This window comes from Serratia sp. TSA_105.2, from assembly GCF_052692115.1.
Genome location: NZ_JBQZFT010000006.1, coordinates 56,013 through 113,683, shown reverse-complemented (window position 1 = coordinate 113,683; position 57,671 = coordinate 56,013). Strand labels below are relative to the sequence as shown.

The window sequence follows — 57,671 nt, the reverse complement described above, 5'->3', positions numbered from 1 at the left end:
GTTACCGTCATTACGCTGGGATTATTAATCAATAAATTCCTTATTAAAGAGACACAGCAGAATACCAACGACGCCTATATTCGCGCCGATATCTCGCGTATTTCTCCGCAGATTGCCGGTGAAATTGCGCAGGTGTTGGTCAGGGACAATCAGTGGGTCAAACAGGGGGAGTTGCTGGCGGTGATCGACCCGCGTGAATTCAACGTTGCTCTAGCGCAGGCGACGGCGCAGGAGCAATCGGCCCGCGCCCGGCAGGACGACGCCAGGGCTAACCTCACCCGCCAGAGCGCGCTGATCGCCGCCGCGCAGGCGGAGCGGCAGGCGGCGCAGGCGGAGCTGGCGTTTGCACGCCAGGAGCAGAACCGCTACCAGAGAATGGCCAGCAGCGGCGCGGGTTCGCAGCAGGCGGCGCAGCAGGCGACGACGCGCGTGCACACGCTTTCCGCCAACGTGGCGCAGGCGGAGGCGACGCTCAAAGCGGCGAAAAATATGGAGCAGGTGCTGCAGGCCAAGCTGGCGGACAGCGATGCCGAACTGATGTTGGCGCAGGCGAAGAAAGCGATGGCCGAACTGAACCTGTCTTATACCCGCATCACCGCGCCGATCGGCGGCGTGGTCGGCAAGAAAAGCCTGCGGGTCGGGGAGTTCGTCAAACCGGGCGATGCGCTGCTGGCCATCGTGCCGCAGGACAAGCTGTACATCATCGCCAACTACCAGGAAACCCAGCTGGAAAAAATTGCGCACGGGCAGTCGGTAGACATCCATATCGATACCTTTCCCGGCCAAACGCTGAAAGGGCAGGTGGACAGTATTGCGCCGGCTTCCGGCGTCAGCTTCGCGGCCGTGGCGCCGGAGAACGCCACCGGCAACTTCACCAAGATCGTTCAGCGCATCCCGGTGAAGATTGTGTTCGATATCAATAAAGAGCACGCCACCTTGCTGAGCGCCCTGCGCGTCGGCATGTCCGCAGACGTCAGCATCAATACGCTGGACGGAGGCGTGCAATGAACAGGGCCGTGATCCCGCTGCTGTTGATTGCGCTGAGCGGCTGCCAGGCGGTAGGGCCGGACTACGCTCGGCCGCAAAACGCGCTGCCCGAGAGCTGGGGTCAGCAGGCCGGCGGCGGGGCGCTGCCGGTGGCCTGGTGGTCGATATTCAACGATGCGTCGCTGACGCAACTGGTGCAGCGCGCGGCGGCCGGCAACCTGGATCTGCAGCTCGCCACGGCGCGCATGCAGCAAAGCCGCGCACTGCTGGGCGTGACCGAGGCGGCGCTGATGCCGGATCTGAGCCTGGACGGCGCCTATCAGCGCCAGCGCGCCACCTCGGTGGGCAGCATGGATCCGTCCGGCAACGGCGGAGAGGCGGATTATAACCTCTGGCGCGGCGGATTCAGCGCCACCTGGGAGTTGGACATGTGGGGCAAGCTGCGTCGCGCATCGGAAAGCGCGCGCGCCGGCTTCGCCGCTTCGCAGGAGAATCGGCGCGCGCTGCTGACGTCGGTGACGGCGGAGGTGGCGAGCGACTATCTGCGTCTGCGCGCCACGCAGCAGCAGCTGGCGGTGGCGCAGGAAAACCGCGCCACGGCGCTGCGCACGCTGCAGCTGACGCAAAGCCGTTATCAAAGCGGCGCGGGCAACGAACTGGATATCGATCAGGCGCAGGTGCAGTTGGCGCAGGTAGATGCCCTGCTGCCGACGCTGTTCGATCGACAGGAACGCTTGATCAACGCCATCAGCCTGCTGTTGGGCGAGCGGCCGGGCGCGCTGAAAGCGATGTTGTCGCCGACGGGGCCGCTGCCGGCGCTGGTGCGCGCGGTGCCGATGGGTGTGCCGTCGGATCTGGTACTGCGCCGGCCGGATATTCGCGAAGCGGCGGAGCGTTTGCATCAGGCGACCGCCGAGATTGGCGTCGCCACCGCCGACTACTATCCGCGCATCACGCTGACCGGCAACGCGGGCTACCAGGCATTGGCGCTGGCGGATATGGGCAGCTGGTCCACGCATACCTTCGCCATCGGCCCCGCCCTGTATCTGCCGCTGTTCGACGGGGGGAAAATCACCCAGCGGGTGCGCCTGAGCGAATACCGGCAGCAGGAAATGGCCATCGCCTACCAGCAAACGGTGCTGCGCGCTTGGCATGAGATCGACGACGCGCTTTCCGGTTACCGCGCCCAGCAGCGCCGCCAGACGCATCTGGCCGAGGCGCTGGCCGCCAACCGACACGCGTTTGCGCTGGCGCGCGACAGCTATCTGAACGGCGCCAGCGATTTTATCCACGTTCTGAGCACGCAGCGCGCGCTGCTGGATCTGCAGTCCGCGCAAATTGTTTCACAGGAGGAGACGGCGATCGCCGTGGTGAATATCTATCGAGCGCTGGGCGGCGGCTGGGAACACACCTACCCGTCTGCGGCGCCACAGGAGAAGGCTGATGCACAACACGCTGAATAAGATTGTCGACGAGATGCTGGAAAGGGATACCCGCCGTAAACGCGAGGCCAGGGTGAGCGCCGTGCGGCAAGTCACCGCCCGGATCCGCCGCATCACGTTGAGCGGCGACGATGTGGATAAGTTTATCGCCGACCCGCGCGCGCAGGAGCCGGCCAGTTGGATCAAGGTGTTCTTCCCGTGGCGCGACACGCTGGCCGGGCGGGCCTATACCCTGAGCGGCATCGACAAACTCGCCCGCACCTTCGATATCGATATGGTGCTGCACGGCGAAGGCCCGGCGTCGAACTGGGCGCGCGACGCGATGCCGGGCGACAAGCTGGGGTTCGCCGGCCCTTGCTCCGGCGGCTTCCGGCTGTTGCCGCAAACTCGCTGGCTACTGTTGCTGGGCGATGAGACCGCGCTGCCCGCCATGCGCACTATCCTCGCCTCGCTGTCTACCCCGCTGCCGGTGCTGTGGTTCGCCGAAGTGGGCGATGCGCAGGAGATTCAGGATGTCGATTGCTCCTTTTTGCAGATGAACAGCTGGCAAATACGCACCCGGCATTTCGACAGCGTGATGAACAGCCCGCTGGTGCAGGCCGTCAGCCACTGCGAACTGCCGGCCGGGGAAGGGCAGGTGTGGCTGGCCTGCGAACACCAGGTCGCCGCGTATCTGAAGGCGCGTTTTATCAACGAAATGGGCATCTCCCGCGCCGCCTTGTTTGCCAAAGGTTATTGGAAAAAGGGCGAAGCTAATTTCAAGGGCGCGATGTAACTCGGGCGAATGAGGATGGTTATGATTGAGAGAGTGTTATTGGCGGTGGACTGCTTTGAACACAGCGGCAACGCGCTGGATTTTATGGCGCGTCTGCAAGGCAGCATCGGCGGCGTGATCGTACTGACGGTGGTCGACAATGCCTTCACGCTCAGCCGCAGCGGCCTGCGCTTCGACAGCGACGAGCGCGAAGAATATCCTGCCGCCCAGCGCGAAGAGGCGCTGGCGGAAAAGCAGGTCGGGCAGGTGACGAGGGCGTTGCAACAGATGGGCTTCAACGCCCAGGGCCTGCTGGCTGCGGGGGCGCCCATCGAGGTGATCCCGGACCAGATGGCTTTGTTCAACTGCGATTTGCTGATCATCTCGCACCGCCACCTGTCTTCGTTGGGGCGCTGGCTGAACGCCTCCGTCACGCGCGGCCTGCTGGATGAGATTGGCCAACCGGTCTTGGTGATCCCGCGCTAAGCTATGGGTAAGGGCAGCCGCATGCGGCTGCGCGTGTTCGGCGACGAAGGCCGTACATACCGGAGGTCAACATGCGAAATCTGGAAGATCAACTTGCCGCTTATGCCGCCTATCATCGCGATGCGCGCAATATCGCCACGCATTTTATCGGCATCCCGCTGATCGTCGTCAGCCTGCTGGCGCTGCTCTCCCGGCCGGCGTGGGGCGCGGGAGGGCTGCCGTTTTCGCCGGCCTGCGCGGTGGTGATCGTCGCGGCCCTCTATTACCTGCGGCTAAATCTGCGCCTTGGCGCCATGATGCTGGTGTTGCTGCTGCTGTGCCTCGGGTTCGGCGCCTGGGTGGCGTCGCTGTCGACGGCGGTGTGGCTGAGCATCGGCATCGGCGGCTTCGTGATCGGCTGGCTGTTTCAGTTTGTCGGGCATTTCTGGGAGGGGCGAAAACCGGCGTTTATGGACGATGTGACGGGCCTTATCATCGGCCCGCTGTTCGTGCTGGCGGAAGCCTGCTTCCTGGCCGGCGGGCTGCGCGAACTGCAACGGAACATCGAAATGCGCTCGGGCAAAGTGCGTAGCGGGAGGGCATGAGGTGGGCTTGATTCCTACGGTGACGGACGCTGATGTCCGCCCCCTCCCGCTGCACTTTTAACAAATTTGCAAAAGTCTTTTAGCCTCCCGCCTGCTTATCTTTGTTGTGATCAATGTCATACTTTCGGCATCTTAACTGTTCCCGCGCTTCGGCAGCGGTAAACCGGAGTTGTTGCATGAAAGTGAATTATCCCTTGTTAGCGCTGGCGGTGGGGGCGTTCGGCATCGGCACCACCGAATTCTCTCCCATGGGCTTGCTGCCGACCATCGCCAAAGGGGTGGACGTCTCCATTCCGATGGCCGGCATGTTGATCAGCGCCTACGCCGTCGGCGTGATGGTCGGCGCGCCGCTGATGACGCTGCTGCTGTCGCACCGGGCGCGCAGAAGTGCGCTGATTTTCCTGATGGCGATCTTTACCCTGGGCAACGTGCTGTCGGCCATCGCGCCGGATTACACCACCCTGATGCTGTCGCGCATCATCACCAGCCTGAACCACGGCGCCTTCTTTGGCCTCGGATCGGTGGTGGCCGCCAGCGTGGTGCCGAAAGAGAAACAGGCCAGCGCCGTGGCGACCATGTTTATGGGGCTGACCATCGCCAATATCGGCGGGGTGCCCGCCGCGACCTGGCTGGGTGAAACCATCGGCTGGCGCATGTCGTTCCTGGCGACGGCCGGACTGGGCGTGATCGCCATGCTGGGGCTGTGGTTCTCGTTGCCGAAAGGCAGCGCCGGCGCACGCCCTGACGTCAAGCGTGAGCTGTCGGTGCTGGTGCGCCCGCAGGTGCTGACCGCGCTGCTGACGACCGTGCTGGGGGCGGGCGCGATGTTCACGCTCTATACCTACATCTCGCCGGTATTGCAGCACATCACCGAGGCGACGCCGCTGTTCGTGACGGTGATGCTGGTGCTGATCGGCGTCGGTTTCTCGATCGGCAACTACCTCGGCGGCAAGTTCGCCGACCGTTCCGAGAGCGCGACGCTGAAGGGCTTCCTGCTGCTGTTGGTGGCCATCATGCTGCTGATCCCGCTGCTGGCGCGCAGTGACATCGGCGCCGCGGTGAGCATGGTGATTTGGGGCGCGGCGACCTTTGCCGTGGTGCCGCCGCTGCAGATGCGCGTGATGCGCGTGGCCAGCGAAGCGCCGGGGCTGTCGTCTTCGGTCAACATCGGCGCTTTCAACCTGGGCAACGCGCTGGGCGCCGCCGCCGGTGGCGCGGTGGTCTCCGCCGGTCTGGGTTACAGCTTCGTGCCGGTGATGGGGGCGATTATCGCCGGGTTGGCGCTGCTGTTGGTGTTGTTCACCAGCCGCACCGCGGCAAAAGTCGTTTACGCCAACGGCTAAGCGACAGCGTGCGGCGGTTTTTTATCCGCCGCACGCCGTTAGCCGCATAAAACATAAACGCTTATCCTCTCCCGCCCCCATTTATCTGTTCGGCATCAACTCTTAGCCGCTATCATTACCCATGTATATGCATGGTGGCCGCTTGCACGGCACCTCTGGGATAATGAAAGACCTGCCTAAGGAAAGATCCACATGAGAAATATCTTCTTCTTCGACGCGATGCTGACGCCAAAAATCATCACCGCCGTTTACTGGCTGGCGCTGTTGGGCGTGTTGATCAGCGGCATCGGCATGATGTTCTACGGCGAGTTCTTCCGCGGCCTGTTCGGCATCATCGTCGGCGGCGTGTTCGTGCGCGTGGCGTTCGAGATGATCATCATTGCGTTTAAAAATAACGAATATCTGCGCAAGATCGCTGAAAAACCGTAACTATGCCAAAACGCCGGGTATTGCCCGGCGTTGTTTTCCTCTCCGGTCTTGGCTATTCGAAGCCGAGCAGGCTGAACGCATCGTCCTGCGGGGCGTAACCCAGCAGGCGACGGGTCTCTTCCAGCGATAAACGCGTATAGCGGTTATTGGAAACCCCGTGCACCACTGCATATTGCACCCCTTCGACGCGAATGCAGCGCTCCAGCAGATCGGCGGCGTCACGATGGCTGAGAAACGCGCTCATGTCGCGGGCGCTGAGCCGATCCCCCGGGCTCAGGCTGGTGAAGTTGGCGATACGCACCGACAGGGCGGAAAGCCCTTCCTGATGGGCGAAGTAGGCGGCGATGCCTTCGCCGAAGGCTTTGCTGGCGCCGTACAGGTTCTTCGGTTTCGGCGCGTCGTCCGGGCGGATTTGATAGTCGAGCGGATAGCCTTCCACCGCCTGTGCGCTGCTGGCGAACACCACCCGGCGGCAGCCGGCGTCTTTCGCCGCGCGGAAGATATTGAAGGTGCCGAGAATGTTGTTGTCCATCAACGAGCCGCAGAAGTCGGCGTCGGGGGAGGGATCGGCCGCCAGATGCAACACGGTGTCGATATTGGCGCAGGCCGCGCGGCAGGCGTCGAGATCGGCGATGTTGAAGCTGATGACTTCGTCGCCGGGTTGCAGATCGTTCAGCAGACTGATGTCGCGTTCCGCCAGGCGCAGCGCGTAGCGATCGCCCATTGCCTGACGAAACGCCGTGGCTACCCGGCCGCCGGCGCCGGTGATCAGAATCCGTCCTACATCAGTACGCAACACCATGATGACTGCCATCCCTACTCTCGATTAAGCGTTGACCAGTAATAATCCCCCGCGTGACTTTTGTCCAGTATTTATATTAGTCATTCTGATGCTTTATGCCGGTAATGGGCACGTTTTGCCGAGCGTTTCGACCAGGAAATTCATCACCGCGCGCACGGCAGCGGTGCGCGCCAAATCGGGATACGTCACCAGCCAAAGCTCGCGCGTTGGCGCGGCATTGGCCGTGGGCAACGGGACCAGATCCGGATCGCCATCGGCGACAAACGTCGGCAAAACGGCGGCACCCAGCCCTGAACGCGCCGCTTGTTGCAGTGAAAACAGATCGCTGGCCTGAAAGACCACCGGACGCCCCTGCAACAGCTGTTGCAGCCATTGCTGATGTGGCTGCTGTTGGTAGTGATGGTCATAGGCGAGAAAGCGGCGCGCCGCGTCGGGCAGTGCGGCGTGCTCCGGTGTGGCATACAGCGCGTAGCGCATCATGCCGATGCGCTGCGTCAGCAGCTCTGGCTGCTGCGGGCGCACCATGCGCACGGCGATGTCGGCTTCGCCGCGATCCAGCTCGGCGAGCGCCGATTCACCCGACAGCGTGACGACGATCTGTGGAAAAGCCTGGTTAAATGCGGCAATGCGCGGCGCGAGAATATGCGCGGCGATCGACGGCGGCGCACTGATGCGCACGCCGGCCTGGGGCGTTGCGCCGGCGCTGCGCGCATGGCGGGCAATCGCCTGGCTTTGCGCCTCGATCTCCGCCGCCAGCCCGGCAATCGCCTGCCCGTCCTGGGTCAAGGGCGTACTGCGCGGCAGACGCACGATCAAACGCAGGCCGAGCGCCTGTTCCAGCGCCGCTACGCGTCGCCCGACGGTGGCGTGATCGCAACCCAGCTCCCGCGCTGCCGCTGACAACGAACCGGTGCGCGCCAGCGCCACGAAGTGTTTTAAATCCTGCCAGTCAAACATCGGTGAATTCCTGCACATTGATGATGCGATTTTCGGGAATATTCACACGAATAACGGCGTGATTCAATGTGTGAACGTTTCCTCTTAAATTGAATTATTCAATTAAGGTTTCTTATGAATCTGCAATTACAGCAACGCACGGCATTGGTCACGGGTGCCAGCGAAGGGATCGGTGCCGGCATGGTCAGGGTATTGGCCGCTCAAGGTGTCAAGGTAGTGGCCACCGCACGACGCGGTGACCGGCTGCAGGCCTTGGCGGGTGAGGTGGAACGGCAAGGGGCGGTGCGTCCGCAGTTGATCGTTGCCGACGTGACCGACCCTGAGGCGATAGCCCGTTTGGCGGCGCAGGCGCTGCGCCAGGTGGGGACAGTCGATATTCTGATCAACGCGGTCGGCGCGTTTCACCCCACGACGCTGAACGACAGCGATCGCAGCTGGGATGACGCTTTCGCTTTGAACTTCACGCCGGCCCGCAGATTGACTCAGGCGCTGTTGCCGGCCATGCAGGCGCAAGGCTGGGGCCGGGTGATCAACATCAGCGGATCGATGGAGCCGCGCAGCCTGAGCGCCGCCAGCGCCGCCAAGGGCGCGCTGCATCTGTGGGCCAAAGGATTGGCCGGCGATGTGGCTGCGCAGGGGATTACCGTCAATACGTTACAGCCGGGGCGCATCAACAGTGAACAGATCCGCGAGCGCTTATACGCTTGTGATGAAGCGCGCCAGGCGTTTATTGCGCAACATATCCCGATCGGCTACTTCGGTGAACCGGAAGACATGGCCTATCTGGCGGCGTTTCTTTGTTCCCCGCTCGCGCGATATATCACCGGCGCGGTGATCCCGGTAGATGGCGGCATGCATTATTTCGCGCATTGAGGCCGTTTTGCCCCCGCGATCACAGTTCGGCAATTTGCCGGCGCAAAGGCTTGCCCCGGCAAAATCCGCGGTGTTAACGTCATAACTCAACCGATTTAGGGTTGTTACTGCTACGGCAGGCAAAACCTAAACCTCGCGTTTCTGTTCCCCGATGGGGCAGAGGCCGCGAGGTTTAGGTTTTTTTTTGCGCCGAATTCCGCCTCAGCGCCAGGCCAGTGCGGGGAGGGGAGCGGCAGAACGCGAAGTCTAAGGATAACCGTATGAAATATGACACATTAGCCAGTGAGATTTTGGCCGGCGTCGGTGGCCGCGACAATGTGAAAAGCCTGGTGCACTGCGCCACCCGCCTGCGTTTCAAGCTGCGCGACGACAGTCGCGCCAACGCGGCAGCGCTGAAGAAAAACCCCGGCGTCATCATGGTGGTGGAGAGTGGCGGCCAGTTCCAGGTGGTGGTGGGCAACCACGTGGCGGAGGTGTTCGACGCGGTTAACCGCGTTGGTGGGTTGGCCGAGGGCGCGCCGAGCGACGACGCGGGCGGCAAAAAAGACAACCTGCTCAGCCGCTTTATCGATCTGGTGTCCGGTATTTTTACCCCGCTGCTCGGGGTGATGGCCGCTTCGGGGATCCTGAAAGGCTTCCTGGCGCTGAGCCTGGCCTGCGGCTGGCTGCTGGAGAGCGGCGGCACCTTCAAAATGCTGTTCGCCGCCAGCGACTCGCTGTTCTACTTCTTCCCGATCATGCTCGGCTACACCGCCGGGAAAAAATTTGGCGGCAACCCCTTCGTCACCATGGCGATCGGCGGCGCGTTGACGCATCCGCTGATGATGGCGGCGTTCGAAGCGGCGCAGCAGCCGGGGGCGGTGCGCGAATACTTCTTCGGCATCCCGCTGACCTTCATCAACTACAGTTCGTCGGTGATCCCGATCATCTTCGCGGCCTGGGTGTCCTGCCGCCTGGAGCCGCTGTTTAACCGGGTGATCCACAGCGCGCTGCGCAATTTCATCACGCCGCTGCTGTGCCTGGCGATCACCGTGCCGTTGACCTTCCTGCTGATCGGCCCGGCGGCGACCTGGCTCAGCCACCTGCTGGCCAACGGCTATCAGAGCATTTACGCCTTTAACCCGATCATCGCCGGCGCCTTTATGGGGGCGATGTGGCAGGTGTGCGTGATCTTCGGTCTGCATTGGGGATTGGTGCCGTTGATGATCAATAACCTGAGCGTGTTGGGGCGCGACACCATGGTGCCGCTGCTGCTGCCGGCGGTAATGGGGCAGGTCGGCGCCACGCTGGGCGTGATGCTGCGCACCCGCGATGCCAAGCTGAGGGCGCTGTCCGCTTCGGCCATCGGCGCCGGGATTTTCGGCATCACCGAACCGGCGGTGTACGGCGTTACGCTGCCGAACAAACGCCCGTTCATCTTCGGCTGCATCGGCGGCGCGCTGGGCGGTGCGGTGATCGGCTACTTCCATACCTCGGTCTACTCGTTCGGCCTGGTGAGCGTATTCACCTTCGCGCAGATCATCCCCGGCGGCGGCATCGACGCCACGGTATGGGGCGCGATCGGCGGCACCCTGCTGTCGTTCGTGTTTGCCGCGCTGGCCAGCTACCTGTTCGGCGTTGCGCCGGCGGAAGACGCGGCGCAGCCTGAAGCCACCGCGCCGCTTAACCGTAAGCAGGCCATCCTCAGCCCGATCGCCGGCGACATCGTGCCGCTGGATCAGGTGAACGACGCAACCTTCGCCAGCGGCCTGCTGGGGAAAGGGGTGGCGATCGCGCCGCAGCAGGGGCGCGTGGTGGCGCCGGTGAGCGGCAGCGTGGCGTCGCTGTTCAAAACCAAACACGCCATCGGCATCGAATCGGACGACGGCGCGGAGATTCTCATCCACGTCGGCATCGATACCGTGAAGCTGGACGGGGCGCATTTCACCGCCCACGTGCGGGAAGGCGAGCGGGTCGCCCCGGGCGATCTGCTGATCGAGTTCGACCAGGCGGCGATCCATGCCGCCGGCTATGACACCACCACGCCGATCATCATCAGCAACAGCGATGACTACGTGGACGTGTTGACCAGCGGCCTGTCTCCGGTGCAGGAACAGGCGCCGCTGCTGACTTTATTACGTTAATTGAGGAGCAAGCGATGAACGGCAAGTTTCCGCAACATTTTCTGTGGGGCGGCGCGGTAGCGGCGAACCAGGTAGAAGGCGCGTATCAGGCCGACGGCAAGGGGCTGTCGACCTCCGATCTGCAGCCGCAGGGCATCTTCGGCGCCATTACGCCGCGCACGGCGGGCGACAGCGGCATCAAGGACGTGGCGATCGATTTCTATCATCGTTACCCGGAGGACATCGCGCTGTTCGCCGAAATGGGCTTCAAGTGTCTGCGCACCTCGATCGCCTGGACGCGCATTTTCCCACAGGGCGACGAAGAGACGCCGAACGAGGCCGGGCTGGCGTTTTACGATCGGCTGTTCGACGAGATGGCGAAGTACGGCATTCAGCCGCTGATCACGCTGTCGCACTATGAGATGCCTTACGGCCTGGTGAAGCACTACGGCGGTTGGGGCGATCGGCGCACTATCGATTTCTTCGAGCGCTATGCGCGCACCGTGTTCGAACGCTACAAGCACAAGGTCAAACACTGGCTGACCTTCAACGAGATCAACATGTCGCTGCACGCGCCCTTCACCGGCGTCGGCCTGCCGCAGGAGAGCGACAAGAGCGCCATCTATCAGGCGATCCACCATCAGCTGGTGGCCAGCGCCAGAGCGGTGAAGGCCTGTCACGAGATCGTGCCGGAGGGCAAAATCGGCAACATGCTGCTGGGCGGCATTCTGTATCCGCTGAGCTGCAAGCCGGAAGATCTGCTGGAAACCCAGCGGCAAAACCGCGACTGGCTGTTCTTCGGCGACGTGCAGGCGCGCGGCTATTACCCGGCCTATATGCAGCGCTTCTTCCGTGAAAACGGCATTCAGGTGGCGATCACCGAGGAAGATCGGCAAACGCTGCGCGAAACCATCGATTTCATCTCGTTCAGCTACTACATGAGCGGCTGCGTCACCGCCGACCCGGCGCAGTACGAGTCGGCGCGCGGCAACATTCTCGATATGGTGCCGAACCCGCACCTGGCCAGCTCGGAGTGGGGGTGGCAAATCGACCCGATCGGGCTGCGCTACCTGCTCAACGTGCTGTACGACCGTTATCAGAAGCCGCTGTTCATCGTCGAGAACGGGCTGGGCGCCAAAGACCGCGTCGAGGCCGACGGCAGCATCCACGACGACTACCGCATCAACTACCTTAATGACCATCTGGTGCAGGTGGCGGAAGCGATCGACGACGGCGTCGAGGTGATGGGCTACACCAGCTGGGGGCCGATCGATCTAGTCAGCGCCTCGAAGGCGGAAATGTCGAAGCGCTACGGCTTCATTCACGTCGACAGGGACGATGCCGGCAACGGCAGCCTCGAGCGCCGCCGCAAGAAGAGTTTCTACTGGTATCGCGATGTGATCCACAGCAACGGCGCCAGCCTGAAAGACCGGCGCTAGCCTCTAAGCCCGGCGGCAAACGCCGGGCGTTAACCTAACGTTATTCGCTGCTGTTCATGATGGGAAATTCTCTCCCAGGGAATGCTGTTGCCCGCAGTCAGCCGTTATGCGGAGAAATATAATAATGATGAAAAGCTTATTACCTCGTTCCATGACCCTGGCGGCGCTGGCGCTGTTCTGTAGCCAGGCGCAGGCGGAAACGCTGCAAACCGGCAAGGACGTCGAAGCCCCCACCGCCAAATGGGAAGGGGTGGCGCTCGGCTTTGAGCCGCCGCAGCCCGGGCTGTTGGGGGATATGCTGGGGATCAGGCCGATCCTGGAGGATCACGGCTTCCACTATAATCTCGGTTACCTCAGCCAGCTGTCGTATAACGCCGGCGGCGGTTACAACCACGACAAACAGGCGTCGTACATCGACCAGTTCTCGCTGACCTTCAGCCAGGATTTGCAGGCGCTGACCGGCATTCCGGACGCGGCGATCGAAGGCAATATCGTCAACCGCAACCATGACAACAACCTGACCCGCGATCGCTTGCAGGATCCGCGCGTCGGCCTGACCGATCTGTCGCAGGAGAGCTTTGGCGGGCAGTCGATTACCCGTCTGGGCTGGTTGACCTTCAGCCGCTCCTTCCTCGATCGCCGGCTGCAGTGGCGCATCGGCATGATGAACAAGGTGCAGGATTTCGATCAGATCATTCCCTGCGATTTTCAGACGCTGACGCTGTGCGGCGGCAAGTCCGCCAACTCGTTGACCTGGTACAACTGGAACGTGCATTACTGGGGCACCACGCTGCAATACAAGCTGACCGACGGCCTGACCCTCAAGGGCGGCGTGATGGAGCAGAACCCGAGCGCCCCCAGCCGTAGCCACGCCTGGAGCTGGTCCACCAAGGGCAGCAAAGGCTTCCTGTTGCCGATGGAGCTGGAGCTGAAAACCCACGCCGTCAACCAGCTGCCGGGGGTGTATAACCTGGGCGTGCTGTTCACCAACGCGCGCCAGAGCGATCTCTATGAAGGGGTATCCGGCGGGCCGGGCGCCAGCGATCCGCAGGGCTATCGCAGCCACGATCGCACCTGGTTCCTGTATACCGGTTTCAACCAGCAGGTGACGCGCCATGCGGATGACGTCAACCGCGGCCTGAGCGTGTTTTACAGCCTGGGGCTGGGAGATCAGCGCAGCAACTACCTGCATTGGTCTACCTCGACCGGCATTCGCTATCGCGGGCTGTTCGATGCGCGGCCGGACGACTGGCTGGGGCTCGGCGTCTCGGTGGTGAAGCTGAGCGACCGCTACAAGGACAATCAGCGTTATCTCAACCAGATGAGCGGCATCAGTGATTATCACGATCCGAGCTACCGGCCGGTGCCGGGCCACTCGGTGACGGCGGAGCTGTATTATCGCGTTAACGTCACGCCGTGGCTGCAGCTGCAGCCGGGCCTGCAGTACTGGCATCACCCGGCGGGCGTCAGCGAGACGCAGGACGCCTGGGTGACGGCGTTGAAAACGGTGGTGACCTTCTGATCAGGCCGCGTCGCTCTCGCGGTAGCGCCGGCGGGCGTGTTCGAACCAGCTGGCGGGCACGTTGTGCGGCGGCTGCTGCAACCTGAGCAGCCCCTGTTCAACGATATGGCTGGCCTGGCGCCACAGCGTCGGGTCGCCTTCGGTCAGCACCTCCAGCAGGCGCTGTTTCTCGATCAGGTAGGTCTGGGCGAAGTGGCTGTCGTAGTCCAGCAGCGAGCGGGTGTTGTCGATAAGATCCGCCAGCTTGATGGTTTTGGCCTGCGGCGATGCGCCGGCGCTGTGGCGCCGATCGCGGTTTTTGCGTTCAAAGCGGTTGCCGTCCTCGGCGTGGCTGACGTTGGTTAACATCCGCACCAGCTCTGCCACCTGCGGCCCGAAATGGCTGTCGATGTCGCCGAGGGTGGTGGGCGTATCTTCCACCGTATCATGCAGCCAGGCGGCCGCCAGCATCTCTTCGGTGTGCGGTACGCTGCGCACCAGCTCCATCACCGCCTGCGGGTGGACGATGTACGGATCGTCGGTGTATTTGCGGCGCTGATCGATGGCCGCATGCGCCTTGGTGGCGTAGCGGCGCGCGCGTTCTGCAAGCGTGTTCGTCATTTCCTTTCCCTCCGAGCATCCTCTGCATGAAAAAAATGTAGCATACCTCACAAGAAATAGCTTGCGATTACATCGTGCGCTATCTATATTCACACACATGAAAAGCACCGAGACCGAACAACCCAAGGCGAAGAACCTGCTGCAGCTCGATCAGCAGCTCTGTTTCGCGCTGTACTCCGCCAACCTGGCGCTGCACAAAGTTTATCGCAAGCTGTTGAGCCAGCTCGAACTCACCTACCCGCAATACCTGGTGATGATGGTGCTGTGGGAGCGCGATCGGGTGACGGTATCGGATATCGGCGAGCGGCTGTTCCTCGATTCTGCCACGCTGACGCCGCTGCTGAAGCGGCTGGAAACCGCCGGTTTGCTGGTGCGTTATCGCGCCACCACCGACGAGCGGCAGGTGATCATCGCCCTGACCGAAGCCGGCCGCGCGCTGCGCGAGCGGGCGCAATCGGTGCCCGAGGCGGTGATGTGCGCTACCGACTGCAGCCTGGACGAGATCGTCTCGCTCAAACAGCAGCTGGAAAAGCTGCGCGGCAGCCTGATCGATCAGATTTGACCCGCCGCCGCCGGACGCAAGAACGGCGCGGGTGGTCTACACTGGTTAATAAGTGCCAAAAATAAGTAGTGCACGATTTAATCGCAAAAGATAAATATGTGACCGGCTTTACCTCGTGGAAGCCGTAGTCATCTCGCCAACCAGCAAGAAGGAATGAACGATGTCTATTGAGAAAGTGGTTTACCGCGCTCACGCCACCGCAACCGGCGGCCGCGACGGCCGTGCGACCTCCTCCGACGGCGTGTTGGACGTGAAACTGGGCGTGCCGAAAGAGATGGGCGGCGCCGGTGGCGAAGTCACCAACCCTGAGCAGCTGTTCGCCGCCGGTTACTCGGCCTGCTTCCTCGGCGCGTTGAAGTTTGTCGCGGCGAAAGAAAAGGTCAAAATCCCGGCCGAAGCCAAGATCGACGGCACCGTCGGCATCGGTGAGATCCCGAACGGCTTCGGCATCGAAGTGCAGCTGGATATCTCGCTGCCGGGCATCGAGCGCAGCGTGGCGGAAGATCTGGTGAAAAAGGCGCACGTGGTGTGCCCATACTCCAACGCCACCCGTGGAAATATCGATGTGACTCTGAACGTTAAGTAAGATTTTTGCCGAAATCTGGAAAAAATGGAGGGTTTATCCCTCCATTTTCTTGCGTGCCCTGCCTGAAAATCGTTCAAAAAAACGGTAAATTTTGTCCGTTTTGTGAGAATTCTCTTGATTATTACCCGCAAAATAACGCTTATTGCCGGTTGGCTGAACCAGAAGCCGCAATCAGTGTCTGACTGAGTCAGAACCGCTACACCGTCCCCGGAGCCACCGCGTTACATGAACAAAGTTAAATCGCTATCACAGCAGAATTTATCGTTATTGTTAGCGATCTATATCGGCATCTTTCTAAACCTGTCCGTTTTCTATCGCCGTTTTGATTCGCTGGCGCACGGCATTCAGAGCATTAAGCTTATTTCGGCGGTGACGGAAGTTATCGCTATCGTCCTGTTCACGTTCTTCATCATGCGGCTGGTATCGCTCGGCGGCCGGCTGTTTTATCGCATCGTCGCCTCGCTGCTGGTGTTGATTTCGGTGGCTGCCAGCTACTACATGACGTTTTTCAACGTGGTGATCGGCTACGGCATCGTGGTGTCGGTGATGACCACCGACATCGATCTGTCGAAAGAGGTGGTTGGCCTGCACTTCGTGCTGTGGATGGTGGCGCTCAGCGCCTTGCCGCTGTTGCTGATCTGGAAAAATGGCCTGCGTTACACCCTGATCGAACAGCTGAAAACCCCTGGTCATCGCATCAAACCGCTGCTGGTCTTGCTGGCGGTGGTGGCGCTGGTCTGGCTGCCGCTGCGCATGCTGGACGATGAGCAAAGCGTGCAAGAGAAGCTCTCCAACGTCGATCTGCCGAGCTACGGCGGCGTGGTGGCACACTCGTATCTGCCGTCCAACTGGCTGTCGGCGCTGGGGCTGTTTGCCTACACCCGTTATGACGAAAGCCAGGACCAGAGCACGATGTTCGATCCGGGCAAACACTTCACTTACGTACCGCCGGCGGACATCGACGACACCTACGTGGTGTTCATCATCGGCGAGACCACGCGCTGGGATCACATGGGCATGCTGGGCTACGAGCGCGATACCACGCCGCGGCTGTCTAAAGAGAAGAACCTGGTGGCGTTCCGCGGTGAGTCGTGCGACACCGCCACCAAGCTGTCGCTGCGCTGCATGTTCGTGCGTGAAGGCGGCACCGAAGACAACCCGCAGCGCACGCTGAAAGAGCAGAACGTGTTCGCGGTGCTGAAGGATCTGGGCTTCTCTTCCGAGCTGTTCGCCATGCAGAGCGAGGTGTGGTTCTACAACAACACCGAGGTGAACAACTATTCGTTCCGCGAGATGATCGCGTCCGAGAAGCGCAACGACGGCAAGGCGGTCGACGATATGCTGCTGGTGGATGAAATGAAGGAGTCGCTGACGCGCTATCCGAAGGGCAAACACCTGGTGATCCTGCATACCAAAGGCTCGCACTACCTGTACTCGCAGCGTTATCCGCGCAGCTATGCGCGCTATCAGCCGGAGTGCATGGGGGTGGACGATTCCTGCACCAAGGCGCAGCTGATCAATGCGTTCGACAATACGGTGCTGTATACCGACAGCTTTATCAGTAATGTGATCGACCAGGTGCGCGACAAGAAGGCGATCGTGTTCTATGCCGCCGATCACGGCGAATCGATCGGCGAGAACACGCACCTGCACGGTACGCCGCGCGAAATGGCGCCGCCGGAGCAGTTCCGCGTGCCGATGATCGTATGGGCGTCGGACAAGTTCCTCGAGAACCCGCAGCACCTCAGCGCCTTTGAGCAACTGCAGGCGCAGCAGCGCATCGGCAAAACGCATCGCCACGTCGAGCTGTTTGACACTATCCTCGGCTGCCTCGGCTACACGTCTCCCGATGGCGGCATCGTGGATAAAAACAACTGGTGCCATCTGCCGCAGGATAAAACGGCGCCTGCCCGCCTGTAATCCTTCCCGCCGGGTGCCTTGCGCACCCGGTAATTTCACCCAATACATTCTCTTCATCAATTATTCCGGTGTGTGCATACGGTATACTTGCGCACTTCCCCTGCTAACCGGAGATTTCCATGACCCTGCGCGTGGCGTTTATCGACGATCATGACATTGTGCGTTCGGGCTTTGTGCAGCTGCTGTCGCTGGAGGCCGATATTCAGGTGGTGGGCGAGTTCAGCAGCGCAGCGCAGGCGCGCGCCGGCCTGCCGGGGCTGGAGGCGGAAATCTGCATCTGCGACATTTCGATGCCGGACGGCAGCGGGCTGGATCTGCTGGCGGACATTCCCTCCGGCATCCGCGTGGTGATGCTGTCGATGCACGATAATCCGGCGCTGGTGGAAATGGCGCTGGATCGCGGCGCCAGCGGCTTCCTCTCCAAGCGCTGCAAGCCGGAAGATCTGATCACCGCGGTGCGCACCGTCGCGGGCGGCGGCGTCTACCTGATGCCGGAAATCGCGCAGCAGCTGGCGCGGGTGAGGGTCGATCCGTTGACCCGCCGCGAGCGCGAGATCGCGCTATTGCTGGCGCAGGGCCAGGAAGTGCGCGAGATCGCCGTCGCCTTGGGGCTGTCGCCGAAGACGGTGCATGTGCATCGCGCCAATCTGTTCGCCAAGCTGGGCATCAACAACAACGTCGAGCTGGCCAGACGGATGCTGAACCTGTGACGCAGCGCCTGATCACCCAGCTGGCGCTGTTTTTCATCTACGCCGCCAGCGCGTTTTGCCTGTGGGGCATCGGCACCGCGCTGATCGACCCGCCCTGGCAGGCGCTGCTGCTGTTCCCATTCGGCCTGCGCATGGGCATTTTGCTGCAGAGCCCATACCGTTTTTGGCCAGGGATCCTGCTGGCCGATCTGCTGCTGATGGCGCTGCTGGCGGACCAGTTCGGTTACGGCCCGGCGCTGTGGGCGTCGGTGGCGGTGCTGGTGTTGACGGTGCTGCTCAGCCTGCTGGCCTCGCCGTGGCTGTTGCGCCATCAACAGAGCGACAGCGAATGGCGTTGGCCGCTGTTACAGGGCGCGGTGGTGGCCGCCGCCGCCTTGCTGCAGGCGCTGGTGTGGCAGCTGGTGAGCGGCGAAGGCGCCCGCGCGCTGCTGCTCGGCCTGACCGGCGGTTTCACCATCGCGCCGACCTGCCTGCTGTTGTGGCACTATCTGGCGCGCCAAATCTGGGTGCCGCTGGAGCCGGGGCTGATCCACAAGCCGGTGGAGCTGCGCCTCGGCCACCTGGCCAGCTATCTGCTGCTGTTTGCGTTCAGCATCTGGCTGCAGCAACAGGTGAACGCCGCCGAGCTGCGGCGTTTCGCGCCGTTCTGCCTGGCCATTCCTATCGTGTTCATGTCTTACCGCTACGGCTGGCAGGGCGCGCTGTTGGCGACGCTGCTCAACGGCGTGGCGCTGATGGTCAACGAGCCGCCGCAGCCGGAGTCGCATCGCGATCTGCTGTTGTCGCTGCTGGCCCAAAGCCTGACCGGGCTGCTGCTGGGCGCCGGCATTCAGCGCCAGCGCGAACTGAATCAGCAGCTGCGGCTGCGGCTGGCGGAGAACCGCCAACTGGCGCGGGCGCTGGTGACGGCGGAGGAGCAAACCCGGCGCGAGGTGGCGCGCGAGCTGCACGATGAGGTGGGGCAGACCATCACCGTGATCCGCACCCAGGCCAGCATCGTCAAGCGCCTGGCGCCGGAACCGGCGGTGATCGGCTGCGCCGACACCATCGATGCGTTGGCGCTGCGGGTCTACGACGGGGTGCACGACGTGCTGACCCAGCTGTGGCCGGCGGCGCTGAACAACCTGCCGCTGTCGGCGGCGGTGGCGGCGATGCTGCGGGAGTCGCTGCCGCAGGACGCGTCGCTGGTGAGCAGCCTGCAGTGGCAGGTGCCGGACGAGCTGCTGGATGAAACGCTGAAAATCACGCTGTACCGGGTGTGCCAGGAAGGGGTGACCAATGTGTGCCGCCACGCCGGCGCCAGCCGCCTGGAGCTGGACGCTCGCCTGCAGCAGCGCAAAGGCGCCGCGCCGCTGATCGCCCTGACCATCCGCGACAACGGCGTGGGCTTCGAGGCGGAAAACCATCAGCCAGGGTATGGCCTGCGCGGCATGCAGGAGCGTATCAGCGCCCTCGGCGGCAGCCTGCGGTTCACCGCTGAACGGGGCGCCTGTTTGAGTGTGATCTTGCCCACAGTTTCACCGGCGCAAGCGCAAAACTAGGAAAAACTCCTAACTGCGTCGGGAATCCGGCGTAAGCCGCCCGCGCGCGCGAGGAGCATCATAGCGGCACTTTATTCAATCCTCTGAGGTTCCACATGTGGTCTTTCCTTAAAAGCCGCTCGGACGCGCCGCAGGTCACCGATCAGCGGCAGATCGACGCCAGCTACAAATATTGGCGCATCCAGCTGATGTGCACCATGTACATCGGCTACGCCGCGTTTTACTTCACGCGCAAAAGCTTCAACTTCATCATGCCGGCGATGCTGAGCGATCTGGGCCTGACGATGTCCGACGTCGGCATCCTCGGCACGCTGTTCTACATCACCTACGGCTGCTCGAAATTCATTTCCGGCATGATCAGCGATCGCTCCAACCCGCGTTACTTTATGGGGCTGGGCCTGATCATGACCGGGGTGCTGAATATCTTCTTCGGCCTCAGCTCGTCGCTGCTGATGCTGGGTACGCTGTGGATCCTCAACGCCTTCTTCCAGGGCTGGGGCTGGCCGCCGTGCTCCAAAATTCTCACCAGTTGGTATTCGCGCTCCGAGCGCGGCGGCTGGTGGGCGATCTGGAACACCTCGCACAACGTCGGTGGCGCGCTGATCCCGCTGTTGGTGGGCTTTATCTCGCTGCACTTCAGCTGGCGTTACGGCATGATCATTCCCGGCATCATCGGCGTGGTGCTCGGCCTGCTGATGTGCTGGCGCCTGCGCGACAAGCCATCCACCCTGGGGCTGCCGAGCGTCGGCAAATGGCGCAACGACGCCATGGAGCTGGTGCAGGAATCGGAAGGCCAGGGCCTGAGCAACCGCGAGATCATCAAACGCTACGTGCTGACCAACAAGTACATCTGGCTGCTGGCGGTCTCTTACGTGCTGGTGTACATCGTGCGCACCGCGATCAACGACTGGGGCAACCTCTACCTGACGCAGGAAAAGGGCTATTCGCTGATGACCGCCAACTCGGCCATTTCGCTGTTTGAAGTGGGCGGCTTTATCGGTTCGCTGGTGGCCGGTTGGGGCTCCGACAAACTGTTCCGCGGCAACCGTGGCCCGATGAATCTGATCTTCGCCATCGGTATCTTCCTGTCGGTGGCGGCGCTGTGGCTGATGCCGGGCGTGACCTACCTGCTGCAGGCCTGCTGCTTCTTCGCCATCGGTTTCTTCATCTTCGGCCCGCAGATGCTGATCGGCATGGCGGCGGCGGAGTGCTCGCACAAGGATGCGGCGGGCGCGGCGACCGGTTTCGTCGGCCTGTTCGCCTACCTGGGCGCGGCGCTGTCCGGCTACCCGATTGCACGGGTGATGGAGATCTGGCACTGGAACGGTTTCTTCGTGGTGATTTCCATCGCCGCCTGCCTGTCGGCGCTGTTCCTGCTGCCGTTCCTGCGTGCGCAGACGCCGGCGCTGAAACCGGCCAACGCCTGAGCAAAATACGCTGCGCAGCCCCCGGCGCAGCGCATTGTGGCGCTTTTATCACCACTTGAAATGCAGGGGCAAAAAAGTGATTGACGCCTATAACCGCCAGCAGTAAGATGCGCCCCGCATCGGCGAGTAGCGCAGCTTGGTAGCGCAACTGGTTTGGGACCAGTGGGTCGGAGGTTCGAATCCTCTCTCGCCGACCACCATTCGAAAAACCTGCTTTTAAAGCAGGTTTTTTTTCGCCTGTCGTTTATGAGGATGAGTACCTCCGCAGGAGGTTCGAGCCTCGCGTAGCGAGACAACGTTGCTTCAGCAACGGCCCGCAGGGCGCGCATCAAGGATGCGCGTAATCCTCTCTCGCCGACCACCATTCGAAAAACCTGCTTTTAAAGCAGGTTTTTTTTCGCCTGTCGTTTATGAGGATGAGTACCTCCGCCGATACGGTCGGCTGCGCTTTATGGTGTGCCTCAATCTGCCGTCCTCGTGAAATATATTTATCCTTTACGCTTAATTAATTCACACTCCTTATTCCCAATAGGTTCTTATTTTCATATTTAAATAAATTCATGCTTGCCAAATAAAACCCGGTTGATAGCGCTCTTGTTTTCATGTTTTTTTTACCTATAGTCTGAATGGACAACGCGGGAACTCTTATTCCCGCCGCGTGGGAAATACCGTGATTATTTATTAACGTTAATCTTCGTGGATTATTGCGGGATCATTTTGCTCCGGCAATGCGTGGCGTCGATTAACTCTTTTATGTTTATCCTCTTGGAATAAAGGAATCAGTTATGCGCAAATTTAATAAACCGCTGTTGGCGCTGTTGATCGGCAGCACGCTGTGTTCCGCGGCGCAGGCCGCCGCACCGGGCAAACCGACCATCGCCTGGGGCAACACCAAGTTCGCTATCGTCGAAGTCGATCAGGCGGCCACCGCTTATAATAATCTGGTGAAGGTAAAAAATGCCGCCGACGTTTCGGTCTCCTGGAATTTATGGAATGGCGACACCGGCACGACGGCAAAAATTTTATTAAATGGCAAAGAGGTGTGGAACGGCCCTTCAACCGGTTCTTCCGGTACGGCGAATTTTAAAGTGAATAAAGGCGGCCGTTATCAAATGCAGGTGGCGTTGTGCAATGCCGACGGCTGCACCGCCAGCGACGCCACCGAAATTGTGGTGGCCGACACCGACGGCAGCCATTTGGCGCCGTTGAAAGAGCCGCTAGTGGAAAAGAATAAACCGTATAAACAGAACTCCGGCAAAGTGGTCGGTTCTTATTTCGTCGAGTGGGGCGTTTACGGGCGCAATTTCACCGTCGACAAGATCCCGGCGCAAAACCTGACCCACCTGCTGTACGGCTTTATCCCGATCTGCGGCGGCAACGGCATCAACGACAGCCTGAAAGAGATCGAAGGCAGCTTCCAGGCATTGCAGCGCTCCTGCCAGGGCCGCGAGGACTTCAAAGTCTCGATCCACGATCCGTTCGCCGCACTGCAAAAAGCGCAGAAGGGCGTGACCGCCTGGGATGACCCCTACAAGGGCAACTTCGGCCAGCTGATGGCGCTGAAGCAGGCACATCCTGACCTGAAAATCCTGCCGTCGATTGGCGGCTGGACGCTGTCCGACCCGTTCTTCTTCATGGGCGACAAGGTGAAGCGCGATCGCTTCGTCGGTTCGGTGAAAGAGTTCCTGCAGACCTGGAAGTTCTTCGATGGCGTGGATATCGACTGGGAGTTCCCGGGCGGCAACGGTGCCAACCCGAACCTGGGCAGCCCGCAGGACGGGGAAACCTATGTGCTGTTGATGAAGGAGCTGCGGGCGATGCTGGATCAGCTGTCGGCGGAAACCGGCCGCAAGTATGAGCTGACCTCCGCCATCAGCGCCGGTAAGGACAAGATCGACAAGGTGGCTTACAACGTCGCGCAGAACTCGATGGATCACATCTTCCTGATGAGCTACGACTTCTATGGCGCCTTCGATCTGAAGAACCTGGGGCATCAGACCGCGCTGAATGCGCCGGCCTGGAAACCGGACACCGCCTACACCACGGTGAACGGCGTGAATGCGCTGCTGACGCAGGGCGTCAAGCCGGGCAAGATCGTCGTCGGCACCGCCATGTATGGCCGCGGCTGGACCGGGGTGAACGGCTACCAGAACAACATTCCGTTCACCGGCACCGCCACCGGGCCGGTTAAAGGCACCTGGGAGAACGGCATCGTGGACTACCGCCAAATCGCCAGCCAGTTCATGAGCGGCGAGTGGCAGTACACCTACGACGCCACGGCGGAAGCGCCTTACGTGTTCAAGCCTTCCACCGGCGATCTGATCACCTTCGACGATGCCCGCTCGGTGCAGGCCAAAGGCAAGTACGTGTTGGATAAGCAGTTGGGCGGCCTGTTCTCCTGGGAGATCGACGCGGACAACGGCGATATTCTCAACAGCATGAACGCCAGCCTGGGCAACAGCGCCGGCGTTCAATAATCGGTTGCAGTGCGTTGCCGGGGGATATCCTTTCGCCCCCGGCTTTTTCGCCGCCGAAAGTTTTTTTACGCCGCACAGATTGTGGGCCTGCCCGGCGCAAAACGCGCTCATCGGACTCACCCTTTTGGGTAATCCCTCAGCATTTCCTCCTGTCTTTAACGGCGATCACAAAAATAACCGTTCAGATATTCATCATTCAGCAACAAAGTTTTGGCGTTTTTTAACGGAGTTAAAAACCAGTAAGTTTGTGAGGGTCAGACCAATGCGCTAAAAATGACCGCTTAGCATAAATTTTCATGCTGTAACTGTTAACAAAAGGTTTTTTTTATGTTTGTTTGCTGTTTCTCACAGTCTGCGTAAATCCCCACTGGTTATATTGACGACACCCCAAACAGTTGGCAACTTGATAGCCTCAGGGGTAAGAGCGAGAGTTGTTTGAGTGAATTCCACGCGCTCAGACGTCCCCGCCGCGATGCGTTCCATCCGGCATTCTCTCCTCGTACGCCTTCTGCCTTCGGGCGCCGATCGCACAGGCCACGCAATAAAAAATACAGGTCTGGCGGCAATTACACACATCACATCACACAATGGAGCACTAACGATGACACGTTCCTTGGGTAAATCGGGGATTCTGAAATTCGGTATTGGGCTGATCGCGCTGACCGTGGCGGCCAGCGTACAGGCCAAGACGTTGGTTTACTGTTCTGAAGGTTCCCCGGAAGGGTTCAACCCGCAGCTGTTTACCTCCGGCACCACCTACGACGCCAGCTCGGTACCGATCTACAACCGCCTGGTCGAATTCAAAATCGGCACCACCGAACTGCAGCCGGGCCTGGCCGAGAAGTGGGACGTCAGCGAAGACGGCAAAACCTACACCTTCCACCTGCGCAAAGGCGTGAAGTGGCAGAGCAACAAAGACTTCAAACCGACGCGCGATTTCAACGCCGACGACGTGGTGTTCTCCTTTGAGCGCCAGTTGGATGCGAACAACGCCTACCATAAAGTGTCCGGCGGCAGCTACGAATACTTTGAAGGCATGGACATGCCTAAGCTGATCGCCAAGATTGAAAAAGTGGACGACAACACCGTGCGCTTCGTGCTGAACCGCCCCGAGGCGCCGTTCCTGGCTGACCTGGGCATGGACTTCGCGTCCATCCTGTCCGCCGAATATGCCGACGTGATGATGAAAGCCGGCACGCCGGAGAAAGTCGACCTGAATCCGATCGGCACCGGTCCGTTCCAGCTGCTGCAATACCAGAAAGACTCCAAGATCCTGTACAAGGCGTTCGACGGTTTCTGGGGCACCAAGCCGAAGATCGATCGCCTGGTGTTCTCCATCACGCCTGACGCTTCCGTGCGCTACGCCAAACTGCAGAAAAACGAATGTCAGGTGATGCCGTACCCGAACCCGGCCGATATCGCCCGCATGAAGCAAGACAAGTCCATCAACCTGATGGAACAGCCGGGCCTGAACGTGGGTTACCTGTCGTTCAACGTCGAGAAAAAGCCGCTGGATAACCTGAAGGTGCGCCAGGCGTTGACCATGGCGGTCAACAAGCAGGCGATCATCGACGCGGTTTATCAGGGCGCGGGCCAGGCGGCCAAGAACCTGATCCCGCCGACCATGTGGGGCTATAACGACGCGGTGCAGGATTACGCTTACGATCCGGCCAAGGCGAAAGCACTGCTGAAAGAAGCGGGCATGGCCGACGGTTTCAGCATCGACCTGTGGGCGATGCCGGTTCAGCGTCCTTACAACCCGAACGCACGCCGCATGGCGGAAATGATCCAGGCCGACTGGGCCAAGATCGGCGTGAAAGCCAAAATCGTGACCTATGAGTGGGGTGAATACCTCAAGCGCGCCAAAGCGGGCGAGCACCAGACGGTGATGATGGGCTGGACCGGCGACAACGGGGATCCGGATAACTTCTTCGCCACGCTGTTCAGCTGCGCGGCGGCGAAAGACGGCTCCAACTACTCCCGCTGGTGCTACAAGCCGTTTGAAGATCTGATTCAACCGGCGCGCGCCGAATCCAACCATGACAAGCGCATCGAACTGTACAAACAGGCGCAGGTGGTGATGCACGATCAGGCTCCGGCGCTGATTGTCGCACACTCCACCGTGTACGAGCCTGTGCGTAAGGAAGTGAAAGGCTACGTCGTGGATCCGCTCGGTAAGCATCACTTCGAGAATGTCTCTGTAGACTGATTTCGACCGCTTTACCGGAGACGCACGAATGGACTTGCAGGGGCGCAACAGGTTTGCGCCCCTGCTGACCAGTCTCCGGCGTATGGCCGTCGAATCGTTCAAAGGCATGTGAGCGTTAATAAGCCTGGCGGACGATGAGCTGCCGGGCATTGATACAGAGAGTTCGGGATATGTTGCAGTTCATACTCCGACGTTTGGGGTTAGTTATCCCAACGTTTATCGGCATTACATTGCTGACTTTTGCATTCGTCCATATGATCCCCGGCGACCCGGTGACCATCATGGCCGGGGAACGCGGTATCTCCGCCGAGCGCCACGCGCAGCTGATGGCGGAAATGGGGCTGGACAAGCCGCTCTATCAACAATATTTCTCCTACGTGTCCAACGTGCTGCACGGCGATCTGGGCACCTCACTCAAAAGCCGCATCTCCGTCTGGAGCGAGTTCGTTCCGCGCTTTCAGGCCACGCTGGAGCTGGGCTTATGCGCGATGCTTTTCGCGGTGCTGGTGGGCATCCCGGTCGGAGTGCTGGCGGCGGTCAAACGCGGCTCGGTCTTCGACCATACCGCGGTGGGCATCTCGCTGACCGGCTATTCGATGCCGATTTTCTGGTGGGGCATGATGCTGATCATGCTGGTGTCGGTGCAGCTTAACCTGACGCCGGTGTCGGGGCGCATCAGCGACACGGTATTCCTCGACGACAGCCAGCCGCTGACCGGCTTTATGCTGATAGACACCCTGATCTGGGGCGAGCCGGGCGACTTTATCGACGCGGTGATGCACATGATCCTGCCGGCCATCGTGCTGGGCACCATTCCGCTGGCGGTGATCGTGCGCATGACCCGTTCCTCGATGCTGGAGGTGTTGGGTGAAGACTACATCCGCACCGCGCGCGCCAAGGGCGTGAGCCGCATGCGGGTGATCGTCGTTCACGCGCTGCGCAACGCGCTGCTGCCGGTAGTGACGGTGATCGGGCTGCAGGTCGGCACCATGCTGGCCGGCGCCATTCTGACCGAAACCATCTTCTCCTGGCCGGGGCTGGGCCGCTGGCTGATCGACGCACTGCAGCGCCGCGATTACCCGGTGGTGCAGGGCGGGGTGTTGCTGGTCGCCTGTATGATCATTCTGGTTAACCTGCTGGTAGACGTGCTCTACGGCGTGGTCAACCCGCGTATTCGCCACAAGAAATAAGGGGCGCTCTCATGTCTCAAATCACTGAGTCTGCAGTTAAAGGTGCGCCGAAGCCAATGACCCCGTTTCAGGAGTTCTGGCACTATTTCAAGCGCAATAAAGGGGCCGTGGTCGGCCTGGTGTATATCGTTCTGATGCTGGTGATCGCGCTCGGCGCCGGGGTGCTGGCGCCGCATGCGCCGGCGGACCAGTTCCGCGACGCGCTGCTCAAGCCGCCGGTGTGGCAAGAGGGCGGCAGCTGGCAATATATCCTCGGCACCGACGACGTGGGCCGCGACGTGCTGTCGCGCCTGATGTACGGTGCGCGCCTGTCGCTGCTGGTCGGCTGCCTGGTGGTGGTGCTGTCGCTGATCATGGGCGTGATATTCGGCCTGCTGGCCGGTTACTTCGGCGGCGTGGTGGACGCGATTATCATGCGCGTCGTCGACATCATGCTGGCCCTGCCGAGCCTGCTGCTGGCGCTGGTGCTGGTGGCGGTATTCGGGCCGTCGATCGTCAATGCCTCGCTGGCGCTGACCTTCGTTGCCTTGCCGCACTATGTGCGTCTGACGCGCGCAGCGGTGCTGGTGGAGGTGAACCGCGACTACGTCACCGCTTCGCGGGTGGCGGGCGCCGGCGCGCTGCGCCAGATGTTCGTCAATATTCTGCCTAACTGCCTGGCGCCTTTGATCGTGCAGGCTTCTCTCGGTTTCTCGAACGCCATTCTGGACATGGCCGCTCTCGGCTTTCTGGGCATGGGCGCGCAGCCGCCGACGCCGGAGTGGGGCACCATGCTCTCCGACGTGCTGCAGTTCGCGCAAAGCGCCTGGTGGGTGGTGACCTTCCCCGGCGTGGCGATCCTGCTGACGGTGCTGGCATTCAACCTGATGGGGGACGGTTTGCGTGACGCTCTCGACCCCAAACTCAAGCAGTAACAGAGGACGAGAGAGATGGCGTTATTGAATGTAGACAAGCTTTCGGTGCACTTCGGTGACGAAGGCACCCCGTTCCGCGCGGTAGACCGCATCAGTTACAGCGTGGAGCAAGGCCAGGTGGTCGGCATTGTCGGTGAATCCGGCTCCGGCAAATCCGTCAGCTCGCTGGCGATCATGGGCCTGATCGATTTCCCCGGCAAGGTGATGGCCGACAAGCTGGAGTTCAACGGCCAGGATCTGCGCAAGATCTCCGAAAAAGAGCGCCGCCAGCTGGTGGGCTCCGAAGTGGCGATGATCTTCCAGGATCCGATGACCAGCCTGAACCCGTGCTATACCGTCGGTTACCAGATCATGGAGGCGCTGAAGGTGCATCAGGGCGGCAACCGCCGCACTCGCCGCCAGCGCGCTATCGACCTGCTGACCCAGGTGGGCATTCCCGATCCGGCCTCGCGGCTGGACGTGTACCCACACCAGCTTTCCGGTGGCATGAGCCAGCGCGTGATGATCGCCATGGCCATCGCCTGTCGGCCGAAGCTGCTGATCGCCGATGAGCCGACGACCGCGCTCGACGTGACCATCCAGGCGCAGATCATCGAACTGCTACTGGACCTGCAGCAGCGCGAAAACATGGCGCTACTGCTGATCACTCACGATCTGGCGCTGGTGGCGGAAGCTGCGCACCACATCATCGTGATGTACGCCGGCCAGGTGGTGGAATCCGGCAAGGCGGCGGAGATTTTCCGCGCGCCGCGCCACCCGTACACCCAGGCGCTGCTGCGCGCGCTGCCGGAGTTCGCCGCCGACAAGGCGCGGCTGGCTTCGCTGCCGGGTGTGGTGCCGGGCAAATACGATCGCCCGACCGGCTGCCTGCTCAACCCGCGTTGTCCCTACGCCAACGAGCGCTGCCGCAACGAGGAGCCGGAACTGCGCAGCATTCCCGGCCGTCAGGTTAAATGTCACACACCGCTGGATGATGCGGGGAGGCCGACCGTATGAGCCAGAATCAACCTTTACTGCAGGCGATTGACCTGAAGAAGCATTACCCGGTGAAAAAGGGCCTGTTCGCGCCGGAGCGGCTGGTCAAGGCGCTGGACGGCGTCTCCTTCAGCCTGGAGCGCGGCAAAACGCTGGCGGTGGTCGGCGAGTCGGGCTGCGGCAAATCGACGCTCGGCCGTCTGCTGACGATGATCGAAGTGCCGACCGGCGGCGAGCTGTACTATCAGGGGCAGGATTTGCTGAAGCCGGACGTCTCAGCCGAGAAACTGCGCCGCCAGAAGATCCAAATCGTGTTCCAGAATCCTTACGGATCGCTCAACCCGCGCAAGAAGGTCGGGCAGATCCTCGAGGAGCCGCTGTTGATCAATACCTCGCTCAGCGCCGCCGAACGGCGGGAAAAAGCGCTGGAGATGATGGCGAAGGTCGGCCTGAAGACCGAGCATTACGACCGCTACCCGCACATGTTTTCCGGCGGCCAGCGTCAGCGTATCGCCATCGCTCGCGGGCTGATGCTGAACCCGGACGTGGTGATCGCCGATGAGCCGGTGTCGGCGCTGGACGTGTCGGTGCGCGCTCAGGTGCTGAACCTGATGATGGATCTGCAGCAGGAGCTGGGGCTGTCCTATGTGTTCATCTCGCACGATCTGTCGGTGGTGGAGCACATCGCCGACGAGGTGATGGTGATGTACCTCGGCCGCTGCGTGGAAAAGGGCAGCAAAGAGGCGATCTTCAACAATCCGCGCCATCCGTACACTCAGGCGCTGCTGTCGGCGACGCCGCGATTGAACCCGGATATGCGCCGCGAGCGCATCAAGCTGACCGGCGAGCTGCCCAGCCCGATGAACCCGCCGCCGGGCTGTGCGTTCAACGCCCGCTGCCGCCGCGCCTTCGGCACCTGCGTGCAGCTGCAGCCGCAGCTGAAACAGTACGGCGAGCAGATGGTGGCCTGCTTTGCGGTCGATCAAGACGAACATCCGGGGGCGTAAGGCGTCGGATTTTCCTGCTTAAACCAAACGCCGGCATAGCGCCGGCGTTTTTTATTATTCAATCAAAGGGTTAATAAATCGGGGGCACCCTAGTCCGTTGTTTTAATTAATTCCCTAATTAAATCCTGATAAACGTTATTTTTTTAAGAATCTTCGCATTAAAATAATAATCTAATAATAGAATTCAACGGTTTGTTGTTAATAACATTCTTTCGGTCGAGCGGTTTCACTATTTTTATTATAAAAACTCAATAAAAAAGCACGCCGGCGGCGTGCTTTGGGGGGATGAGGCCGCGCTTATTGCGGGTAAGGCACCCAGTCACCGCCGTTCAGGCGAATGTAGGGCTTGCCCTGATACTGCATCACGATGGCGTTGTCGTTTTCGGAGATGACCGGGGTCTGCGGCAGCCCCTGGGTTAGCGCCTGCCAGTCGACGCTGGATTCGCTGAAGACCTTGCCATCCACCAGGCGCGACACCAGTTCAGACAGCGCCAGATAGCTGCTCGGCGTTTTGATCTGCAGCGGGCTGCCCTGATGCGGCGCCTTCATGCCCACCAGTTTGATGCCGACCGGCGTATGGGTGATATTCGGGCTGGGAATATCGCGCAGGCCGGACATCTGCATCTTGTCGCCCACCAATGCCGCGCCGTGTTCCGGCACGATCACCACCACCACTTTGCGGCCGGATTTCTCCAGCTGGTCAAGGAAGGTGTTCAGCTGATCGAACAGCTTCTGCGCGCGCGGTTGATAGTCGGCGCTCTTGCTGGCGCCGACGAAGCGGTTGCCGTCGTGCAGCGGAATGATGTTGAAGAAGGTGGCGGTGCGGCCGTCACCGCCTTTTTGCTGCTGATCCAGCCAGCGGGTCAGCAATTCGAGATCGTTATAAATCGGCTCGCCGTCGAACGAGGTCAGCTCGTTGCCGATGCCGGCCTGTGACATCAGCGGCGCCTGCATGTCGCCCTGTTCACGCAGTTCTTTCAGGAAGTTGCCGAATACCCCGGAGTGATCGAGCATCAGCTGTTCCTTGAAGCCGAGCTTCGCCAGGTTGTCGAACAGGTAACACTGCTGGTTCACCGGCTGATACAGATCGTGATGCGAAAGCTGGCCGCAGCTGGCGCGCAGCAAACGGATGGCCGCCGGGCCGCTGTAGGCGGTGGCCGAGTTGAAGCTGTCGAACATGATGTCCATTTTCGACCACAGCGGGTGATTCTGCAGGTTGACCGCGTCCATATCGGCCCAGGCCAGCGAACAGATGTTGATCACCAGCAGATCGAACGGCTGGGCGTCGGCGGGCAAGGTGGCCGGGAACGCGGTAGCGCGACCTTTTTCCCGCTCGTAGAACTGATTCAGGTAGGCCGTCAGGTTGACGCTGGTCGGCGGCAGGCTGTCTGCCGGTGCAGCGTCCCCTGCGGCCGGCGCCGACGTGGCCGGCGTATTGGCGCCGCCGGCTGAGGCCGTGGAGGTGGCGGGCAGCAGTGAGACCGCCGGCCCGGCGATGTTGACGATATTGAGCCACACCAGCGCCGCCACGGTGAACACCGTGACGCGCACCCACTGCGTGACGAACAGGTAGGCGATAAGCAGCACGAAGGCGGCGCCGATCATCTGCCAGTTGATAAAGCGGTTGATCAGCTCCAGCAGATATTGGGCGCTGAAGCCGGCCAGCTGCGAGCCCTGGCTGAGAATGCTGTTGATGCCCGGCAGCCAGGTGTCGTGGTAGAACAGCGCGATGCCGATCGGGATAGCGAGGTAATGGCGCCAGCGGTGCAGGCGCTGCGACGGGATCGGCATCAGCAGAAACGCCATGAACACCAGGTTCGGCAGCGCGTGGAAGTTCAGGTAGCCGAACCACAGCAGGCCGAATTTGGCCAGAAAATAGAGGTTCCAACCGCCCAGCCCACGCCAGTAGCGCCACAGAGCGTTATCGGATTGCGTCTTCGAGTTTGGATTCATGGCTGCTTCTTACGTTTAATCTGAGATGAGGAGCCTGTGCGCACCCATAAACCGGCGGATTTCAAATAGCGCGGCGATAACAACAGGTTTTGCCAGTATTGACGCAAATGCGGAAAACGCCGGTGAAAGGCGTAGCCCAGCGGAATGAAGATCAGCGCGCACAGCAGGATCAGTTGCACGATGTCGTTAAGGTTCAGCATGCGGTTCCTCCTGCGGGCCGAGCGGCAGCGTGAAGGCGACCGGCTGCCGCCGTTCTGCGGGCACCTCGGGCGCTTTCACGCTGGGGCGCGGCGTGGCGCCGGCAGCGCCGGTGGCCGAAATCTGCCAGCGCCCCTGGGCCATGCGTTTGATTTCCGAAATGATATCGACGTCCTGGTGCCATACCACCCGGTTGCTGAAGGCTTCATCCACCGGCAGGCGGAAAATGAACTTCAGCGCGGTATCCAAATCGTTGATGCGGCAGGTGGAGAGGAACAGCACCAGCCGCCCCTGCACGACGGTCATCACGTCGCCGAAGCGCCGCAGGTGGCACAGGGTCATCGCCTGTTCGGCGCGCAGGCCGGTGGCCGGCCGCAGCGCCACCATCACCCCTTTGCCGTCCTCGGGCAGCAGCGTGTTGCCCATCAGCGACAGCACCGCCTGGCTGAACGGTTCCGGCCGCATATAGCCTTTGAGCTGCAGCGGGCGCAAACCGGCCAGCAGCGCATCGATGTCGGCGGGCACATGGCGCGAGAAGCGCTGCCCCTGAATGCCCTCGAGCATGGTCAGAAAACGCGACAGCGGCGCGACGTGCGGCACGATCAGATTGGCGCCGCAGGCCAGCAGCAGCCGTTCGTCGCTGTAGCGCAGACTGGCGCTCATCTCGCGCACCGCGATTTTCAGGCCGCTGCCGCGGCTGCGGCGCAGGGTGTGGATCTGGTGCGCCAGGTGATCGATTTGGTCGCTTTGGTACAGCGCGAAAATCAACGTCGCCGAGAGCCGCAGCATGCCGTGCTGCGCCAGTTCGTCGTTGCTCTCCAGCAGCTGCCAGTTGGCGGACAGCGGCGGCGCGCCTTCCAGGATGCTGCGCTCGGCCAGATACAGACCTTCGTCGCTGCGCAAGGCGGTGGGGGAGGGTTGGCTATTTTCATCCTCACCCTGCCAGCCGCCTTCCGCGGCGTACAGCGTCAGCAGCTGATTGGCGTTGATGCCGTTTTCGGTACTCCACCAGTTCACCAGGTATTGCGCGCTGTCCTGCTGCCATTGCAGGCTGGACAGGCCATTCAGGATGCGATGCTGCGCGCTGAGCTGCCCCTTGAGCTTATTGATGCCGCCCCCGTGGCTGAGGATCAGCAGCGTACACCCCTGCCGCCGCAGCCATGCGGCGAGGGCACGGGTCCACTCGCGCAGCTCTTCGGTGGTGAAGGTTTGCCACAGGCTGGCGTGGGCCAGCAGGATAAGTAAGCGATTTTGCGGCCTCAGGGCGCGCATCAGATCGTCGCTCAACTGCGTCAGCGCGGCTTTTTTCTCCGGTAATTGATACAGCGGCAGCTTCTGCAAGGCAGGCGAAGCCAGCTCGGCCAGCAAGCGATCGGGTTTATCGCCGCTGCAGATCAGGGCGACTTTGTGGGTGGCCGGCTGGGCGGCGATGACCTGGCGACACAGCAGCGCGGCGTCGCTTTGCCTGTCGATATTGATCCAATACAGCCCGGGGGCCTGCATCACCGACAGCTCTTCCCAAATCTGCCGAATGCCTAGAGAAAAAGAGTGCGCCATAGGATGTGTTCTACTTTCGTTGAAAGCCGACTAAAGGCGTTTATATTTAAAGATAGCCATTTTTACTCTGGCAATAACAAATATCCGACGCTCTTCAACAATATTTGTTGAGAATCATCTTATTGCCTATCTCTTTTTGTATCGTTGCTATAGTTAATTAACATAGCCTATTTTCGCCAAGGCGGAAGAATGAATAACGCACCCACCCATTTTCGTGCAGCGGCGCCTGGGGAGAGCCAGGATGACCTGCAGGCGCTCAGCCAGGCTTTTTCATTGCCGAAATTAAGCTATGTCGATATTTCGCGGCAGGAGCGGTTAACGCAAATGATGACGCGCTGGCCGCTGTTGGCCGAATTGGCGCAGACCACGGGGAGCCACTGATCTATGCCGGTGATCGCGCTGCAAGGGTTGCGGGGTGGAATGGGGACCACGTCGGTCACGGCGGCGCTCGCCTGGGCGTTGCAGCAGCTGGGCGAGTCGGTGTTGGCGATCGATTTCACGCCGGACAATCTGCTGCGCCTGCATTTCAACACGCCGTTCGAGCTGGCGCGCGGCTGGGCTCGCGCGGAGCGGGACGGCGGGCGCTGGCAGGAAGGGGCGCTGCGTTATTGTGAAAACCTCGACTTTCTGCCCTTTGGCCGCCTGAATGCGCTGGAACGGCTGGAAGTGCAGAGTCAGTGTCGGGAGCAGCCGGAACGCTGGCGCGACAATGTGCGCCAACTGATCGCCGGCGATCCGCAGCGCTGGATCCTGCTGGATGTTCCGGTCGGGGACGGCGTGCTGGCGCAGCAGGCGCTGCAGCTTGCCGACAGCGTGTTCGTGCTGTTGAACCCCGACGCCAACTGTCAGGTGCGGCTCCATCAGCAGACGCTGCCGAACGACTGCCGTTTCTTGGTCAATCACTACTCCTCCGCCAGCCAGCTGCAGCAGGATCTGCATCAGCTGTGGCTGCAAACGCTGAGCGGCCTGTTGCCGGTGGTGATCCACCGCGACGAAGCGTTGGCGGAAGCGCTGGCGGTCAAACAGCCGTTGGGTGAGTACCGCCCCGAGAGCCTGGCGGCGGATGAAGTGCTGACGCTGGCCAACTGGTGCCTGATCAACCTCAAACGGGGCGTTGCGCCATGAGTCGGGTGCTGAGCCTGCTGCTGGTGCCGCCGGTGCGTCAGGCGGTGCAGACGCGCTACCGCGGCTACCGGCGCAACGGCGCGTCGGCGCTGACCGCCTTTTTCGCCACGCTGCTGGTGGCGTTGGGCTGGTTGTTGCTGCGCTTCGAATCGCCGGCCTGGCAGCGCGTGCGCGCCGGCCGCGCTTATTGGTTCCCGCACCTGTCCGCCGACCGCCCGCGCCCGGCGGATGCGCTGCGTTATCTGCTGCAGGGGCTGTGGCTGCTGCTGTTTCGCAGCGGCCGCGCGCCGGTACAGCGCGACTATTTCGCCGGTTGGCGGCGGCTGCAGCAGCGCTACGCCGACGGGCTGCAGGGCCTGCCGCAACGGCTGAAGAACGCCGGCGTGGAACAGCGCTCGGTGGAGCGCCTCGGCCGCATGAGCCGCGGTATGCGGCGCGCGCTATTTATCCTGGTCAGCGTGCTGGCGGCGATCCTTGCCATGCTGTGCATCTCGCAGCCGTTCGATCTGCCGGCGCAGTTCGTGTTCGTCCTGCTGCTGTGGGGGATCGCGATGGTGGTGCGCCGGGTGCCGGGGCGCTTGCCGGGGTTGATGCTGATCGTGCTGTCACTGACCGTCTCCTGTCGCTACCTGTGGTGGCGCTATACCGCCACGCTGAACTGGGACGACCCGCTCAGCCTGGTCTGCGGCCTGTTGCTGCTGGTGGCGGAAACCTACGCCTGGGTGGTGTTGGTGCTGGGTTATTTCCAGACCGTCTGGCCGCTGAACCGCCAGCCGGTGCCGCTGCCCGCCGATAGCGCCACCTGGCCGACCATCGATCTGATGGTGCCGACTTACAACGAAGATCTCGGGGTGGTGAAGCCCACTATTTATGCGGCGCTAGGCATCGACTGGCCGAAGGAAAAGGTGAATATCTATCTCCTCGACGACGGTAATCGCCCCGAATTCCGGGCGTTCGCTGACGAAGTGGGGGTGAAATACATCGCCAGGCCGACCCACGAACACGCCAAGGCCGGCAACATCAACAATGCGCTGAAGCAGGCCACCGGCGAGTTCGTGGCGATATTCGACTGCGACCACGTGCCGACGCGCTCCTTCCTGCAGCTGACCATGGGCTGGTTCTTCAAAGACAAAAAGCTGGCGATGCTGCAAACCCCGCACCACTTCTTCTCGCCGGATCCGTTCGAGCGCAACCTGGGCCGTTTCCGCCAGACGCCCAACGAGGGCACCTTGTTCTACGGGCTGGTGCAAGACGGCAACGACATGTGGGACGCCACCTTCTTCTGCGGCTCTTGCGCCATCCTGCGCCGCAGCGCGCTGGACGAGATCGGCGGCATCGCGGTGGAAACCGTCACCGAAGACGCCCATACCTCGCTGCGTTTGCACCGACGCGGGCACACCTCGGCCTATATCCGCATTCCGCAGGCCGCCGGGCTGGCGACCGAGAGCCTGTCGGCGCACATCGGCCAACGCATTCGCTGGGCGCGCGGCATGGTGCAGATCTTCCGGCTGGACAACCCGCTGCTGGGCAAGGGGCTGAAACTGGCGCAGCGCCTGTGCTATGCCAACGCCATGCTGCACTTCCTGTCGGGCATTCCGCGGCTGATCTTCCTCACCGCGCCGCTGGCGTTTTTGCTGCTGCATGCCTACATCATCTTCGCGCCGGCGCTGGCGATCGCGCTTTATGTGCTGCCGCACATGATCCACGCCAGCCTGACCAACTCGCGTATCCAGGGGAAATACCGCCATTCGTTCTGGAGCGAAATCTATGAAACGGTGCTGGCCTGGTATATCGCGCGGCCGACGACGGTGGCGCTGTTCAATCCGCACAAGGGCAAATTCAACGTCACCGCCAAGGGCGGGCTGGTGGAGGAGGAGCACGTCGACTGGGTGATCACCCGGCCTTACATGTTCCTGGTGATCCTGAACCTGGCCGGGCTGGCATTCGGCGTCTGGCGGTTGGCCTATGGCCCGACGGACGAGGTGATGACGGTGATCATCAGCCTGGTGTGGGTGCTGTACAACATGACGATTCTCGGCGGCGCGGTGGCGGTGGCGGTGGAGGCCAAGCAGGTGCGTCAGGCGCACCGCGTGGAAATCGCCATGCCGGCGGCGATCGCGCGCGCCGATGGCCATTTGTATCCCTGCACCCTGCGCGATTACTCCGACGGCGGCGTGGGCATTGAGATGCGGATGGAAAACGCGTTGAAAGACGGCGACAAAGTCTCGCTGCTGCTCAAGCGCGGCCAGCAGGAGTACAGCTTCCCCTGCGTGGTGACGCGCGCCTTCGGCAACAAGGTGGGGGTACGCCTGGTCGACCTCTCCACCCGTGAACACATCGATTTCATTCAGTGCACCTTCGCCCGCGCCGATACCTGGGCGCTGTGGCAGGACGGGTTCCCTGAAGACCGGCCGATCGAAAGCCTGCGCGACGTGCTGGCGCTGGGCTTCCGGGGATATGTGCGCATGGCGGACTACGCGCCGCCGCTGGTGCGCGGTCTGCTGGTCGGGGTCACGTCGCTGACCGCCTGGGTAGTGTCGTTTATTCCGCGCGGCGTCGGCAGGGATCCGACCTTGGGTCAACAAGAAACAGTGGGTTAGCTGCGAGTTCAACCGCCCGCTCACTCGCCCGGTGAACAGGCTCCAACATTGATGATGATACGATGACGAGAAAAATAACCTGGTTAACTGCTCTGGCCTTAGGCATCAGCACCCTGTCGCAGGCCGAAACCGCCACCGCGCCGACCGTGGCGGCCCAGCCGCCGATCGCCGCGGCGGCCGATACGACAGCCCCGCCACCGCCGGCCGCCGCGCCGCAGGATCCGAATGCGCCGGTGCGCGACGTGTCGCTGTCGTTTGCGCAGATAGCGCCGCCGCCGGGCACCTTTATCCTGCGCGGCACCCGGCCGGACGGACAGATCGAATTCGGCGTGCGCAGCGATGAAGTGGTCTCGCAGGCGATGCTCGATATGGAGTTTACGCCGTCGCCGGCGCTGATCCCGGTGGAGTCGCACGTCAAGGTCTACCTGAACGACGAACTGATGGGTGTGACCACCCTCGCCAAAGAGCAGCTGGGCAAGCCCAATCGCATCCAGATGGCGATCGATCCGCGCTATATCACCGATTTTAACCGCGTCCGGTTGGTGTTCGTCGGCCATTATCAGAACATCTGCGAAAACCCGGCCAGCACCTCGCTGTGGCTCGACGTCAGCAAATCCAGCGCGCTGAAGCTGCGTTTCCAGACGCTGCCGGTGAAAAACGAGCTGTCACACTTCCCTGAGCCGTTCTTCGACAGCCGCGATAATCGGCCGCTGACGTTGCCGATGGTGTTCGCCGACCAGCCGGATCTGGCCCAGCAGCGCGCGGCGGGCATTCTGGCGTCCTGGTTTGGCAGCAAGGCACAGTGGCGCGGGCAATCCTTCCCGACGCTGTACAACGCGCTGCCGACGCAGCACGCGGTGGTGTTCGCCACCAACTCGCAGCGCCCGGATTTCCTGCGCGATTATCCGGCGGTCAACGGCCCGACGGTGGAGATGATCAGCCACCCGGACAATCCGTACGTCAAACTGCTGCTGATTCAGGGGCGTGACGACAACGATTTGATCACTGCGGTGAAGGGCATCGCGCAGGGCAACATCCTGTTCCGCGGCCAGAACGTGACGGTGGACAAGGTGGAGCAGCTCGCGCCGCGCCAGCCTTATGACGCGCCGAACTGGGTGCGTACCGATCGGCCGATGACCTTCGCCGAGCTGCAGCAATACGCCGAACAGTTGCAAACCAGCGGCATCGAGCCCGGCCCGATTTCGCTGACCATGAACCTGCCGCCGGATCTGTTCCTGATCCGCAGCACCGGCATCGACATGCACCTGAAATACCGTTACACCGCGCCGCGCATTCAGGACGGTTCGCGGCTGAGCGTCAGCCTGAACAACCAGTTCGTGCAGGCGTACTCGCTGGTGCCGGAACACGAGCAGGGCGCGCAGCTGCTGCGCCTGCCGCTGACGCAGGGGCTGCTCGACTCCGACAAGAACGTCAGTATTCCGGCGTTGCGGCTGGGCGCCACCAACCAGCTGCGCTTTGACTTCGATTACACCACGCTGCTGGCCAGCGGCGCAGAAGGGCGCTGCGAAACCTACTCCTTCACGCAAAACCATGCGGTGATCGACGGCGCGTCTACCATCGATTTCTCCGGCTACCGCCACTTTATGGCGATGCCGGACCTGCGCGCCTTCGCCAACGCCGGCTTCCCGTTCAGCCGTCTGGCGGATCTGTCGCAAACGCTGGTGTTGGTGAACCAGAAACCGCAGCCGGCGCAGGTCAGCGCGCTGCTGAACGCGCTAGGGGTAATCGGCGCGCAAACCGGCTATCCGGCGCTGGCCTTCACGCTCAGCGACGACTGGTCGCAGGCCAAGGATCGCGACGACGATATCCTGCTGGTCGGCACCATTCCGCCGGAGCTGCGCGACGACAAGAAAATCAGCCTGCTGGTGGACGCGACCCAAAGCTGGGTGAAACAGCCGACGCGGCAGCCGCCGCTGCCCAGCGCGGAAGTGCTGGCGGAAGATACCAAACCGGACAGCAAGACCACCGTCAGCTCCGAGGGCGCGATGTCGGCGATCATCGGCGTGCAGTCGCCGTTCAACGACCAGCGCAGCATCGTGGCGCTGTTGGCGGACAGCCCGCGCGGCTATGAGCTGCTGAACAATGCCTTGCTGGATAGCGGCAAGCGCGCCGCGGTGTTCGGCTCGGTGGCGGTGATCCGCGAATCGGGGGTCAACAGCCTGCGCGTCGGCGATATTTACTATGTCGGCCACCTGCCGTGGTGGGAGCGGCTGTGGTATGCCCTCTCCACCCATCCGGTGCTGCTGGCGGTGATCGCGGTGGTGCTGGTGGTGATCCTGGGGCTGATGCTGTGGCGCGGCCTGAAGGCCTTCAGCCGGCGTCGTCTGGCGCCTGAAGATCGGGATTGACGGCGGTGAGCGCGATGTTGCAACGCCTGTCGCTCGGCATGCTGCTGCTGTGCGCGTTCAGCGCGGCGGCGGCCTGCGAGTGGCCGGGCTGGCAACAGTACAAGCAGTACTACATCAGCCCGCAGGGGCGGGTGATCGATCCGAGCAGCCCGAACAAAATCACCACCTCCGAGGGGCAGAGTTACGGCCTGTTCTTCGCCCTGGTGGCCAACGACCGGCCGACCTTCGATCTGCTGCTGGCTTGGACGGAGAACAACCTGGCGGCGGGCGATCTCAGCGCCCGTTTGCCCGCCTGGCTGTGGGGCGAGAGCGACGACAAGCAGTGGAAGGTGCTGGACGCCAACTCGGCGTCGGACGCCGATCTGTGGATCGCTTACAACCTGCTCGAGGCTGGCCGCCTGTGGAAAAGCCGGCGTTATCAAACCCTGGGGACGCTGCTGCTGCAACGCATCGGCCGCGAGGAAGTGGCCGACATTCCCGGCCTGGGCCTGATGCTGTTGCCGGGCAAAGTCGGGTTCGTGGCGGAAGATCGCTGGCGGTTGAACCCCAGCTACCTGCCGCCGCAGCTGCTGGCGCGTTTTGCGGCGCTGAACGGCCCGTGGCGCGCGATGCGCCAGGTCAACCAGCGGCTGTGGCTGGACACCGCGCCGCACGGTTTCTCACCGGACTGGGTAGTGTGGCGGGTCGGCACCGGCTGGCAGCCGGATACCGTCAAGCCGAACGTCGGCAGCTACGACGCCATTCGGGTTTATCTGTGGGCCGGCATGCTGGCGGACGACGATGAGCACAAGGCGGCGCTGCTCGAACGCTTCCAGCCGATGGCGCAGCTCACCGCCAAACAGGGCGTGCCGCCGGAAAAAACCGATACCGCCAGCGGCAAAACCACCGGCGCCGGCCCGGTCGGCTTTTCTGCCTCGATGCTGCCGATGTTGGCGACGCAGGCCGAGGCGCTGGCGACACAGCGGCAACGCATCAGCGAACATCCGCCGGGTGACGACGCCTATTTCAGCGCCTCGCTGACGCTGTTCGGTCAGGGGTGGGATCAACAACGTTATCGCTTTAATCGTCAGGGTGAATTGCAACCCTCGTGGGACGGCCAATGCACAACTTCAAAATAAACTGGCTGAATTTGATTCCGCTGAGTCTGGCGATGTTGCCGCAGGCGCGCGCTGCGGAGGCCGTGGCGCCGGAACAGTGGTTGCTGGAACAGGTGCGTATTGGTGAGGCCGGCAACAAGGACGATCTGGTGCGCCAGTCGCTGTACCGGCTCGAGCTGATGGATCCGAACAACCCGGACGTGATCGCCGCGCGCATGCGTTTGGCGCTGCGGCAGGGCAACATGGCGCTGGCGCAGCAGCAGTTGGACAAGTTGAAAACCCTCGCGCCGCAGTCCAGCGCCTATCGCCAGGCGCAAATGAATATGCTGCTGACGCAGCCGGAAACCCGGCAAAAGCTGCAGCAGGCTCGCCTGATGGCGACCGCCGGCCGGTTGCCGGAGGCCAAGGCGCAGTACGATGCGTTGTTCCACGGCGAGCCGCCGACGCTCGAGTTGGCGGTGGAGTATTGGCGGCTGGTGGCGCGCTTGCCGGGGCAGGAAGCGAAGGCGTTGAAGCAGCTGCAGGCACTGGACCAGCAATATTCCGGCAACGTGGCGCTGCGCATGTCGCTGGCGCGCATGCTGTTCAGTCAGAACCAGGACGCGCAGGCCTATGAGCTGCTGCAGAAGATCGCCGCCGATCCGGCCGGGCGCGGCGATGCCGCCGATCTGTGGCTGGATAAGGTCAAAGCGATGCCGGTCAGCGCGCAAAGCGCGGCGGCGCTCAACCGTTTCCTCGGCGTGTTCGACACCGGCGATCAGGCGACCAGCGCCCGTGAAGAGCTGGCCAGGCAGCAGAAACTGTTGGCCGATCCGGCGTATCAGGCACGGGTGCGCGGCCTGGCGCAGGTGGATAAAGGCGGCAGCCGGGCGGCCATTCCGGCGTTGCAAAAGGCGTTGGCGGCAACGCCGAACGACGCCGAGGTGCTGGGCGCGCTCGGCCAGGCCTATTCGCGCGCCGGCAACCGCCCGCAGGCGCTGAAACTGTTCCGCCAGGCGCTGGCCGCCGACAAGAACGGCTACGACAGCGGCAAGTGGCAAAGCCTGATCAAGAGCACCGGCTACTGGCTGGTGATCGACGAGGGCGATAAAGCGCTGAAGGCCGGCAATCTCGCGCTGGCCAGGCAGAAATATCAGCAGGCGCGCCAGCTCGACGACAGCGACGGCGATGCGTTTATCGGCCTGGGCGATGTGGCGGTGGCGAGCAAGGATGACGCCGCGGCGGAAGGATTTTATCAGCAGGCGCTGCGGCGCGATCCCGGCAACGGCAGCGCGCTGCGCGGCCTGGTGAATCTCTATCAACGGCAGTCGCCGGAAAAAGCGCTGGCCTACCTCAACGGCCTGCCGCGTAGCCAACAGGCCAAGCTGCGCAGCACCCTCGACGGGCTGCGGCTCGACATGTTGAAGCAGCAGGCGGAGACGCTGGCGGCGCAACAGCAGTGGCAACAGGCGGCGGAAATCTACCGCCGCGCCCAGCCGATGGGTCCCGACGACGTCTGGCTGACCTATCGCTATGCGCAGGCGCTGCGTCAGGCCGGGCAGCCGCAGCAGGCGGACGCTCTGTTCCGGCAGCTGGCGCAGCGTCAGCGTGCCAATCCGCAGCTGACCTACGCCTATGCGCTCTACCTTTCCGGCAGCGATCGCGACGACCAGGCGCTGGCGCAGCTCAATACGTTGCCCGCCGCGCAGTGGAACGACAACATGCGCGAACTGGCGCAGCGGCTGAAAATGCAGGCGGTGATCGAACAGGCCGAACGGCTGCGGGCGGCCGGTGACGAACCGGCGGCGGAAGCCTATCTGCGTCGGCAGCCGGCGGACACCCGCATCGACTTGCTGCTCGCCGACTGGGCGCTGGCGCGCGGGGAGTATGCGGCGGCGCTGGATGACTATCAGCGGGTGAAACGGCGCGAACCGAACAACCCGGATGCGCAGTTGGGCGAGATCGAAGCTTATGTGGCGCAAGGGGATCTGGACGCGGCGCGCCAGCGGCTGAAAACCGAACCGCAGCCGCAGGACGCTTCGCTCAACAGCCAACGGCGGGTCGCCAATGCCTGGGGCGCGGTCGGCGATCCGCAGCAGGCCGAAGCTATCTTCGACCGACTGAAAACGGCGGCGGCTTCGGAGCCCGTGGGGCAGACCAAGGCGCTTGTTTACCGTGACGCCGCCCGGCTGGAAAGGGCTCAGCAACAGCCTGAGCGAGCACAGCAGGATTACCGCCAGGCGATGGTAGCTGGCGGCATCACGCCGACGCTGCCGCAGGACAATGACAGCTACACCTATTTGACGCGCAATAATCCGAGCGACGACTGGCTGAAACGCGGCATCCGTTCCGACGCCGCGGATCTGTATCGGCAGCAAGACGTGAACGTCACGCTCGATCACGATTACTGGCGCTCGAGCGGCACCGGCGGCATTTCCGACTTCAACGCGCACGACACCATGCTGCAGGTGGACATGCCGCTGTATGACGGGCGCGCCTTCTTGCGTACCGACACCGTGCAGCTGGACGCCGGCCGCTTCTCGACCGACGGCAGCGGCAAATACTACGAGACCTTCGGCACCTGCCATACGCAAGGGTGCCGCGGCGATGAACACCAGAAAACCACCGGCACCAGCGTGGCGGCCGGCTGGAAAAACGACCGCTGGGCCGCCGATATCGGCACGACGCCGATGGGCTTCGAGGTGGTCGACTGGGCCGGCGGCCTGGCCTACAGCGGCGACTGGAACCACATCGGCTGGACGCTGGCGGCTTCGCGGCGGCCGATCTCCAGCTCGCTGCTGGCGTTCGGCGGCGCCAAAGACCCGAACACCGGCATTACCTGGGGCGGCGTGCGCGCCACCGGCGTCAGCCTGAGCGCCAGCTACGATCGCGGCGAGGCGAACGGCGTGTGGGCCGATCTCAGCGCGCACCAGATTACCGGCAAGAACGTGGCGGACAACCAGCGACAGCGGTTGATGGCCGGCTACTACTACAAGCTGATCAACGAAGACAATCGCCGTCTGAGCGTCGGGCTCAATACCATGCTGTGGCACTACCAGAAGGATTTGAGCGGCTATTCGCTGGGACAGGGCGGCTATTACAGCCCGCAGCAATATCTGTCGCTGTCGCTGCCGGTCAACTATCGCCAGCGCACCGAGAACTGGTCGTGGGAGCTGGGCGGTTCGGTTTCGCTGTCCCATTCGAAAACCGACAGCCAGCGCCGCTATCCGCTGCAGGGGCTGATCCCGGATTCACTGCCCGATAAGTTCGCCGTTGAGGACGGCAGCGCCTCGAGTGGCGTCGGTTATACCCTGCGGGCGATCGTCGAACGCCGTCTCAGTTCGCACTGGACGCTCGGCGCCGGTATCGACATTCAACAGGCGAAGGACTATACGCCGAGCCACGCGTTGATTTATCTGCGTTATTCCCTGGCCGGCTGGCAGGGGGATCTCGATTTGCCGCCGCAGCCGCTGACGCCTTACGCCGACTTCAAGTAACCGGGAGGAGAAAGATTCGGAGTGTCGGACGCCGGGGAGTTTTGTTACCCTGTGTCCGGGTCGCGTTTGTTCGCTTTAGGAAAAGACTGAAACCCGCGATTTTCTTGGTTTTGCCTGCGGCATAGCCAGATAAAAACAGCCGATGATCGAGTATACTCAGCCCGGTTCGAGGGGGCGGGTGAGAGTCAGCCCCCTTTTTTGTTTCAGCCCGATTTCACGGAGAGCAGGTTTGCGGGTCAGGCGTTCGTTAACGATTAAGCAGATGGCGACGGTGTCCGGTGTGGCGCTGGTCACGATCTGCATCTTTATCGTGATCCAGTTATTCCACTTTGTGCAGCAGCGCAGGGATGACTACGCCCAGCAACTGGAGAATATCGCGCACTCCGTGCGCCAGCCGCTGGCGGAAGCGGTGCTGCGCATGGACGTGCCGGAAGCCAAAAGGGTGCTGAACACGCTGTTGCCGGTCGGCATTCTGAGCCGGGCGGATATCGTCTTGCCGAACGAGTTTCAGGCGCTGCACGCCAATTTCCCGCCTGAGAGGCCGGTGCCGACGCTGATCGCCCGGCTGTTTGAACTGCCGATCCAAATTTCCGTACCGCTCTATTCGCTGGAGCGGGTGCCGGCCAACCAGCAGCCGCTGGCCTATCTGGTGCTGCAGGCCGACTCGTTCCGCATGTACCAGTTCATCCTCAGCATTTTGTCGACCATGCTGTCGACCTACCTGCTGCTGGCGCTGATCCTGTCGGTGGCCATCACCTGGTGCATGAACCGGCTGATGGTGCATCCGCTGCGCGCGATGGCCAAGGAGCTGGAAAACATCTCGCAGGACGAAGCGCCCTATCACCAGCTGATGCTGCCGGCGCTGCACCAGGACGACGAGCTCGGGCTGCTGGTGCGCAACTACAACCGCAATCAACAGACGCTGGCCAAGGCGCATGCCGACATGAGCCGCCTCAGCACCCGCCATCCGGTGACCGAACTGCCGAATCCGGCGTTGCTGAACGCGTTGCTGGAACAGCATATCGCTTCCAGCCTGCGCCCCGAGCGTTTTAACCTGCTGGTGATCGGCATCGAGACGCTGCATGAGGCCTCGGGCGTGATGAGCCCGGCGATGCGTGAAGCGCTGCTGTTGGCGCTGGCGAAGAAGCTGCGCGGCTGCATCGACGAAAACGGCGTGCTGGCGCAGCTGAGCAATACCGAATTCGCCATTCTGGCCAAGGGCATCGAGCGGCCGTTCCACGCCATGCAGCTGGCGCGGCGCATCATGGCGGAGATCAACGCGCCGTTGACGCTGGAAGGTCTGGCGCTGCGGCCCAACGCCAGCATCGGCATCGCGCACTACCTCAATCAGGGGGAGAGTGCGGAACAGCTGCTGCGCAGCGCCACCTCGGCGATGATGTCCGCGCACCGCGAAGGAAAAAATCAGATCCTGTTCTTCGAGCCCAGCCTGACGGAACGCACGCAGAAGCGGCTGACGCAGGAGAGCGAGATCCTGCACGCCATCGAACAGCGGCATTTCACGCTGTTCCTGCAGCCGCAGATCGACATGCAGTCCAACGAGGTAATCGGCGCCGAAGCGCTGCTGCGTTGGCAGCAGTATGACGGCAGCTATACCCTGCCGGCCGACGTCATCCCGCTCGCGGAAGAGCTGGGCGTGATCGTGCCTCTCGGCAACTGGGTGCTGGAAGAGTCCTGCCGTATCCTGGCGGACTGGCAGCAACGTGGCATTGCGCTGCCGCTGGCGGTCAACGTTTCCGGTATTCAGATGCAGGATGAAGCGTTCGTCCCGCATCTGAAAAACCTGCTGGCGCAGTATCGGATAGACCCGCGCAAGCTGCTGCTGGAGATCACCGAGACGGTACGCATCGACGATCTCGATCGCGCGCTGGCGCTGCTGCGCGAGCTGCACGATCTGGGGCTGTCGATCGCGCTGGACGACTTCGGCATGGGCTACTCCAGCCTGGAGTATCTCAACCGCTTGAAATCCCTGCCGATCGACTTGATTAAAATCGACCGCAGCTTTATTCAGGGGCTGCCGGCCGACGATGCGATGGTGCGCATCGTCAGCTCGATCTCCGAAGTGCTGGCGTTGCCGGTGATGGCCGAAGGCGTGGAAAACGCCGAGCAGCGCGACTGGCTGCTGCGGCACGGCATTCGCAGTGGGCAAGGATTCCTGTTCGCCCGGCCGCTGCCGCGCGAAGCGTTCGAAGCCGAGTTTTGCCGCGCGGCGCCGTAAGCGCCGCGTTTACCTTTCAGGTACTTTTCCCCGTCCGAAAATCGTCATTCTTTATCTACCTCTTTTGCGTTAGTGCAAACAAAGGCTTACGCAATTTTCAGCTTTGCACCCCGACTGACGCGTTTCAGCTCTTAAATTCACATCAACCCCACACGGCGGGTGCAACAAATTATTTCCATGTTGTTAAGTGGGTGTTATTTTCCGCGCAAGCAATGAACAGGCTGGATTTTTAGACTGCTGCCTGGTGCGTGTCTTCCCCCCATAGGATGTTCATATGAAAACAACGATCTTTAAGAGCCTCTATTTTCAGGTGCTGACGGCGATCACGCTGGGTATCCTGCTTGGCCATTTCTACCCTGACCTCGGCGCCGAGATGAAACCTCTGGGCGATGGCTTCGTCAAACTGATCAAGATGATTATCGCCCCGGTGATCTTCTGCACCGTGGTGACCGGCATCGCCGGCATGGAAAGCATGAAGGCGGTGGGCCGCACCGGCGCCATCGCGCTGCTGTATTTTGAAATCGTCAGCACCATCGCGCTGATTATCGGCCTGGTGATCGTCAACCTGGTGCAACCGGGCGCCGGCATGAACGTCGATCCCGGCACACTGGACGCCAAGGCGGTAGCGGTCTACGCCGAGCAGGCGCAGCAGCAGGGCATCATCCCGTTCCTGCTGGACATCATCCCCGGCAGCGTGATCGGCGCGTTCGCCAGCGGCAACATTCTGCAGGTGCTGTTGTTCGCGGTGCTGTTCGGCTTCGCCCTGCATCGTCTGGGTGACAAGGGGCAGCTGATCTACAACGTGATCGACAGCTTCTCGCGGGTGATTTTCGGCATCATCAACATGATCATGCGCCTGGCGCCGCTCGGGGCCTTCGGTGCGATGGCGTTTACCATCGGTAAATACGGCGTCGGCACCCTGGTGCAACTCGGCCAGCTGATCGTGTGCTTCTACATTACCTGTATCCTGTTCGTGGTGGTGGTGTTGGGCAGCATCGCCCGCGCCAACGGCTTCAGCATCTTCAAATTCGTCAACTACATCAAAGAAGAGCTGTTGATCGTGCTGGGGACCTCGTCGTCCGAGTCCGCGCTGCCGCGCATGCTGGATAAAATGGAGAAATTGGGCTGCAAGAAATCGGTGGTGGGCCTGGTGATCCCGACCGGGTACTCCTTTAACCTGGACGGCACGTCAATCTACCTGACCATGGCCGCGGTGTTTATCGCTCAGGCGACCAATACCCACATGGATATCATGCATCAGGTTACTCTGCTGGTGGTGCTACTGCTTTCCTCCAAAGGCGCGGCGGGCGTGACCGGCAGCGGCTTTATCGTGTTGGCCGCCACCATCTCCGCCGTCGGCCACCTGCCGTTGGCCGGGCTGGCGCTGATCCTCGGCATCGATCGCTTCATGTCGGAAGCCCGCGCGCTGACCAACCTGGTGGGTAACGGAGTGGCGACCGTGGTGGTCGCGAAATGGTGTAACCAGCTGGATGAGAAACAGCTGAAAGATACGCTGAACAACAAAAACGCCGGCGCGGACAAAACGCAGCCTTCCGCCTGATATTGGCGGCGAATCACCGGCCGCAGCCGCGGCCGGTGAGGTACAACCCCTGCCTCGTAACGATTTCTTGCATTAAAAAACCCGCTATCTATTATTTTTCACTCTAATGAGTGACATCCGCAAAGGCGCGCGGTCTAACACGATGGTACACTTTCTGCTTTACGCCCCACTGTGAAACTCAGGGCGTATTTTTATGATTCCATTGAATGGAATACACGCATTTGCATAAGAAATTGGATAGTCATTAAGTAGGGGTTCACATGCAGGGCACCAGAATTCATCTTATAGTTGGTGGGCTGCTATTGGCTGCCGCCAGTAGCAGCGTGCAGGCTGAAGCACTACAACCCGATCCTGCCTGGCAGCAGGGGGCGCTGGCCAACGGGTTTTCATGGCAGATTCTCGATACGCCGCAGCGGCCAAGCGATCGCGTGGAACTGCGGCTGATCGTCAATACCGGCTCTCTGGTGGAGTCTTCGCAGCAGACCGGCTTCGCCCATCTGCTGCCGCGGCTGGCGTTGGCGCGCAGCGAAAGCTTTACCGCGCCGCAGCTGCGCGCCCTGTGGCAACAGAGCGTAGATAACGAGCGGCCGCTGCCGCCGGCGATCGTCTCGTATGATTTCACCATGTATAACCTCAGCCTGCCGAACAACCGGCCCGACCTGCTGAAAGAAGCGCTGGCCTGGCTGGCGGACACCACCGGCAAACTGGCGATCGACGAGCATACGGTACACGCGGTGATGAATTCCACCATCAATCCGGTCGGCACTTTCCCGCCCAATACCCAAGACGTCTGGTGGCGTTACCGCCTGAAAGGCTCGACGCTGCTGGCGCACGATCCTGCGCAGCCGGCGAAACGGCCGGTTAACCTCGAGCAGCTGAAGAAATTCTATCAACAGTGGTATACCCCGGACGCCATGACGCTGTTCGTGGTCGGTAAGATTGACAGCCGCAGCCTGGGCGAGCAGATCAACAAGGCGTTCTCGCCGCTGCAAGGCAAACGTGAAACTCCGGCCCCGATGCCGACGCTGACACCGTTGCCGCAGCAGCCGGTGAGCCTGATCAGCGAGCAGGTGAAACAGGATACGCTGTCGATCATGTGGGATTCGCCGTGGCACCCGATTCGCGATTCGCAGAGCCTGCTCCGTTACTGGCGTGGCGATCTCGCCCGCGAGGCGCTGTTCTGGCATCTTCAGCAGACGCTGGAAAAAAGCGACCAGAAGAGCCTGCATCTGGGCTTTGACTGTCGCGTGCAGTACCAGCGCGGGCAGTGCGCCATCCATCTGGATACGCCGAACAACAACCTGAACGGCAGCCTGGGCTTTATCGCCCGCGAGCTGGCCAACGTGCGTGACAACGGCCTGTCCAAAGAGGAATTCGATGCGTTGCTGGCGCAGAAAAACGATCAGTTAAGCAAGCTGTTCGCCACTTACGCCCGCACCGATACCGACGTGCTGATGAGCCAGCGCCTGCGCTCGCAGCAGAGCGGGGTGGTGGATATCGCACCGGAGCTGTATCAGAAGCTGCGCCAGGAGTTCCTGTCCAGCCTGACGCTGGAGACGCTGAATCAGGCGCTGAAGCTGCAGCTTTCTCAGGAGGCGACGCTGGTGCTGATGCAACCGAAAGGCGAACCGGAAATGAGCATGAAGCAGCTGCAGGAAACCTATGACGGCATCATGATGCCGGCGCCGGCGGTGGTGACGGAAGAAGCCAAACCGGCCGACACCGCGGTGGCAGCGCCGGCGACGGACGCCGGCGCGCAGTAATTTTCAGCAGGCAGGGGGCTCAGGCCCCCTCAGTTGCGGTACAGCACCTTGATGATGTGGTAACCGAACTGGGTTTTGACCGGGCCGTAAGGTTTGAGCAGCGGGATGCTGAACACTGCTTTATCGAACGCCGACACCATCGCGCCTTTGTTGAATTCGCCCAGCGAGCCGCCGTTGCGTTTTGACGGGCAGCTCGAGTATTTGCGCGCCAGCGTGTCGAAGCTGACGCCGCGCTTCAGCTTGGCCAGCAGCTCGTTGGCCAGCTTTTCATTGTCTACCAGAATGTGCAGGGCGCACGCCGTTTTTGCCATGGTATTGCCTTTGTTGATGCGAAAATTGCGCTGATTATACCCGCTAAATCTCATCGGCGCTTTCTGCTACAATTCCCTTCCACGTTTTACAGCCGAGCAAGCCAGCACCATGCGATTAAACCCCAGCCAACAACAAGCCGTCGAATTCGTTACCGGGCCCTGCCTGGTGTTGGCCGGTGCCGGTTCCGGCAAGACGCGCGTTATCACCAACAAGATAGCCCACCTGATCCACCATTGCGGCTATCAGGCGCGGCACATCGCCGCCGTAACCTTTACCAACAAGGCCGCGCGCGAGATGAAAGAGCGCGTGTCGCAAACCCTGGGGCGCAAAGAGGCACGCGGGCTGATGATTTCCACCTTCCATACCCTGGGGCTGGAGATCATCAAGCGGGAATACGTGGCGTTGGGGATGAAGTCTAACTTCTCGCTGTTCGACGATCAGGATCAGCTGGCGCTGTTGAAAGAGCTGACCGAACAGTGGCTGGAAAGTGACAAAACGCTGGTAGCGCAGCTGATTTCGACCATCTCCAACTGGAAAAACGACCTGATCGATCCTCAGCGAGCGGCGGAGCTGGCGCGCTCGGAACGCGACAAGCTGTTCGCTCACTGCTACGGCCTGTACCACGCCCATATGCGGGCGTGCAACGTGCTGGACTTCGACGACCTGATCCTGTTGCCGACGCTGTTGCTGCAACGCAACGAAGAGGTGCGCGAACGCTGGCAGCAGCGTATCCGCTACCTGCTGGTGGATGAGTACCAGGATACCAACACCAGCCAGTACGAGCTGGTGAAGCTGCTGGTGGGCAACCGCGCGCGCTTTACCGTGGTGGGTGACGACGACCAGTCGATCTACTCCTGGCGCGGCGCGCGGCCGCAGAACCTGGTGCTGTTGAAGGAAGATTTCCCGGCGCTGCAGGTGATCAAGCTGGAGCAAAACTACCGTTCAAGCGAGCGCATTCTGAAGGCGGCCAACATTCTGATCGCCAATAACCCGCACGTGTTTGAAAAGCGGCTGTTTTCCGAGTTGGGATATGGCGAAGAGCTGAAGGTGGTGACCGCCAACAACGAGGATCACGAAGCCGAGCGGGTGGTGGGGGAGTTGATCGCCCACCACTTCGTGAAAAAGACCAACTACGGCGACTATGCGATCCTGTACCGCGGCAACCACCAGTCGCGGGTGTTTGAAAAGATGCTGATGCAGAACCGCATTCCGTACAAGATTTCCGGCGGCACGTCGTTCTTCTCGCGCCCCGAGATCAAGGATTTGCTGGCCTACCTGCGCGTGCTGACCAACCCGGAGGATGACAGCGCCTTCCTGCGCATCGTCAATACCCCCAAGCGCGAGATCGGCCCGGCGACGCTGCAGAAGCTCGGCGAATGGGCCAACCAGCGCAACAAGAGTTTATTCCACGCCAGTTTCGATCTGGGGCTGAGCCAGCATTTGACCGGACGCGGGCTGGAATCGTTGCAGCGTTTCACCCACTGGCTGGGCGGCATCGCCCAGCAGGCGGAGCGTGAGCCGGTGGCGGCGGTGCGCGATCTGATCCGCGGCGTGGATTATGAGAGCTGGCTGTTTGAAACCTCGACCAGCCCGAAGGCCGCCGAAATGCGGATGAAGAACGTCAACACGCTGTTCGGCTGGATGACGGAGATGCTGGAAGGCAACGATCTGGACGAGCCGATGACGCTGACCCAGGTGGTGACGCGCTTCACCCTGCGCGATATGATGGAGCGTGGCGAAAGCGAAGAAGAGCTGGATCAGGTACAGCTGATGACGCTGCATGCCTCCAAGGGGCTGGAGTTCCCCTATGTGTTCCTGGTGGGCATGGAAGAGGGGCTGCTGCCGCATCAGAGCAGCATCGATGAAGACAATGTCGACGAAGAACGGCGTCTGGCCTATGTGGGGATCACCCGCGCGCAAAAAGAGCTGATTTTCACCCTGTGCCGCGAGCGCCGTCAGTATGGCGAGCTGGTGCGGCCGGAGCCGAGCCGCTTCCTGCTGGAGCTGCCGCAGGACGATTTGGCGTGGGAAACCGAGCGCAAAGTGGTGAGCCCGCAGGAGCGGATGCAGAAGGGGCAGAGCCATCTGGCCAATATCCGCGCCCAGTTGGCCAAGGCTAAAGGCGGGAATTAAAAAGACAGGGCTAGATTACTGACACAGGAGGAAAAAGCGTGGTTTTTCCTCCTGTGTGGTTATCAGCCGAAAATCAATGAATTGATTTTCCTTATTTTTATATGTTGTCTTCTGTAAACCTGGCAATGCCATCAGGTTTGCCATTAACCTCAGGCGCTCATCGCGCCCTGGTCATTTTAACGTTGTTCTTCCAACCGCAACGTCCAGTGGACGTAGCTCTGCCAGTGGCTTTCCTGCTCCAGCGCCTCGGCGCGCAGCGGATGCTGTTCCAGCCAACCCGGCGGCAAGATCACCGTCAGTTCATCGTCCTGATTGGCGCGTAAACGCACCGCCGGCAGCGTGTCGTCGCGGCGGCGGCTGGCGAAGATGATCGCCAGGCGCAAAATGCGGCACAGACGCTGCGCGGTACGCGGCGGCAGGGCGTTTTGCTGGTTTAACAGCGACAGGTCGAGAGGGTTGCTCTGGTTTTGCAGCAGGGTGGCCAGCAGTTTTTTCTGCGCCGGGGTAAAGCCGGGTAAGTCCAGGTGGCGGATCAGGTAGGCGGCGTGTTGCGGCGCCTGCTTGAAATCGACGCTGAGGCCGAGTTCGTGGATCAGGCTGGCGCTGTGCAACAGCTCGCGACATCGTGCGTCCAGCTGCCACTCGTTGGCGACCTGCTGCGAGAAGTTGGCGGCGAGCTGGCTGACGCGCTCGGCTTGCTCGGTGTCGATCAGGTAACGGCGCTGCAGGTTGCGGATGGTGCGGATGCGAATATCCTGCTCCACCGGCAGATGCAGCATGCCGTAAACCAAGCCTTCACGCAGCGCCCCGCCGGCCAGCATCATGCTCTCGATGCCCAGCTCCTGGAAGATGGCCAACAGAATGGACAGGCCACTCGGGAAGACCAGCGCGCGCTCCAGCGTCAACCCTTCGATCTCCAACTCTTCCAGCTTACCGCACTGAATGGCGCGCTGTTTCAGCTGGCGCAGCTTGGGCAGGGTGATGCGTTCATCCATGCCTTGCGCCACCATGATCTCCTGCAGCGCCTGCACGGTGCCGGAAGCGCCGACGCAGATCTGCCAACCTTGCTGGCGCAACTGCGGTGCGATCGGCCGCACCATTTCGCGCGCGGCCTGTTCGGCGCGCTCGAAGTTTTCTTGCCCAAGGTTGCGATCGCTGAAGTAGCACTCCAGCCAGGTGACGCAGCCCATCGACAGACTATACAGCTGCGATGCCTGTGCGCCGGTGCCGGTGACCAGTTCGGTGCTGCCGCCGCCGATGTCGACGACCAGCCGCTGCTCCGGCCCGCCGGTGGTGTGCGCGACGCCGTGATAAATCAGCCGCGCCTCTTCTTCGCCGCTGATCACCTGCACCGGGCAGCCGAGGATTTGCTCGGCGACCTGCAGGAACTCATCGGCGTTGGATGCCAGGCGCAGCGTGGCGGTAGCGACGACGCGGATCTGCTCGCGCGGGATGTCCTGCAGGCGTTCGGAGAACAGCCGCAGGCACTGCCAGCCGCGCTGCATGGCCTCATGCGACAGGTGATTGTTCTGATCCAGCCCGGCCGCGAGGCGCACCTTCCGCTTGATCCGCGCCAGAGTCTGAATGCTGCCGGCCACCTCGCGCACCACCAACATGTGGAAGCTGTTGGAGCCGAGATCGATAGCAGCATAAAGCGTGCTGGAGCTGAGCATGGCAATCAGCTCGGGCGTTTACGGTTGTTGCGCGGCGCGCCGCCGCGACGAGGCGCGGAGTTGCGACGTGGGCCGTTACCGCCGCGCGGGCGCGACAGGCGCTTCGGCGCCGGCAAATCGGTCAGCAGCGCATCGCTGTTGTACTTGCTCACCGGAATGCTGTGGTCGATATAGGTCTCGATCGCCGGCAGGTTGAGCGCGTACTCTTCACATGCCAGGCTGATGGAGTGGCCGCTGGCGCCTGCACGGCCGGTACGGCCGATGCGGTGCACGTAATCTTCGCAATCGTCAGGCAGATCGTAGTTGAAGACGTGGGTGACAGCAGGAATGTGCAGACCGCGCGCGGCGACGTCGGTGGCGACCAGAATATCGAGGTTGCCTTTGGTGAAGTCTTCGAGAATACGCAGGCGTTTTTTCTGCGCCACGTCACCGGTCAGCAGGCCGACGCGGTGACCGTCGGCGGCCAGATGGCCCCAGATGTCTTCGCAGCGGTGCTTGGTGTTGGCGAAGATGATGGCGCGATCCGGCCACTCTTCTTCGATCAGCGTCTGCAGCAGACGCATTTTTTCTTCGTTGGACGGGTAGAACAGCTCTTCTTTAATGCGGTGGCCGGTTTTCTGTTCCGGTTCCACTTCAACATATTCGGCGTTGTTCATCTGCTCGAAGGCCAGTTCGCGTACGCGATAGGACAGGGTGGCGGAGAACAGCATGTTCAGGCGTTGATCGGCCGCAGGCATGCGACGGAACAGCCAACGGATGTCTTTGATAAAGCCGAGATCGTACATGCGATCGGCTTCATCCAGCACGACAACCTGCATCGCGGCGAGATCGACATAGTTCTGTTTGGTGTAATCGATTAAACGGCCGGTGGTGCCAATCAGAATGTCCACGCCGCTTTCCAGCACTTTCAGCTGTTTGTCATAGCCGTCGCCGCCGTAGGCCAGGCCCAGTTTCAGGCCGGTGCTCTGGGAGAGCGCTTCTGCATCGGAGTGGATTTGCACCGCCAGTTCACGCGTAGGCGCCATGATCAAGGCGCGCGGCTGATTGGTCTGGCGATCCTGTTTCGCCGGGTGAGTCAGCAAATAGTGAAAAGTAGACGCCAAAAACGCCAGCGTCTTTCCGGTACCGGTTTGCGCCTGACCTGCAACGTCACGCCCGGAGAGCGTGAGCGGCAATGCTAACGCCTGGATGGGCGTGCAATTGTGAAACCCTTTTTTCTCAAGGGCTTCAAGGACTAACGGGTGCAGGGCGAAGTCGGAAAACTTCTGTTCGGTCAAGTGTGTTTTGCTCATAGTGTGGTAGAATATCAGCTAACTATTGCTTTACGAAAGCACATCCGTTGAAATAAACGCGGTGCAATAAAATCACCTTGAGTTGGTTAATGCTACACCAACAAGGTAGACATAATCCTGTGGAGTAGAACATGAGCGATAAAATTATTCACCTGACTGACAGCAGCTTCGAAGCTGACGTGCTGAAAGCGGAAGGGCCGATCCTGGTCGATTTCTGGGCTGAATGGTGTGGGCCGTGCAAGATGATTGCTCCGATTCTGGATGAGATTGCCGAAGAGTTCGAAGGCAAACTGACCATCACCAAGCTGAATATCGATCAGAACCCGGCTACCGCGCCTAAGTACGGTATCCGTGGCATCCCTACGCTGTTGCTGTTCAAGAACGGTGAAGTGGCCGCGACCAAGGTTGGCGCGTTGTCCAAAGGTCAGCTCAAAGATTTCCTGAACGCGAATCTGTAATCGGGCGGGAAGCCCCGTATCAGGCGCCTGGCGGTGATGTTCAATTCACCGCTAGACGCCTGCCAAGAAGCGTGTTAAGTTTAACCACACTGCATATAGAACTTGCCCGAAGTTTTAAATCTAAAGAGTTTGAATCTAAAGCTATACTCTGTGTCGAACCACTGGCGTTGAAAGTAAACTGAACTCAGCCCGTGTTTTGGCAATCAAACGGTTTTGCAAAAATCATTTTTAAGGTACCTTCGATCTTCAACCGTCAATGCGTGCGCCCGATGTAAGCCATTTCTTACCGCGACGGCTCTGCGCCCGGTGATCGAACGTCCAGTAAACAGGCACGCATTTCGCTGCCATACCATTCACGATACAAGTTCGAGACATACCCCGAGTTTAAGAACCCACCACTATGAATCTTACCGAATTAAAGAATACGCCGGTTTCTGAGCTGATTACTCTCGGCGAAAATATGGGGCTGGAAAACCTTGCCCGCATGCGCAAGCAGGACATTATCTTCTCCATTCTGAAGCAACATGCGAAAAGCGGAGAAGATATCTTCGGCGACGGCGTGCTCGAGATATTGCAGGATGGATTCGGTTTCCTCCGCTCTGGAGACAGTTCCTACCTCGCCGGTCCCGACGACATCTATGTATCCCCTAGCCAAATCCGCCGCTTCAACCTCCGCACAGGTGACACCATTTCCGGTAAGATTCGTCCGCCAAAAGAAGGCGAGCGCTATTTTGCCCTGTTGAAAGTCAACGAAGTCAACTACGACAAGCCGGAAAACGCCCGCAGCAAGATCCTGTTCGAGAACTTGACGCCGTTGCACGCCAATTCCCGTCTGCGGATGGAGCGCGGCAACGGCTCGACCGAAGACCTGACGGCGCGCGTACTGGACCTGGCGGCACCGATTGGCCGCGGCCAGCGCGGTCTGATCGTGGCACCGCCGAAAGCCGGTAAAACCATGCTGCTGCAGAACATTGCGCAGAGCATCGCTTACAACCACCCAGACTGCGTGCTGATGGTGCTGCTGATCGACGAACGTCCGGAAGAAGTGACCGAGATGCAGCGCCTGGTGAAAGGCGAAGTGATCGCATCGACCTTCGACGAACCGGCTTCGCGCCACGTGCAAGTGGCCGAAATGGTAATCGAGAAGGCCAAGCGCCTGGTTGAGCACAAGAAAGACGTGATCATTCTGCTTGACTCCATCACCCGTCTGGCGCGTGCCTACAACACCGTGGTACCGGCTTCCGGCAAGGTGCTGACCGGTGGTGTGGACGCCAACGCCCTGCATCGTCCGAAGCGTTTCTTCGGTGCGGCACGTAACGTGGAAGAGGGCGGCAGCCTGACCATCATCGCGACCGCGCTGGTTGATACCGGTTCGAAGATGGACGAAGTGATCTACGAAGAATTTAAAGGTACCGGCAACATGGAATTGCACCTGGCGCGTAAAATCGCCGAGAAACGCGTATTCCCTGCGATCGATTACAACCGCTCCGGTACCCGTAAAGAAGAGCTGCTTACCACCTCCGAAGAGCTGCAAAAAATGTGGATCTTGCGCAAAATCATTCATCCGATGGGTGAGATTGACGCGATGGAGTTCCTCATTAATAAGTTGGCGATGACTAAAACCAACGATGAATTCTTCGATATGATGAAACGCTCATAATTCGTTAAAAAATTCGCTGAACGCCACGCCTAGTCGTGGCGTTTTTTGCTTTTGGCGGATACGATAAGTAGCGGTAATGGAAAAGTAAGTTGTTTCTACGACTTATTGAGAATTCTTCTTGTTTTCGATATCTGGGTGTGCGACATGTTACAGCCGGAATTGGCCGCGGTGCTGGGGCGAATGAGAATGAATTCCCGCATCATAAGAAATGACTGAAAGGCAACGGGATCTCATGGCATAGCCTGTCGCCCATGTTAAGCTGCCTTATCTTCTTACGAGATCTGTTAATTGTGAACCTACTCACTATGAGTACTGAAATTCTATTTGTTTTCCTATTCTCCTTAGCTTTCCTCTTTGTTGCCCGTAAGGT

Annotated in this window: 45 protein-coding genes, 1 tRNA gene and 1 other RNA gene (2 of these 47 cut by a window edge); 38 read left to right on the top strand and 9 right to left on the bottom strand. The window is 61.2% G+C overall.

Annotation, left to right across the window (positions count from 1 at the left end):
* The 7 genes from ACUTSC_RS18135 to ACUTSC_RS18105 all read left to right on the top strand — a co-directional run.
* On the top strand, positions 1-1,008 hold the 3' portion of the coding sequence (locus ACUTSC_RS18135; protein WP_197768315.1) for an HlyD family efflux transporter periplasmic adaptor subunit. Its footprint begins 36 nt before the window's first position; the window shows 1,008 of its 1,044 coding nt (coding positions 37-1,044); its start codon lies off the left edge, out of view; its stop codon occupies positions 1,006-1,008.
* Positions 1,005-2,450: an efflux transporter outer membrane subunit gene (locus ACUTSC_RS18130; protein ID WP_197768314.1), complete on the top strand. Its 1,446-nt coding sequence runs from the start codon at positions 1,005-1,007 to the stop codon at positions 2,448-2,450. The genes ACUTSC_RS18135 and ACUTSC_RS18130 overlap by 4 nt, the downstream gene beginning before the upstream one ends.
* Positions 2,431-3,204: a siderophore-interacting protein gene (locus ACUTSC_RS18125; RefSeq protein ID WP_060423466.1), complete on the top strand. Its 774-nt coding sequence runs from the start codon at positions 2,431-2,433 to the stop codon at positions 3,202-3,204. The genes ACUTSC_RS18130 and ACUTSC_RS18125 overlap by 20 nt, the downstream gene beginning before the upstream one ends.
* Before the next feature lie 21 nt (positions 3,205-3,225).
* Positions 3,226-3,669: a universal stress protein gene (locus tag ACUTSC_RS18120; RefSeq protein ID WP_060424270.1), complete on the top strand. Its 444-nt coding sequence runs from the start codon at positions 3,226-3,228 to the stop codon at positions 3,667-3,669.
* A 71-nt stretch (positions 3,670-3,740) separates the two neighbouring features.
* The gene (locus ACUTSC_RS18115; RefSeq protein ID WP_197768313.1) at positions 3,741-4,253 is read left to right on the top strand and encodes an Mpo1-like protein; all 513 of its coding nucleotides are present in this window, start codon (positions 3,741-3,743) and stop codon (positions 4,251-4,253) included.
* Positions 4,254-4,429: 176 nt separating this feature from the next.
* Complete coding sequence (locus ACUTSC_RS18110) at positions 4,430-5,596, top strand: MFS transporter (protein WP_039568202.1); 1,167 nt, start codon at positions 4,430-4,432, stop codon at positions 5,594-5,596.
* Positions 5,597-5,788: 192 nt separating this feature from the next.
* Positions 5,789-6,025: a DUF4282 domain-containing protein gene (locus ACUTSC_RS18105; protein WP_019452598.1), complete on the top strand. Its 237-nt coding sequence runs from the start codon at positions 5,789-5,791 to the stop codon at positions 6,023-6,025.
* Positions 6,026-6,077: 52 nt separating this feature from the next.
* On the opposite strand, the gene ACUTSC_RS18100 is transcribed toward ACUTSC_RS18105, so the two are convergent.
* Together ACUTSC_RS18100 and ACUTSC_RS18095 are read right to left on the bottom strand one after the other, a co-directional pair.
* Positions 6,078-6,827, bottom strand: a complete 750-nt coding sequence (locus tag ACUTSC_RS18100) for an NAD-dependent epimerase/dehydratase family protein (protein ID WP_038875909.1) — start codon at positions 6,825-6,827, stop codon at positions 6,078-6,080.
* A 93-nt stretch (positions 6,828-6,920) separates the two neighbouring features.
* Positions 6,921-7,784, bottom strand: a complete 864-nt coding sequence (locus tag ACUTSC_RS18095; protein ID WP_197658579.1) for a LysR substrate-binding domain-containing protein — start codon at positions 7,782-7,784, stop codon at positions 6,921-6,923.
* Positions 7,785-7,898: 114 nt separating this feature from the next.
* Between ACUTSC_RS18095 and ACUTSC_RS18090 the strand changes: the two genes are divergently transcribed.
* The 4 genes from ACUTSC_RS18090 (at position 7,899) to ACUTSC_RS18075 (ending at position 13,720) form a co-directional block, all read left to right on the top strand.
* Entirely contained in the window at positions 7,899-8,657 is a 759-nt protein-coding gene (locus tag ACUTSC_RS18090; protein ID WP_197768312.1) for an SDR family oxidoreductase, read from the top strand.
* A gap of 260 nt (positions 8,658-8,917) precedes the next feature.
* Positions 8,918-10,780 carry a PTS beta-glucoside transporter subunit IIABC gene (gene bglF, locus ACUTSC_RS18085; protein WP_197768311.1) on the top strand — a complete coding sequence of 621 codons (1,863 nt, stop codon included), beginning with the start codon at positions 8,918-8,920 and terminating at the stop codon, positions 10,778-10,780.
* 14 nt (positions 10,781-10,794) lie between these two features.
* Positions 10,795-12,198 carry a 6-phospho-beta-glucosidase gene (locus tag ACUTSC_RS18080; RefSeq protein ID WP_197773683.1) on the top strand — a complete coding sequence of 468 codons (1,404 nt, stop codon included), beginning with the start codon at positions 10,795-10,797 and terminating at the stop codon, positions 12,196-12,198.
* A 151-nt stretch (positions 12,199-12,349) separates the two neighbouring features.
* Entirely contained in the window at positions 12,350-13,720 is a 1,371-nt protein-coding gene (locus ACUTSC_RS18075; RefSeq protein WP_443003366.1) for a carbohydrate porin, read from the top strand.
* On the opposite strand, the gene ACUTSC_RS18070 is transcribed toward ACUTSC_RS18075, so the two are convergent.
* Positions 13,721-14,320 carry an HD domain-containing protein gene (locus tag ACUTSC_RS18070; protein WP_197768309.1) on the bottom strand — a complete coding sequence of 200 codons (600 nt, stop codon included), beginning with the start codon at positions 14,318-14,320 and terminating at the stop codon, positions 13,721-13,723.
* Positions 14,321-14,417: 97 nt separating this feature from the next.
* Between ACUTSC_RS18070 and ACUTSC_RS18065 the strand changes: the two genes are divergently transcribed.
* The 14 genes from ACUTSC_RS18065 (at position 14,418) to dppF (ending at position 29,838) form a co-directional block, all read left to right on the top strand.
* Entirely contained in the window at positions 14,418-14,882 is a 465-nt protein-coding gene (locus ACUTSC_RS18065) for a MarR family winged helix-turn-helix transcriptional regulator (protein ID WP_049202597.1), read from the top strand.
* A 160-nt stretch (positions 14,883-15,042) separates the two neighbouring features.
* Positions 15,043-15,468, top strand: a complete 426-nt coding sequence (locus ACUTSC_RS18060) for an organic hydroperoxide resistance protein (protein ID WP_004934114.1) — start codon at positions 15,043-15,045, stop codon at positions 15,466-15,468.
* A gap of 225 nt (positions 15,469-15,693) precedes the next feature.
* A complete protein-coding gene (gene eptB / locus ACUTSC_RS18055; RefSeq protein WP_197768308.1) occupies positions 15,694-17,388 on the top strand; it encodes a kdo(2)-lipid A phosphoethanolamine 7''-transferase in 1,695 nt (564 codons plus the stop codon).
* Positions 17,389-17,507: 119 nt separating this feature from the next.
* Entirely contained in the window at positions 17,508-18,098 is a 591-nt protein-coding gene (gene uhpA, locus ACUTSC_RS18050; RefSeq protein WP_197768307.1) for a transcriptional regulator UhpA, read from the top strand.
* Positions 18,095-19,639 carry a signal transduction histidine-protein kinase/phosphatase UhpB gene (gene uhpB / locus ACUTSC_RS18045; protein WP_197768306.1) on the top strand — a complete coding sequence of 515 codons (1,545 nt, stop codon included), beginning with the start codon at positions 18,095-18,097 and terminating at the stop codon, positions 19,637-19,639. Before uhpA ends, uhpB begins: the two co-directional genes overlap by 4 nt.
* A 95-nt stretch (positions 19,640-19,734) precedes the next feature.
* Positions 19,735-21,066 carry an MFS transporter gene (locus ACUTSC_RS18040; RefSeq protein ID WP_107227505.1) on the top strand — a complete coding sequence of 444 codons (1,332 nt, stop codon included), beginning with the start codon at positions 19,735-19,737 and terminating at the stop codon, positions 21,064-21,066.
* A 120-nt stretch (positions 21,067-21,186) separates the two neighbouring features.
* Positions 21,187-21,263, top strand: a tRNA-Pro gene (locus tag ACUTSC_RS18035).
* A gap of 35 nt (positions 21,264-21,298) precedes the next feature.
* A non-coding RNA gene (locus ACUTSC_RS18030) (RtT sRNA) lies at positions 21,299-21,427 on the top strand.
* Between the two features lie 424 nt (positions 21,428-21,851).
* The gene (locus ACUTSC_RS18025; RefSeq protein WP_197768305.1) at positions 21,852-23,543 is read left to right on the top strand and encodes a glycosyl hydrolase family 18 protein; all 1,692 of its coding nucleotides are present in this window, start codon (positions 21,852-21,854) and stop codon (positions 23,541-23,543) included.
* A 601-nt stretch (positions 23,544-24,144) separates the two neighbouring features.
* Positions 24,145-25,752 carry a dipeptide ABC transporter periplasmic-binding protein DppA gene (gene dppA / locus ACUTSC_RS18020; RefSeq protein WP_107227504.1) on the top strand — a complete coding sequence of 536 codons (1,608 nt, stop codon included), beginning with the start codon at positions 24,145-24,147 and terminating at the stop codon, positions 25,750-25,752.
* Positions 25,753-25,922: 170 nt separating this feature from the next.
* Positions 25,923-26,942: a dipeptide ABC transporter permease DppB gene (dppB, locus tag ACUTSC_RS18015; RefSeq protein WP_197768304.1), complete on the top strand. Its 1,020-nt coding sequence runs from the start codon at positions 25,923-25,925 to the stop codon at positions 26,940-26,942.
* 11 nt (positions 26,943-26,953) lie between these two features.
* Positions 26,954-27,856, top strand: a complete 903-nt coding sequence (gene dppC, locus ACUTSC_RS18010; RefSeq protein WP_025304838.1) for a dipeptide ABC transporter permease DppC — start codon at positions 26,954-26,956, stop codon at positions 27,854-27,856.
* Between the two features lie 15 nt (positions 27,857-27,871).
* Positions 27,872-28,852 carry a dipeptide ABC transporter ATP-binding protein gene (gene dppD / locus ACUTSC_RS18005; protein ID WP_004934132.1) on the top strand — a complete coding sequence of 327 codons (981 nt, stop codon included), beginning with the start codon at positions 27,872-27,874 and terminating at the stop codon, positions 28,850-28,852.
* The gene (gene dppF / locus ACUTSC_RS18000) at positions 28,849-29,838 is read left to right on the top strand and encodes a dipeptide ABC transporter ATP-binding subunit DppF (protein ID WP_197768303.1); all 990 of its coding nucleotides are present in this window, start codon (positions 28,849-28,851) and stop codon (positions 29,836-29,838) included. Before dppD ends, dppF begins: the two co-directional genes overlap by 4 nt.
* Positions 29,839-30,135: 297 nt before the next feature.
* Here the strand turns inward: dppF and bcsG are convergent, their stop codons facing one another.
* From bcsG to bcsE, 3 genes are read right to left on the bottom strand one after another with little or no spacing between them, the layout of a single operon-like run.
* Positions 30,136-31,791, bottom strand: coding sequence for a cellulose biosynthesis protein BcsG (gene bcsG / locus ACUTSC_RS17995; RefSeq protein WP_197768302.1), 1,656 nt, complete (start codon positions 31,789-31,791; stop codon positions 30,136-30,138).
* The gene (gene bcsF, locus ACUTSC_RS17990; RefSeq protein ID WP_004934139.1) at positions 31,788-31,991 is read right to left on the bottom strand and encodes a cellulose biosynthesis protein BcsF; all 204 of its coding nucleotides are present in this window, start codon (positions 31,989-31,991) and stop codon (positions 31,788-31,790) included. Before bcsF ends, bcsG begins: the two co-directional genes overlap by 4 nt.
* Positions 31,978-33,546, bottom strand: coding sequence for a cellulose biosynthesis protein BcsE (gene bcsE / locus ACUTSC_RS17985; RefSeq protein ID WP_197768301.1), 1,569 nt, complete (start codon positions 33,544-33,546; stop codon positions 31,978-31,980). Before bcsE ends, bcsF begins: the two co-directional genes overlap by 14 nt.
* Positions 33,547-33,735: 189 nt before the next feature.
* Here bcsE and bcsR point away from each other — a divergent pair, with 189 nt between their 5' ends.
* The 9 genes from bcsR (at position 33,736) to ACUTSC_RS17940 (ending at position 49,773) form a co-directional block, all read left to right on the top strand.
* Positions 33,736-33,927 carry a cellulose biosynthesis protein BcsR gene (gene bcsR / locus ACUTSC_RS17980; RefSeq protein WP_033649881.1) on the top strand — a complete coding sequence of 64 codons (192 nt, stop codon included), beginning with the start codon at positions 33,736-33,738 and terminating at the stop codon, positions 33,925-33,927.
* Positions 33,928-33,930: 3 nt separating this feature from the next.
* On the top strand, positions 33,931-34,671 hold the full coding sequence (gene bcsQ, locus ACUTSC_RS17975) for a cellulose biosynthesis protein BcsQ (RefSeq protein ID WP_197768300.1): 741 nt from the start codon (positions 33,931-33,933) through the stop codon (positions 34,669-34,671).
* Positions 34,668-37,271, top strand: coding sequence for a UDP-forming cellulose synthase catalytic subunit (gene bcsA, locus ACUTSC_RS17970; protein ID WP_197768299.1), 2,604 nt, complete (start codon positions 34,668-34,670; stop codon positions 37,269-37,271). The genes bcsQ and bcsA overlap by 4 nt, the downstream gene beginning before the upstream one ends.
* A gap of 62 nt (positions 37,272-37,333) precedes the next feature.
* Positions 37,334-39,640, top strand: a complete 2,307-nt coding sequence (bcsB, locus tag ACUTSC_RS17965) for a cellulose biosynthesis cyclic di-GMP-binding regulatory protein BcsB (RefSeq protein ID WP_197768298.1) — start codon at positions 37,334-37,336, stop codon at positions 39,638-39,640.
* Between the two features lie 5 nt (positions 39,641-39,645).
* Entirely contained in the window at positions 39,646-40,758 is a 1,113-nt protein-coding gene (gene bcsZ / locus ACUTSC_RS17960) for a cellulose synthase complex periplasmic endoglucanase BcsZ (protein WP_197768297.1), read from the top strand.
* Positions 40,740-44,213, top strand: coding sequence for a cellulose synthase complex outer membrane protein BcsC (bcsC, locus tag ACUTSC_RS17955; protein WP_197768296.1), 3,474 nt, complete (start codon positions 40,740-40,742; stop codon positions 44,211-44,213). Before bcsZ ends, bcsC begins: the two co-directional genes overlap by 19 nt.
* A 229-nt stretch (positions 44,214-44,442) precedes the next feature.
* Positions 44,443-46,449: a biofilm formation regulator HmsP gene (gene hmsP / locus ACUTSC_RS17950; RefSeq protein ID WP_443003619.1), complete on the top strand. Its 2,007-nt coding sequence runs from the start codon at positions 44,443-44,445 to the stop codon at positions 46,447-46,449.
* A 274-nt stretch (positions 46,450-46,723) separates the two neighbouring features.
* Positions 46,724-48,010: a C4-dicarboxylate transporter DctA gene (locus ACUTSC_RS17945; protein ID WP_197768295.1), complete on the top strand. Its 1,287-nt coding sequence runs from the start codon at positions 46,724-46,726 to the stop codon at positions 48,008-48,010.
* Positions 48,011-48,270: 260 nt separating this feature from the next.
* Positions 48,271-49,773, top strand: a complete 1,503-nt coding sequence (locus ACUTSC_RS17940; RefSeq protein ID WP_197768294.1) for an insulinase family protein — start codon at positions 48,271-48,273, stop codon at positions 49,771-49,773.
* A gap of 29 nt (positions 49,774-49,802) precedes the next feature.
* Here the strand turns inward: ACUTSC_RS17940 and ppiC are convergent, their stop codons facing one another.
* The gene (gene ppiC / locus ACUTSC_RS17935; protein ID WP_197768293.1) at positions 49,803-50,084 is read right to left on the bottom strand and encodes a peptidylprolyl isomerase PpiC; all 282 of its coding nucleotides are present in this window, start codon (positions 50,082-50,084) and stop codon (positions 49,803-49,805) included.
* A gap of 109 nt (positions 50,085-50,193) precedes the next feature.
* On the opposite strand from ppiC, the gene rep reads away from it, so the two are divergent.
* The gene (gene rep, locus ACUTSC_RS17930; protein ID WP_197768292.1) at positions 50,194-52,218 is read left to right on the top strand and encodes a DNA helicase Rep; all 2,025 of its coding nucleotides are present in this window, start codon (positions 50,194-50,196) and stop codon (positions 52,216-52,218) included.
* A gap of 176 nt (positions 52,219-52,394) precedes the next feature.
* On the opposite strand, the gene ppx is transcribed toward rep, so the two are convergent.
* Together ppx and rhlB are read right to left on the bottom strand one after the other, a co-directional pair.
* Positions 52,395-53,891 carry an exopolyphosphatase gene (gene ppx, locus ACUTSC_RS17925; protein WP_197768291.1) on the bottom strand — a complete coding sequence of 499 codons (1,497 nt, stop codon included), beginning with the start codon at positions 53,889-53,891 and terminating at the stop codon, positions 52,395-52,397.
* A gap of 5 nt (positions 53,892-53,896) precedes the next feature.
* A complete protein-coding gene (gene rhlB, locus ACUTSC_RS17920; RefSeq protein ID WP_197768290.1) occupies positions 53,897-55,183 on the bottom strand; it encodes an ATP-dependent RNA helicase RhlB in 1,287 nt (428 codons plus the stop codon).
* A 131-nt stretch (positions 55,184-55,314) separates the two neighbouring features.
* Between rhlB and trxA the strand changes: the two genes are divergently transcribed.
* The 3 genes from trxA to wecA form a co-directional block, all read left to right on the top strand.
* Positions 55,315-55,641: a thioredoxin TrxA gene (gene trxA, locus ACUTSC_RS17915; RefSeq protein WP_004934187.1), complete on the top strand. Its 327-nt coding sequence runs from the start codon at positions 55,315-55,317 to the stop codon at positions 55,639-55,641.
* Between the two features lie 400 nt (positions 55,642-56,041).
* Positions 56,042-57,301, top strand: a complete 1,260-nt coding sequence (gene rho, locus ACUTSC_RS17910) for a transcription termination factor Rho (protein ID WP_004934188.1) — start codon at positions 56,042-56,044, stop codon at positions 57,299-57,301.
* A 290-nt stretch (positions 57,302-57,591) separates the two neighbouring features.
* On the top strand, positions 57,592-57,671 hold the 5' end (the start) of the coding sequence (gene wecA, locus ACUTSC_RS17905; RefSeq protein WP_197768289.1) for a UDP-N-acetylglucosamine--undecaprenyl-phosphate N-acetylglucosaminephosphotransferase. It continues 1,018 nt past the right edge of the window; the window shows 80 of its 1,098 coding nt (coding positions 1-80); the start codon lies at positions 57,592-57,594; its stop codon lies off the right edge, out of view.

Bases quoted from the DNA above. Each gene is read 5' to 3' on its own strand.
- ppx (WP_197768291.1), bottom strand. From the start codon at position 53,891: ATGCTCAGCTCCAGCACGCTTTATGCTGCTATCGATCTCGGCTCCAAC.
- dppC (WP_025304838.1), top strand. From the start codon at position 26,954: ATGTCTCAAATCACTGAGTCTGCAGTTAAAGGTGCGCCGAAGCCAATG.
- uhpA (WP_197768307.1), top strand. From the start codon at position 17,508: ATGACCCTGCGCGTGGCGTTTATCGACGATCATGACATTGTGCGTTCG.
- rho (WP_004934188.1), top strand. From the start codon at position 56,042: ATGAATCTTACCGAATTAAAGAATACGCCGGTTTCTGAGCTGATTACT.
- bglF (WP_197768311.1), top strand. From the start codon at position 8,918: ATGAAATATGACACATTAGCCAGTGAGATTTTGGCCGGCGTCGGTGGC.
- dppB (WP_197768304.1), top strand. From the start codon at position 25,923: ATGTTGCAGTTCATACTCCGACGTTTGGGGTTAGTTATCCCAACGTTT.
- ACUTSC_RS18095 (WP_197658579.1), bottom strand. From the start codon at position 7,784: ATGTTTGACTGGCAGGATTTAAAACACTTCGTGGCGCTGGCGCGCACC.
- ACUTSC_RS18060 (WP_004934114.1), top strand. From the start codon at position 15,043: ATGTCTATTGAGAAAGTGGTTTACCGCGCTCACGCCACCGCAACCGGC.
- bcsA (WP_197768299.1), top strand. From the start codon at position 34,668: ATGAGTCGGGTGCTGAGCCTGCTGCTGGTGCCGCCGGTGCGTCAGGCG.
- bcsQ (WP_197768300.1), top strand. From the start codon at position 33,931: ATGCCGGTGATCGCGCTGCAAGGGTTGCGGGGTGGAATGGGGACCACG.
- ACUTSC_RS17945 (WP_197768295.1), top strand. From the start codon at position 46,724: ATGAAAACAACGATCTTTAAGAGCCTCTATTTTCAGGTGCTGACGGCG.
- eptB (WP_197768308.1), top strand. From the start codon at position 15,694: ATGAACAAAGTTAAATCGCTATCACAGCAGAATTTATCGTTATTGTTA.
- ACUTSC_RS18125 (WP_060423466.1), top strand. From the start codon at position 2,431: ATGCACAACACGCTGAATAAGATTGTCGACGAGATGCTGGAAAGGGAT.
- rep (WP_197768292.1), top strand. From the start codon at position 50,194: ATGCGATTAAACCCCAGCCAACAACAAGCCGTCGAATTCGTTACCGGG.
- ACUTSC_RS18090 (WP_197768312.1), top strand. From the start codon at position 7,899: ATGAATCTGCAATTACAGCAACGCACGGCATTGGTCACGGGTGCCAGC.
- bcsF (WP_004934139.1), bottom strand. From the start codon at position 31,991: ATGCTGAACCTTAACGACATCGTGCAACTGATCCTGCTGTGCGCGCTG.
- ACUTSC_RS18075 (WP_443003366.1), top strand. From the start codon at position 12,350: ATGACCCTGGCGGCGCTGGCGCTGTTCTGTAGCCAGGCGCAGGCGGAA.
- ACUTSC_RS17940 (WP_197768294.1), top strand. From the start codon at position 48,271: ATGCAGGGCACCAGAATTCATCTTATAGTTGGTGGGCTGCTATTGGCT.
- ACUTSC_RS18120 (WP_060424270.1), top strand. From the start codon at position 3,226: ATGATTGAGAGAGTGTTATTGGCGGTGGACTGCTTTGAACACAGCGGC.
- ACUTSC_RS18025 (WP_197768305.1), top strand. From the start codon at position 21,852: ATGCGCAAATTTAATAAACCGCTGTTGGCGCTGTTGATCGGCAGCACG.
- ACUTSC_RS18065 (WP_049202597.1), top strand. From the start codon at position 14,418: ATGAAAAGCACCGAGACCGAACAACCCAAGGCGAAGAACCTGCTGCAG.
- bcsE (WP_197768301.1), bottom strand. From the start codon at position 33,546: ATGGCGCACTCTTTTTCTCTAGGCATTCGGCAGATTTGGGAAGAGCTG.
- dppA (WP_107227504.1), top strand. From the start codon at position 24,145: ATGACACGTTCCTTGGGTAAATCGGGGATTCTGAAATTCGGTATTGGG.
- ACUTSC_RS18100 (WP_038875909.1), bottom strand. From the start codon at position 6,827: ATGGTGTTGCGTACTGATGTAGGACGGATTCTGATCACCGGCGCCGGC.
- dppD (WP_004934132.1), top strand. From the start codon at position 27,872: ATGGCGTTATTGAATGTAGACAAGCTTTCGGTGCACTTCGGTGACGAA.
- ACUTSC_RS18110 (WP_039568202.1), top strand. From the start codon at position 4,430: ATGAAAGTGAATTATCCCTTGTTAGCGCTGGCGGTGGGGGCGTTCGGC.
- ACUTSC_RS18115 (WP_197768313.1), top strand. From the start codon at position 3,741: ATGCGAAATCTGGAAGATCAACTTGCCGCTTATGCCGCCTATCATCGC.
- ACUTSC_RS18040 (WP_107227505.1), top strand. From the start codon at position 19,735: ATGTGGTCTTTCCTTAAAAGCCGCTCGGACGCGCCGCAGGTCACCGAT.
- dppF (WP_197768303.1), top strand. From the start codon at position 28,849: ATGAGCCAGAATCAACCTTTACTGCAGGCGATTGACCTGAAGAAGCAT.
- trxA (WP_004934187.1), top strand. From the start codon at position 55,315: ATGAGCGATAAAATTATTCACCTGACTGACAGCAGCTTCGAAGCTGAC.
- ACUTSC_RS18130 (WP_197768314.1), top strand. From the start codon at position 1,005: ATGAACAGGGCCGTGATCCCGCTGCTGTTGATTGCGCTGAGCGGCTGC.
- rhlB (WP_197768290.1), bottom strand. From the start codon at position 55,183: ATGAGCAAAACACACTTGACCGAACAGAAGTTTTCCGACTTCGCCCTG.
- bcsR (WP_033649881.1), top strand. From the start codon at position 33,736: ATGAATAACGCACCCACCCATTTTCGTGCAGCGGCGCCTGGGGAGAGC.
- ACUTSC_RS18080 (WP_197773683.1), top strand. From the start codon at position 10,795: ATGAACGGCAAGTTTCCGCAACATTTTCTGTGGGGCGGCGCGGTAGCG.
- bcsC (WP_197768296.1), top strand. From the start codon at position 40,740: ATGCACAACTTCAAAATAAACTGGCTGAATTTGATTCCGCTGAGTCTG.
- ppiC (WP_197768293.1), bottom strand. From the start codon at position 50,084: ATGGCAAAAACGGCGTGCGCCCTGCACATTCTGGTAGACAATGAAAAG.
- ACUTSC_RS18105 (WP_019452598.1), top strand. From the start codon at position 5,789: ATGAGAAATATCTTCTTCTTCGACGCGATGCTGACGCCAAAAATCATC.
- bcsB (WP_197768298.1), top strand. From the start codon at position 37,334: ATGACGAGAAAAATAACCTGGTTAACTGCTCTGGCCTTAGGCATCAGC.
- ACUTSC_RS18070 (WP_197768309.1), bottom strand. From the start codon at position 14,320: ATGACGAACACGCTTGCAGAACGCGCGCGCCGCTACGCCACCAAGGCG.
- bcsG (WP_197768302.1), bottom strand. From the start codon at position 31,791: ATGAATCCAAACTCGAAGACGCAATCCGATAACGCTCTGTGGCGCTAC.